Source organism: Pseudoalteromonas sp. P1-9 (assembly GCF_001399975.1).
GTDB lineage: Bacteria > Pseudomonadota > Gammaproteobacteria > Enterobacterales > Alteromonadaceae > Pseudoalteromonas.
This window is the reverse complement of record NZ_LKBD01000004.1, coordinates 1-55,980: the sequence shown is the minus strand read 5'-3', so window position 1 is coordinate 55,980 and position 55,980 is coordinate 1. Positions and strand designations below refer to the sequence as shown.

At 41.1% G+C, this 55,980-nt stretch carries 62 protein-coding genes and 1 pseudogene (1 of these 63 only partly in view); 34 read left to right on the top strand and 29 right to left on the bottom strand.

Annotated elements, in window-relative coordinates; all coding sequences use genetic code 11:
• Window positions 1-244: the 3' portion of a tRNA-(ms[2]io[6]A)-hydroxylase gene (locus AN214_RS04000; protein WP_054978515.1), read on the top strand. Its footprint begins 329 nt before the window's first position; the window shows 244 of its 573 coding nt (coding positions 330-573); its start codon lies beyond the left edge, outside the window; it ends in the stop codon at window positions 242-244.
• Window positions 245-254: 10 nt separating this feature from the next.
• Here AN214_RS04000 and AN214_RS03995 read toward each other — a convergent pair whose 3' ends face one another.
• Window positions 255-788 carry an NUDIX hydrolase gene (locus AN214_RS03995; RefSeq protein ID WP_054978658.1) on the bottom strand — a complete coding sequence of 178 codons (534 nt, stop codon included), beginning with the start codon at window positions 786-788 and terminating at the stop codon, window positions 255-257.
• A gap of 154 nt (window positions 789-942) precedes the next feature.
• Between AN214_RS03995 and AN214_RS03990 the strand changes: the two genes are divergently transcribed.
• Window positions 943-2,496, top strand: a complete 1,554-nt coding sequence (locus AN214_RS03990; protein WP_054978514.1) for an AbgT family transporter — start codon at window positions 943-945, stop codon at window positions 2,494-2,496.
• A 143-nt stretch (window positions 2,497-2,639) separates the two neighbouring features.
• On the opposite strand, the gene AN214_RS03985 is transcribed toward AN214_RS03990, so the two are convergent.
• The 9 genes from AN214_RS03985 to AN214_RS03945 all read right to left on the bottom strand — a co-directional run bounded on the left by AN214_RS03985 (window position 2,640) and on the right by AN214_RS03945 (window position 11,193).
• The gene (locus tag AN214_RS03985) at window positions 2,640-3,347 is read right to left on the bottom strand and encodes a DUF3379 domain-containing protein (protein ID WP_054978513.1); all 708 of its coding nucleotides are present in this window, start codon (window positions 3,345-3,347) and stop codon (window positions 2,640-2,642) included.
• Window positions 3,340-3,894, bottom strand: coding sequence for a sigma-70 family RNA polymerase sigma factor (locus tag AN214_RS03980; RefSeq protein WP_010560696.1), 555 nt, complete (start codon window positions 3,892-3,894; stop codon window positions 3,340-3,342). Before AN214_RS03980 ends, AN214_RS03985 begins: the two co-directional genes overlap by 8 nt.
• Window positions 3,895-3,904: 10 nt before the next feature.
• Window positions 3,905-5,521, bottom strand: coding sequence for a BatD family protein (locus tag AN214_RS03975; protein ID WP_054978512.1), 1,617 nt, complete (start codon window positions 5,519-5,521; stop codon window positions 3,905-3,907).
• Window positions 5,515-7,407, bottom strand: coding sequence for a VWA domain-containing protein (locus tag AN214_RS03970; protein ID WP_054978511.1), 1,893 nt, complete (start codon window positions 7,405-7,407; stop codon window positions 5,515-5,517). The genes AN214_RS03975 and AN214_RS03970 overlap by 7 nt, the downstream gene beginning before the upstream one ends.
• Window positions 7,404-8,384, bottom strand: a complete 981-nt coding sequence (locus AN214_RS03965) for a VWA domain-containing protein (RefSeq protein WP_054978510.1) — start codon at window positions 8,382-8,384, stop codon at window positions 7,404-7,406. The genes AN214_RS03970 and AN214_RS03965 overlap by 4 nt, the downstream gene beginning before the upstream one ends.
• On the bottom strand, window positions 8,377-8,838 hold the full coding sequence (locus tag AN214_RS03960) for a DUF4381 domain-containing protein (protein WP_054978509.1): 462 nt from the start codon (window positions 8,836-8,838) through the stop codon (window positions 8,377-8,379). The genes AN214_RS03965 and AN214_RS03960 overlap by 8 nt, the downstream gene beginning before the upstream one ends.
• Before the next feature lie 7 nt (window positions 8,839-8,845).
• The gene (locus AN214_RS03955; RefSeq protein WP_054978508.1) at window positions 8,846-9,778 is read right to left on the bottom strand and encodes a DUF58 domain-containing protein; all 933 of its coding nucleotides are present in this window, start codon (window positions 9,776-9,778) and stop codon (window positions 8,846-8,848) included.
• Window positions 9,779-9,785: 7 nt separating this feature from the next.
• Entirely contained in the window at window positions 9,786-10,742 is a 957-nt protein-coding gene (locus AN214_RS03950) for a MoxR family ATPase (protein ID WP_054978507.1), read from the bottom strand.
• A gap of 247 nt (window positions 10,743-10,989) precedes the next feature.
• The gene (locus AN214_RS03945; protein ID WP_010560689.1) at window positions 10,990-11,193 is read right to left on the bottom strand and encodes a hypothetical protein; all 204 of its coding nucleotides are present in this window, start codon (window positions 11,191-11,193) and stop codon (window positions 10,990-10,992) included.
• Between the two features lie 287 nt (window positions 11,194-11,480).
• Here AN214_RS03945 and fadI point away from each other — a divergent pair, with 287 nt between their 5' ends.
• The 3 genes from fadI (at window position 11,481) to AN214_RS03930 (ending at window position 15,248) form a co-directional block, all read left to right on the top strand.
• Complete coding sequence (gene fadI, locus AN214_RS03940) at window positions 11,481-12,791, top strand: acetyl-CoA C-acyltransferase FadI (protein ID WP_054978506.1); 1,311 nt, start codon at window positions 11,481-11,483, stop codon at window positions 12,789-12,791.
• A 1-nt stretch (window position 12,792) separates the two neighbouring features.
• Entirely contained in the window at window positions 12,793-14,910 is a 2,118-nt protein-coding gene (gene fadJ / locus AN214_RS03935) for a fatty acid oxidation complex subunit alpha FadJ (RefSeq protein ID WP_054978505.1), read from the top strand.
• 137 nt (window positions 14,911-15,047) lie between these two features.
• Entirely contained in the window at window positions 15,048-15,248 is a 201-nt protein-coding gene (locus AN214_RS03930) for a hypothetical protein (RefSeq protein ID WP_010560686.1), read from the top strand.
• An 18-nt stretch (window positions 15,249-15,266) separates the two neighbouring features.
• Here AN214_RS03930 and AN214_RS03925 read toward each other — a convergent pair whose 3' ends face one another.
• Window positions 15,267-17,516, bottom strand: a complete 2,250-nt coding sequence (locus AN214_RS03925) for an EAL domain-containing protein (protein ID WP_054978504.1) — start codon at window positions 17,514-17,516, stop codon at window positions 15,267-15,269.
• A gap of 46 nt (window positions 17,517-17,562) precedes the next feature.
• Window positions 17,563-20,298, bottom strand: coding sequence for an insulinase family protein (locus AN214_RS03920; protein WP_054978503.1), 2,736 nt, complete (start codon window positions 20,296-20,298; stop codon window positions 17,563-17,565).
• 199 nt (window positions 20,299-20,497) lie between these two features.
• On the opposite strand from AN214_RS03920, the gene sixA reads away from it, so the two are divergent.
• Window positions 20,498-20,983 carry a phosphohistidine phosphatase SixA gene (gene sixA, locus AN214_RS03915; protein WP_054978502.1) on the top strand — a complete coding sequence of 162 codons (486 nt, stop codon included), beginning with the start codon at window positions 20,498-20,500 and terminating at the stop codon, window positions 20,981-20,983.
• A gap of 43 nt (window positions 20,984-21,026) precedes the next feature.
• Here sixA and smrB read toward each other — a convergent pair whose 3' ends face one another.
• Window positions 21,027-21,566, bottom strand: coding sequence for an endonuclease SmrB (gene smrB / locus AN214_RS03910; protein WP_010560682.1), 540 nt, complete (start codon window positions 21,564-21,566; stop codon window positions 21,027-21,029).
• Window positions 21,567-21,659: 93 nt separating this feature from the next.
• Between smrB and prmB the strand changes: the two genes are divergently transcribed.
• The 5 genes from prmB (at window position 21,660) to AN214_RS03885 (ending at window position 25,797) form a co-directional block, all read left to right on the top strand.
• Complete coding sequence (gene prmB / locus AN214_RS03905; protein WP_054978501.1) at window positions 21,660-22,592, top strand: 50S ribosomal protein L3 N(5)-glutamine methyltransferase; 933 nt, start codon at window positions 21,660-21,662, stop codon at window positions 22,590-22,592.
• Window positions 22,593-22,668: 76 nt separating this feature from the next.
• The gene (gene aroC, locus AN214_RS03900; protein ID WP_054978500.1) at window positions 22,669-23,769 is read left to right on the top strand and encodes a chorismate synthase; all 1,101 of its coding nucleotides are present in this window, start codon (window positions 22,669-22,671) and stop codon (window positions 23,767-23,769) included.
• An 86-nt stretch (window positions 23,770-23,855) separates the two neighbouring features.
• Window positions 23,856-24,410 carry an elongation factor P hydroxylase gene (locus AN214_RS03895; protein ID WP_054978657.1) on the top strand — a complete coding sequence of 185 codons (555 nt, stop codon included), beginning with the start codon at window positions 23,856-23,858 and terminating at the stop codon, window positions 24,408-24,410.
• Window positions 24,394-25,521 carry an ATP-NAD kinase family protein gene (locus AN214_RS03890; protein ID WP_054978499.1) on the top strand — a complete coding sequence of 376 codons (1,128 nt, stop codon included), beginning with the start codon at window positions 24,394-24,396 and terminating at the stop codon, window positions 25,519-25,521. Before AN214_RS03895 ends, AN214_RS03890 begins: the two co-directional genes overlap by 17 nt.
• Window positions 25,522-25,797: a YfcL family protein gene (locus AN214_RS03885; RefSeq protein ID WP_054978498.1), complete on the top strand. Its 276-nt coding sequence runs from the start codon at window positions 25,522-25,524 to the stop codon at window positions 25,795-25,797.
• An 80-nt stretch (window positions 25,798-25,877) separates the two neighbouring features.
• On the opposite strand, the gene AN214_RS03880 is transcribed toward AN214_RS03885, so the two are convergent.
• The 3 genes from AN214_RS03880 to AN214_RS03870 all read right to left on the bottom strand — a co-directional run bounded on the left by AN214_RS03880 (window position 25,878) and on the right by AN214_RS03870 (window position 27,099).
• On the bottom strand, window positions 25,878-26,144 hold the full coding sequence (locus tag AN214_RS03880) for a GrxA family glutaredoxin (RefSeq protein WP_010560676.1): 267 nt from the start codon (window positions 26,142-26,144) through the stop codon (window positions 25,878-25,880).
• Between the two features lie 127 nt (window positions 26,145-26,271).
• Window positions 26,272-26,550 (bottom strand): peptidylprolyl isomerase PpiC, encoded by a 279-nt coding sequence (gene ppiC / locus AN214_RS03875; protein WP_054978497.1) that lies wholly within the window; start codon window positions 26,548-26,550, stop codon window positions 26,272-26,274.
• A gap of 57 nt (window positions 26,551-26,607) precedes the next feature.
• On the bottom strand, window positions 26,608-27,099 hold the full coding sequence (locus AN214_RS03870) for a TlpA disulfide reductase family protein (protein WP_054978496.1): 492 nt from the start codon (window positions 27,097-27,099) through the stop codon (window positions 26,608-26,610).
• A gap of 219 nt (window positions 27,100-27,318) precedes the next feature.
• On the opposite strand from AN214_RS03870, the gene AN214_RS03865 reads away from it, so the two are divergent.
• Entirely contained in the window at window positions 27,319-27,768 is a 450-nt protein-coding gene (locus tag AN214_RS03865; protein ID WP_054978495.1) for an Hsp20 family protein, read from the top strand.
• A 48-nt stretch (window positions 27,769-27,816) separates the two neighbouring features.
• Here AN214_RS03865 and AN214_RS03860 read toward each other — a convergent pair whose 3' ends face one another.
• The 4 genes from AN214_RS03860 to AN214_RS03845 are packed head-to-tail and all read right to left on the bottom strand — an operon-like array spanning window position 27,817 to window position 30,892.
• Window positions 27,817-28,743 carry a biotin-dependent carboxyltransferase family protein gene (locus AN214_RS03860; RefSeq protein WP_054978494.1) on the bottom strand — a complete coding sequence of 309 codons (927 nt, stop codon included), beginning with the start codon at window positions 28,741-28,743 and terminating at the stop codon, window positions 27,817-27,819.
• Complete coding sequence (gene pxpB / locus AN214_RS03855; protein ID WP_054978493.1) at window positions 28,736-29,428, bottom strand: 5-oxoprolinase subunit PxpB; 693 nt, start codon at window positions 29,426-29,428, stop codon at window positions 28,736-28,738. The genes AN214_RS03860 and pxpB overlap by 8 nt, the downstream gene beginning before the upstream one ends.
• Window positions 29,421-30,155: a 5-oxoprolinase subunit PxpA gene (locus AN214_RS03850; RefSeq protein WP_054978492.1), complete on the bottom strand. Its 735-nt coding sequence runs from the start codon at window positions 30,153-30,155 to the stop codon at window positions 29,421-29,423. The genes pxpB and AN214_RS03850 overlap by 8 nt, the downstream gene beginning before the upstream one ends.
• Window positions 30,156-30,157: 2 nt before the next feature.
• Window positions 30,158-30,892, bottom strand: a complete 735-nt coding sequence (locus AN214_RS03845) for an RNA methyltransferase (RefSeq protein ID WP_054978491.1) — start codon at window positions 30,890-30,892, stop codon at window positions 30,158-30,160.
• A 163-nt stretch (window positions 30,893-31,055) separates the two neighbouring features.
• Between AN214_RS03845 and AN214_RS03840 the strand changes: the two genes are divergently transcribed.
• Window positions 31,056-31,376, top strand: coding sequence for a helix-hairpin-helix domain-containing protein (locus tag AN214_RS03840; RefSeq protein ID WP_082428483.1), 321 nt, complete (start codon window positions 31,056-31,058; stop codon window positions 31,374-31,376).
• Window positions 31,377-31,401: 25 nt separating this feature from the next.
• Here AN214_RS03840 and AN214_RS03835 read toward each other — a convergent pair whose 3' ends face one another.
• Together AN214_RS03835 and dsbB are read right to left on the bottom strand one after the other, a co-directional pair.
• Window positions 31,402-31,704, bottom strand: coding sequence for a DUF6170 family protein (locus tag AN214_RS03835; RefSeq protein WP_054978490.1), 303 nt, complete (start codon window positions 31,702-31,704; stop codon window positions 31,402-31,404).
• 1 nt (window position 31,705) lies between these two features.
• Window positions 31,706-32,230: a disulfide bond formation protein DsbB gene (gene dsbB / locus AN214_RS03830; RefSeq protein WP_054978655.1), complete on the bottom strand. Its 525-nt coding sequence runs from the start codon at window positions 32,228-32,230 to the stop codon at window positions 31,706-31,708.
• A 271-nt stretch (window positions 32,231-32,501) separates the two neighbouring features.
• Here dsbB and fadR point away from each other — a divergent pair, with 271 nt between their 5' ends.
• Both fadR and AN214_RS03820 read left to right on the top strand, forming a co-directional pair.
• Complete coding sequence (gene fadR, locus AN214_RS03825; RefSeq protein WP_010560665.1) at window positions 32,502-33,224, top strand: fatty acid metabolism transcriptional regulator FadR; 723 nt, start codon at window positions 32,502-32,504, stop codon at window positions 33,222-33,224.
• Window positions 33,225-33,582: 358 nt separating this feature from the next.
• A complete protein-coding gene (locus AN214_RS03820) occupies window positions 33,583-34,188 on the top strand; it encodes a peroxiredoxin C (RefSeq protein WP_010560664.1) in 606 nt (201 codons plus the stop codon).
• 90 nt (window positions 34,189-34,278) lie between these two features.
• On the opposite strand, the gene AN214_RS03815 is transcribed toward AN214_RS03820, so the two are convergent.
• Window positions 34,279-34,944: an OmpW family protein gene (locus tag AN214_RS03815; RefSeq protein ID WP_010560663.1), complete on the bottom strand. Its 666-nt coding sequence runs from the start codon at window positions 34,942-34,944 to the stop codon at window positions 34,279-34,281.
• Between the two features lie 155 nt (window positions 34,945-35,099).
• Between AN214_RS03815 and AN214_RS03810 the strand changes: the two genes are divergently transcribed.
• Window positions 35,100-36,017, top strand: coding sequence for a glyoxylate/hydroxypyruvate reductase A (locus tag AN214_RS03810; protein WP_054978489.1), 918 nt, complete (start codon window positions 35,100-35,102; stop codon window positions 36,015-36,017).
• 122 nt (window positions 36,018-36,139) lie between these two features.
• Window positions 36,140-36,274 carry a hypothetical protein gene (locus AN214_RS23175; protein WP_267890920.1) on the top strand — a complete coding sequence of 45 codons (135 nt, stop codon included), beginning with the start codon at window positions 36,140-36,142 and terminating at the stop codon, window positions 36,272-36,274.
• Between the two features lie 14 nt (window positions 36,275-36,288).
• On the opposite strand, the gene smrA is transcribed toward AN214_RS23175, so the two are convergent.
• The 3 genes from smrA to AN214_RS03795 form a co-directional block, all read right to left on the bottom strand.
• Window positions 36,289-36,864: a DNA endonuclease SmrA gene (smrA, locus tag AN214_RS03805; protein ID WP_054978488.1), complete on the bottom strand. Its 576-nt coding sequence runs from the start codon at window positions 36,862-36,864 to the stop codon at window positions 36,289-36,291.
• Window positions 36,865-36,914: 50 nt separating this feature from the next.
• A complete protein-coding gene (locus AN214_RS03800) occupies window positions 36,915-37,154 on the bottom strand; it encodes a hypothetical protein (RefSeq protein ID WP_054978487.1) in 240 nt (79 codons plus the stop codon).
• Between the two features lie 94 nt (window positions 37,155-37,248).
• On the bottom strand, window positions 37,249-37,701 hold the full coding sequence (locus AN214_RS03795) for a hypothetical protein (protein WP_054978486.1): 453 nt from the start codon (window positions 37,699-37,701) through the stop codon (window positions 37,249-37,251).
• A 99-nt stretch (window positions 37,702-37,800) separates the two neighbouring features.
• Between AN214_RS03795 and AN214_RS03790 the strand changes: the two genes are divergently transcribed.
• Window positions 37,801-38,181: a response regulator gene (locus AN214_RS03790; protein ID WP_010560658.1), complete on the top strand. Its 381-nt coding sequence runs from the start codon at window positions 37,801-37,803 to the stop codon at window positions 38,179-38,181.
• A gap of 71 nt (window positions 38,182-38,252) precedes the next feature.
• Here AN214_RS03790 and rpsT read toward each other — a convergent pair whose 3' ends face one another.
• Window positions 38,253-38,513 (bottom strand): 30S ribosomal protein S20, encoded by a 261-nt coding sequence (rpsT, locus tag AN214_RS03785; RefSeq protein ID WP_010560657.1) that lies wholly within the window; start codon window positions 38,511-38,513, stop codon window positions 38,253-38,255.
• A 289-nt stretch (window positions 38,514-38,802) separates the two neighbouring features.
• Here rpsT and murJ point away from each other — a divergent pair, with 289 nt between their 5' ends.
• From murJ to AN214_RS23300, 15 genes and pseudogenes are all read left to right on the top strand, one after another.
• The gene (murJ, locus tag AN214_RS03780; RefSeq protein WP_082428482.1) at window positions 38,803-40,365 is read left to right on the top strand and encodes a murein biosynthesis integral membrane protein MurJ; all 1,563 of its coding nucleotides are present in this window, start codon (window positions 38,803-38,805) and stop codon (window positions 40,363-40,365) included.
• A gap of 73 nt (window positions 40,366-40,438) precedes the next feature.
• Window positions 40,439-41,365: a bifunctional riboflavin kinase/FAD synthetase gene (ribF, locus tag AN214_RS03775; protein ID WP_054978485.1), complete on the top strand. Its 927-nt coding sequence runs from the start codon at window positions 40,439-40,441 to the stop codon at window positions 41,363-41,365.
• 25 nt (window positions 41,366-41,390) lie between these two features.
• Window positions 41,391-44,219 (top strand): isoleucine--tRNA ligase, encoded by a 2,829-nt coding sequence (ileS, locus tag AN214_RS03770; protein WP_054978484.1) that lies wholly within the window; start codon window positions 41,391-41,393, stop codon window positions 44,217-44,219.
• A 9-nt stretch (window positions 44,220-44,228) separates the two neighbouring features.
• A complete protein-coding gene (gene lspA, locus AN214_RS03765) occupies window positions 44,229-44,717 on the top strand; it encodes a signal peptidase II (protein ID WP_082428481.1) in 489 nt (162 codons plus the stop codon).
• Entirely contained in the window at window positions 44,714-45,154 is a 441-nt protein-coding gene (fkpB, locus tag AN214_RS03760; protein ID WP_054978482.1) for an FKBP-type peptidyl-prolyl cis-trans isomerase, read from the top strand. Before lspA ends, fkpB begins: the two co-directional genes overlap by 4 nt.
• On the top strand, window positions 45,154-46,083 hold the full coding sequence (ispH, locus tag AN214_RS03755; RefSeq protein ID WP_054978481.1) for a 4-hydroxy-3-methylbut-2-enyl diphosphate reductase: 930 nt from the start codon (window positions 45,154-45,156) through the stop codon (window positions 46,081-46,083). The genes fkpB and ispH overlap by 1 nt, the downstream gene beginning before the upstream one ends.
• 15 nt (window positions 46,084-46,098) lie before the next feature.
• Window positions 46,099-47,109, top strand: a complete 1,011-nt coding sequence (locus tag AN214_RS22940; protein ID WP_235576706.1) for a sensor histidine kinase — start codon at window positions 46,099-46,101, stop codon at window positions 47,107-47,109.
• A gap of 2 nt (window positions 47,110-47,111) precedes the next feature.
• Entirely contained in the window at window positions 47,112-47,819 is a 708-nt protein-coding gene (locus AN214_RS03745; protein ID WP_054978480.1) for a LytTR family DNA-binding domain-containing protein, read from the top strand.
• 108 nt (window positions 47,820-47,927) lie between these two features.
• On the top strand, window positions 47,928-48,494 hold the full coding sequence (gene pilV, locus AN214_RS03740) for a type IV pilus modification protein PilV (RefSeq protein WP_054978479.1): 567 nt from the start codon (window positions 47,928-47,930) through the stop codon (window positions 48,492-48,494).
• Window positions 48,495-49,505, top strand: a complete 1,011-nt coding sequence (locus tag AN214_RS03735; RefSeq protein WP_235576705.1) for a PilW family protein — start codon at window positions 48,495-48,497, stop codon at window positions 49,503-49,505. It abuts the gene before it with no gap.
• On the top strand, window positions 49,493-49,960 hold the full coding sequence (locus AN214_RS03730) for a hypothetical protein (protein ID WP_054978478.1): 468 nt from the start codon (window positions 49,493-49,495) through the stop codon (window positions 49,958-49,960). The genes AN214_RS03735 and AN214_RS03730 overlap by 13 nt, the downstream gene beginning before the upstream one ends.
• A 1-nt stretch (window position 49,961) precedes the next feature.
• Window positions 49,962-53,255 carry a pilus assembly protein gene (locus AN214_RS03725; RefSeq protein ID WP_054978477.1) on the top strand — a complete coding sequence of 1,098 codons (3,294 nt, stop codon included), beginning with the start codon at window positions 49,962-49,964 and terminating at the stop codon, window positions 53,253-53,255.
• Between the two features lie 2 nt (window positions 53,256-53,257).
• The gene (locus AN214_RS03720) at window positions 53,258-53,662 is read left to right on the top strand and encodes a type IV pilin protein (protein WP_054978476.1); all 405 of its coding nucleotides are present in this window, start codon (window positions 53,258-53,260) and stop codon (window positions 53,660-53,662) included.
• An 80-nt stretch (window positions 53,663-53,742) separates the two neighbouring features.
• Window positions 53,743-53,931, top strand: a pseudogene (locus tag AN214_RS23305) (DDE-type integrase/transposase/recombinase); the annotation flags it as partial.
• Window positions 53,895-54,035: an integrase core domain-containing protein gene (locus AN214_RS23300; protein WP_082428479.1), complete on the top strand. Its 141-nt coding sequence runs from the start codon at window positions 53,895-53,897 to the stop codon at window positions 54,033-54,035. The pseudogene AN214_RS23305 and the gene AN214_RS23300, both read left to right, overlap by 37 nt.
• Window positions 54,036-54,203: 168 nt before the next feature.
• On the opposite strand, the gene AN214_RS03715 is transcribed toward AN214_RS23300, so the two are convergent.
• Window positions 54,204-54,725, bottom strand: a complete 522-nt coding sequence (locus AN214_RS03715) for a GspH/FimT family pseudopilin (RefSeq protein ID WP_054978475.1) — start codon at window positions 54,723-54,725, stop codon at window positions 54,204-54,206.
• A gap of 47 nt (window positions 54,726-54,772) precedes the next feature.
• Window positions 54,773-55,309, bottom strand: coding sequence for a GspH/FimT family pseudopilin (locus tag AN214_RS03710; protein ID WP_054978474.1), 537 nt, complete (start codon window positions 55,307-55,309; stop codon window positions 54,773-54,775).
• A 182-nt stretch (window positions 55,310-55,491) separates the two neighbouring features.
• On the opposite strand from AN214_RS03710, the gene AN214_RS03705 reads away from it, so the two are divergent.
• Window positions 55,492-55,830: a P-II family nitrogen regulator gene (locus AN214_RS03705; RefSeq protein WP_054978473.1), complete on the top strand. Its 339-nt coding sequence runs from the start codon at window positions 55,492-55,494 to the stop codon at window positions 55,828-55,830.
• Window positions 55,831-55,980 lie beyond the last annotated feature (150 nt).

Here is a 55,980-nt window from a genome sequence, read left to right as displayed (position 1 = left end):
TGCTGCGGTAATTGAGGCCCGTGGTTACGAGCGCTTCTCACTAGTAGCTGAAGCGCTTGCAGAGGGTAAAGAAAAAGACTTTTACGTTACCATCGCAAAATCAGAAGAAAAGCACGCATTTTTGTTTGTCGAGCTGGCGTACGAATATTTTGATAAAGCTGAAGTGGATGCACGTTTAGAAGAGATTTTGCACGCTGAAGCGGAAATTTGTGCAAAGCTGCCGCATACAGCGGCGCTTCATTAATAAGTCTTGCTTATCCGCACGAAGGATTAAGCAAATTTTCTGCAATATGTTCAAGTAAAAAGGTTTCGCGCACTATGCTGATGCCTTTTTTATCTGATTCAGCCATTGTTTGTTTGTTATATGCAATGGCTTTTTTTATATCTACCCAGTGTACCGTCATGCCATTGGCAATCTCATAATCTTCTAAATTTTGCTGGTCAAATTCATCGTCAATTGTGCACGTGAAGCAATAAGAGAGCATTTCGATTAATTGGTCTGTTTGTTTGTAATTAGTACGAAACTCACGAATTAAGCCGTATGGCGTAATATTATCAATTTCGCGTGCGCCGGTTTCTTCGGTTAACTCTCTAATTAACGCTTGCTGCAAGCTCTCGCCTTGATCAACTCCGCCACCGGGCAAAGAGTAATCACGATAACGTTCGGTGTGCAGTAATAAAATGTTTTGGCCTTTGGTTACAATAGCGCGTGTAGCGGGGCGCAATACGCGTTGATGCTGATTGAGCGCGAGTTCATCAACAAAATTAAACTCTTTTATTACCTGCATAAAAATTACCAAATCGTTAAAAGGCACGCATAGTAGCACCGTGAAATTAGAATATAAACGCAAATTAAATGTCACGTTAAAACAAATTAAGTTTCCTTTATCGCCACATCGTATATGATAAATTAGCAAGAATAATAACTATTAGGGAAATACCATGTCATCGAGTAACACTGATGCACAGACACAAAAAGTAAAACCCATAGATAAATTTCTTAATGGTATTGAGTATGTAGGAAATAAATTGCCAGATCCGGCAATGATATTTTTGTTCTCAATGTTATTGATTTGGGTACTTTCTGCAATTTTTTCAAATTACACGTTTTCAGCAATCGACCCACGCACTGGCGAAGCGATAGTTGTTAATAACTTACTTACTGGTGATAGCCTTGCCGCCTTTTTAGCGAATATGGTTAAAACATTCACCGGCTTTGCGCCGCTTGGTGTTGTGCTTGTTGCAATGCTAGGTGTAGGTGTAGCTGAGCACTCGGGCTACATTAACACTGGCCTAAAGCTAATGTTAAAACGCACACCGAAGGCGCTATTAACACCTTGCGTAATCTTAATTGCGATAGTGAGCCACACCGCAACTGATGCGGGCTATGTATTAGTAATTCCGCTTGCGGGTGTGATTTTTTATGCCATGGGGCGTCACCCCTTAGTTGGTATTGCCGCAGCATTTGCCGGTGTAAGTGGTGGTTTTAGCGCTAACTTTATTCCATCGGGAATCGATCCGTTACTACAAAGCTTTACCCAAAGCGCAGCGCAAATTATTGACCCTACTATTGAGGTGAATCCTCTCAATAACTGGTATTTCACTTCGGCGTCGAGTTTATTTATCGTGCTACTTGGCTGGTACATCACGGATAAAATTATCGAGCCGCGCCTAAACAAGGTTGAGCTTGATGGTAACACTGATGACTTACCGAGCTTTGACCAAATTAATGACACCGAGCGCAAAGGCTTTTACATTGCATCAGCTGTTATGATTGCTGGTCTTGCACTACTTGCCTATGCTGCGTGGGGCGAAAGCTCACCACTTCGTAGTAAAGAGGGCTCACTTACTGATTTTAAAGCGCCGCTAATGCAATCTATCGTGCCGATTATTTTCTTGGTGTTTTGGATCCCTGGGGCGGTTTACGGTTTTGTGGTGGGTACCTTTAAATCAAGTAAAGACATGATTGATGCAATGACCAAAGCAATGCATGGCATGGCATATTATGTGGTTATGGCGTTTTTCTGTGCACTGTTTATTGCTGCATTTTCGCAATCGAATCTTGGTGCATTACTCGCTATTGAAGGTGCCGAAATACTGAAAGCAATGCAGCTACCAAGTGCAGTAACTGTGGTGGGTATTATTTTCTTAACCGGTTTTGTGAACCTGTTTGTTGGATCAAGTAGTGCAAAATGGGCGCTACTAGGGCCAATTTTCGTACCTATGTTAATGCAGCTGGGCATTTCGCCAGACTTAACACAAGCGGCTTACCGTATTGGTGATTCAAGCTCGAATATTATTACGCCATTAATGCCTTACTTCCCGCTAGTGGTAGTGTATTGTCAAAAGTATGTTAAGAATACCGGTATTGGTACATTAATCGCGTTAATGATCCCATATTCAATTGCCTTTATGATTGGCTGGACCTTGTTCTTGCTTGCTTACTGGGGCCTAGGTTTACAATTAGGTTTACAAGCAAGTTATACCTATGGCTAATAGCGGTTCACTTAAATAGCTAATCATTCTAGTGGGCTATACGTTTTGCTAACCGCGTTGGCATAACGTTTAGCTTACAGCCCAAACAAAAACAGCAGGTTAATACCTGCTGTTTTTTTGCTTAAGTTACACTCTATTTTTTATTAAATGCGCCATTGCAGTGAATTTTGCAATTTGTCATTGTAAGGTGAGAGTGCTTGGCCTTTTTCACCGAGTAAAATGAGATTTGCTTTATGACCTTGGTAAGTCGCACCATCAAATGATTCGTCCGAAAAGTAAGATTCGGTACGATATTGATTCTCGCTTGGCACAATAAACAGTGTCATCGGGCCTTGCTCTGTTTGAAACACCAAATGCAGGCTTTTTTGCCCTTTAAAATCACAAAACGTAAGGTAGCTTACTTGATTTGGTAATTCGCTAAAATTCCCACCAAAGCTGGCAAGCTTTGCATTTACTTCTTGTAAACTAAAGTTGTGATTTACATTGGTGAGTGAACTTGGCTCATGATAAACATGAGCAAGTGCGTGTTGCTCTAAATTAAGCGGTGCGCCCATATTTAAATAAGTGAACGACACGCCAAATAAAAACGCCACAGATGCTGCTAATGCTAAATGAACACGTGTTTTTTTACGCTGAGTTTGAAACGCATGCAATGACTGATTTAACACCAAGCGCTCAGCGAGATTCTCTGGCACAGGGATGTTAAGCGCTTGCTCAATGTCGTTATCAAGGGCTTTTAGCTCGTTACTAAATGCGTGTGCATCTGGGTCTGACTCAAGTGCATCGAGCACGTCTTTGTCGCTGGTATTAGGATCAGCATATAAACGACGTCGTAATTCTAATTCATCCATTGTTGATCCCCCTTTGTAAACTTGGTTGTAAATTGTCTTTCAATTGGTTGCGAGCACGAAATAGTCGTGTCATTACGGTGTTTTTGTTAAGTGATAAAATGGATGCGATTTCATCACCACTAAACCCCATTACTACTTGCAGAAGCAAGGGCTCACGGTACTCTTCATCGAGTTGCATTATGCGTTTTTGCAGCTGTGAACGCTCTGCGTTTTGTTCCATATCGAGGGTTTGCGTATCGCATAGCGTATCTTGCTCAACATCGCTGTAATCAAATTGTTTACGCTCAAAACGGCGCGCATTCTCACGACGTAAAATCGTGATTAACCATGCTTTAGCTGCTTGCTGGTCAAGTAGTGAATCAAGCGAGCGCCAAGCCCTCAAAAAAGTTTCTTGCACAAGGTCTTCGGCAACCGTTGGGTCACCTGCTAACCAGTATGCGAAGCGATATAGCTCTTTGTGATACACATTCACTAACGCTTCATATCGTTTTTGTTTATCAGCCATGTCAATTAAGACCTGACGTTGCTGTTTTTTCTTTCCAAACATTGAAACTATTTTAGTAGAGTTGGGTTAACTCATTCTCGCTTTTGGTTTTTTTATTTAAATTATTTATCTGCTGGTAAATAAACTTTAGGTCGACCGCGTGATTTTTACCTGCGTATAAATTTGCTTGTAAGTGATTTACCGACTCAGCAAATTGCGAGTTGTTCACCATATTGTTGAGTTTAGTTAAATCTGCGCTGCCTGTATGTAGCGTACACAGTTTTACCAATTGATGATAAAACGCGCGTTGATTATTTTGTTTTAACGCTTCTTTGAGTTGAGGCAAGGGGGTTATGCTTTGCTTAGGCGTTACATCGTTATTGCCTGTTTGCGTTGCCGGTTTGCGTTTTATCCACCAAATAACTAAGGTGATTAACCACAATACATAGCCCAGAATGGCTAGCGGCCAGTAGTAAAATGGGGTTTCAAACGTGGTTTGATTCGCTGTGTTTGTTTGCGTACTTTCAGGTAACGTATTGTTCTGAATTGGCGCAGAGATGGCTGGTTGCACAAAGTTAGGGTCACCAACCACAGTTAACTTGCGCTCAGGAAGTGTGGCGTACTCTGTGCGGTTGGTAATAATGTTAAACCAAGGTACGCGAACCTCAGGCAAAGTATAACTGCCCGGAGCTTGAGGCATAAGCGCAAATGACTCAACTTTTTGTGAAATAACTTTACCATTGCGTACTAGGTTATTGCTTTCCGCTTGGTCTGAATAGCTGCGCACGCCATTAATTGTTGGCAAATTGATTTCAGGCAATTGTTCTTTAGTAATGCCAAGTGCCGTAACAGTAATGGTACGGGTAATTGGTTCACCAATTTGATAGCTCTGCTTTTCTGGTTGCCACTCTTCATTTAAGGTCACAAGTTCACTTGGTAACCAGTTGCCAGAGCTACTTTGTGGAATAGGTTTAATGTTTAACTGAATATCTTTACCCACAGCACTTGCCGCACGAGTGCGGTAATTGTCGCGAATTCGGCCTTTAAAGTAAGGCGACTTAATAGTGTATTGACCACTTTTTTGCGGTTGAATAAGGTAATTACGCTCAATAATTAAATAACGAATGCCATCAATAATTTCGTAACTCTCTTTTTGTTTACCAAGCTGGGATACATTAGCGGTTTCTAGCTCTGGAGAGCCTAATTGCCCCTCAGTTAAGTCGTTGGCAAGGAATAATTTAACGGTATATACGCCAGCTTGCTGTACGTATAACGTATCGCTTTGCATACTCGTTTCGATATACACATCTTTACTTTGGTTATCAGCGGTTGATGATGGCACGACTTTAACGCTAAGCGGATTAGATTGCATGTTGGCAACAGAAAAGCTGGGTATTTCATACGTGCCAGGGTTACGTGCCATTAATTCCACTTGCCACTGTGTGGTGTGATTTACTTGGCCGTTAATTATGCTGGTGTTGCTGCGCACTGATGTAGGACCCACTACAAAGTTTTTTAATAGTGGTGTGGTATCGGGTTGTTCACCCTTTACATTTTGTTCAGCACGAATTGTCAAATTAAAGAATTCACCCGCTAATACTGGGTTGCGATCAACACTAGCAGTGAGTGCTGCTATCGCTTGCAAAGGCAGTAATACAAGGCTAATTAAAACAACTAAGCGACTTACCATGACTTCTCAACTCCTTGCTGCTGGATGCGCTGACGATATCTTTTTTGACTTTCTAATTTCATTTTATTGCGTAACAAAATAGCCGGATCATCCGGTACTTTGCGTAGTAGCTGATTAATAATCTGGACTTGCTCTTTTTCTTCAGGGGTTAGCTCGGGCGCTGGCGTAGCCTGCTGTTGTGGCATTTGCTGCTCAGCTTGTTGCTGTTGTTCGGATTGTTGCTCAGCTTCACCCTCTGGCTGTTGTTCAGGCTCTTTATCTGAAGGGTTAGCGTGTTGTTCTTTTTGGTCTTGTTGCTCAGGCGAACTCTCAGCTTTCATATCCGGCTGATTGTTATTTCCTTGCTTTTCACCTTCGCTTTTTTCGCCATTTTGATTTTGCTGGTCTTGAGATTCAGATTGCTTACCATTTTGCTGGTTTTGCTCATTTGATTGCTGGTTTTGTTGGCCTGATTGTTGGTCTTGTTGTTGCTGATTGTCGCCTTGTTGCTGCTTATCTTGCTCTTGGTTTTTACCATCTTGAGATTGTTGATTTTGCTGCTGTTGCTTCAAATCTTCTAATAAGGCTTTGTTTTCTTGCGCTTGCTTAAATTCAGGTTGCTGGGCTAAGGCTTTGTCATAAGCGTCAATCGCTTCATCAAAGCGGTTTAATTTTGCTAACGCGTTACCTTGATTATAAAGTCCCTCTGCACTGCTATCTTGCTTAAACTTTTTGAGCGCGTTTTCGAAGTCACCTTGTTGGTAAAGCGCAGAGCCTGATAAATTCGCGGTCTTTGCGTTACTTGCGGCTTTGTAATCTTGCTGTTGATACGCTTTATGCGCTTTTTGCTCGTCATTTAATAACCAGCTCGGTAGTGACAATGCGTAACTAACACTTGGTTTAAATATAAATAGGTAGCAAAGCCCTAATAAAAATTTAGGTTGGTGTTTTAACATCATAAAACCGAGTGGAATAAGTAAAAATACCAAGTAAATACCGCCATCAATGGGTTGTTGACTGGTTTGCTCACGCTTTATTACATCTTCTTGATTAGTGCTGGTAGGCTTAAATAGGGCAAGATCGGCATCGCTTACTTGATAGTAATTAAACTTACCACCTGTATTTGAGGCAAGTTGTTGTAACAAGCTAAAGTTAGCTTTTGGAATGACAATCTGTCCGTAGTTATCTTTTAAAAAACCTTCGTTTGGCAATTGAATTGGCGCGCCTTGCTCTGTTGCAACCGCATAGATATTGAGTTTGATATTGTGCTTATTTAATAGTTTCTCGATGTCACGGCTTTCATCAAAATCATCAATACCATCAGTGATCCAATAAATCTCGCCATTGGTCACGCTTGCTTGGTTGAGTAATTCGACCGCTAAATTAATACCAGCAAAGGTATTGCTACCCGGTACAGGCATAATTTCTGGACTTAAACTCGGAATGAGGTTGGCGAGCGTTTGGTGATCTGACGTCAGTGGAGAAATGGTGTAAGCATCGTTACTGTAAGCTACAAGAGCTAAGTCACTTTCTTTCAAAATATCGGTCAGTGTAAGCGCTTTAAAACGCGCTTGTGTTAAGCGATTTGGCTTTATGTCTTGGCTGTACATTGAGCGAGACATATCCATCACTAACACGCGCGCATGTTTGCTTTGATAAACTGGTAACGGTTGTGATTGCCAGCTCGGTCCTGCAAGTGCGACAACACTGACAAATAAAAACAAGCTTAACCACAGAGAATTGGTTTTGCTGTGTTTGGTTTCACCGTCTAACAGAAATTGTGCAAGGTGTGGGGCGATGGGACTATTGCTAATATGTTTACGTTTTTTAATAAACTGTAATGCCATTACCAAGGCTACTAACGGTAATAGGTAAAAGGCTTCAGGGCGAATAAATTCTAACGTCATGCGCCACTCCGTGTTGTTAAGCTGCGAATACTATTTACTAATGTTTGCGTGAATAGCAGTAGCACTGCGATAAATAATGGAATATAAAACAATGCTTTTTGCGGTCTTACGGTTTCACTGTTATCGCTAATTGGTTCTAACTGATCAAGCATTTGATAAATGCGTTGTAAACTCGCCACGTCGGTTGCGCGAAAGTATTGGCCACCGGTATCACGTGCAATTTCTGTTAATAAGCCTTCATCTAATGCGCTGCCACGCTGCATTTGAAAGCCAAAAAAGTTTGATTGGCTGTCGGCACCTACACCGACGGTATATACTTTGATTCCCGCATCCTTCGCAAGGATCAGCGCTTCTTCAGGGCTTAAATTACCAGCGGTATTTTGTCCGTCGGTTAACAAAATAAGTATGCGGTTACTGTCTTCTTTTAAAGCAAAACGCTTCACAGCAAGGCCGAGCGCGTCGCCTATTGCGGTGGCTTGACCCACCAAGCCAATTTGCGCTTCTTCTAGCATTTTAGCTACTGTGGTTAAGTCGCGGGTGAGTGGCGTTTGTAAAAAAGCGGTATCGGCAAACAAAATAAGGCCTAGTCGATCGCCAGTGCGGGCAGTAATAAACTCATTAAGTACTGCTTTAACTACAGATAATCTGTCAATGTACTGCCCCTGATATTGCATATCTTGCTCACGCATTGAGGTAGATAAATCGACAGCCAGCATAATTTCACGCCCTTCGTTGGGTAACTGAATCGGTTCGCCATAGTACTTAGGGTGGGCGAGGGCAACGCATAAACATGCCCAGATTAGCCAAGGCCAAAGTGAAAAACGTGTTGGTTGCGATATGTTGCCGGTTTGCACTACCGGATTATGGTAGAGCGCCGTTGTTCTAACGGTTGCGACTTGTTTGCTTTTTTGTAACTTACGCAGTAAAAACGGCAGCGGCAATAATAAAAAGGCAAATGGCCAAGCAAACTCAAACATTAATCGCCCCTTTTACTTTAAAACGATAAATAGCCTTTGTTAGCTTGTTGTGGAAATCGGTAAGTGGTTCATTATTTTCGGCTTGATATAAGCGCATTAGCTCTTCATTGCTGAGCGTTGTTTTTGATGTTGCAGCGACAAGATAAAGCCATTTTTCACCACTTTGACTGGCAGCTTCTGCACCATAGTAATGTTTTACAAGACGTTTCAATAATAAATGAAGTGCCTGTACATTATCTAAATCGCAAGATTGATATGCTTTACTTTCTTTAATTGCTTGTTTTTTAGCTTTATTGAGTAGATGACGTTGGTAAATTGCATAGCTGGCAATAACGAGTAGCAATAGGACTACTGCAATGATTGCTATAGCAGGCAGCGAAAGAGGCCACCAAGGCACTGTCGCGGGTGCGATAACATCATGCAAATTATCTAACGGAGATGTTGGTGTCGCCATTAAATCATTATCCCTTTAATTGTTCGGTGATTGATTGCGCTGCACTAAAAGGCATCAGCGCTAACCCTGATTTATGTAATAGCTGATAGAGCGCATTTTGTTGGGCATGGGCTTTTGCCGCGTAGCTTTCGCGAAATTTAGCATTAGCCAGCGGTAAACTTGCTTGGCGATTACCTGATTTTAGTGAAAGTTGCTCGCCAACATTCGGCAGCGTACGTTCCATAGGGTCAAAAATAGGGCAGGCAATTAACTCGCAGTGGCGGGTTAATAACAGTAATTGCTTTGCCATATCTTCACTTAAATGATGAAAATCCGAAATGAGGTATACCAAGGAGCCTGGTTTTGCTAAGTGTACTAAACGATTTAATTGATCATTTAGCGTTTGCGATTCGCCGTCGAGTTTACTGCTTAATGCCGCTTGGTGGGCAAGCTGCAAATTATGAAACAGCTTTAATGCAGCGCTTTGGCGTGAGGCGGGCTTTAGCTCCCAATGGGCATTATGATTAAACACTAACCCGCCAACGCGATCGCCGCGCTGAATGGCACTCCATGCAATCAGTGCACTTAAATGAGCGGCTTGTACAGACTTAAGCAGCAACTGTGAACCAAAAATCATGCTGTCGCTAAAATCGGTCAAAATAAAAACGGGGCGTTCTTTTTCTTCCTGAAATAGCTTGGTATGTGCAATTCCGGTGCGAGCGGTAACACGCCAGTCGATAGCACGCACATCATCACCCGGTTGATAATGCCGAACTTCAGCAAATTCCATACCTCGGCCTTTATGTGGCGCAAGATATTGACCGGCATTGTGGTGCTTCACTTTGCGTTTTGGCGTTAGTTCAAGCAAAGTAGTTTTGTTGTGATACGCCATCAACTCATTGAGCGAGAGCTCCACACCATTGCTTTGCAGTTCGGCGAGTTGTGCAGTTTGTGTATTCATAATGGGTTTAAGGTGCTACCACGCGTGCGATTATCTCGGCTAGTACATCATCTTTGCTTACGCCATCAGCTTGCGCTTCGTAAGATAAAATAATGCGATGACGTAGCACATTAGCAAATACACTTTGAATGTCTTCAGGTGCGACAAAATCACGACCGGCGAGCCATGCATGAGCTCGGGCACAGCGATCAAGCGCAATTGTGGCGCGCGGACTTGCGCCGTATTCTATCCAACGGCCTAATTCTGGGCTTAACTTTTCAGCTTGGCGTGTTGCGATAATCAGTTGCACAAGATAGCGTTCAAGTGGCTCTGATAAATGCATTGAAAGCACTTGCTTGCGTGATTCAAACAAGGTTTGTTGCGAAATTTGAGGTGCTTTAACTTGCTCATCTGACAGCGCTTCACCACGGGTTAGACGTAATATGTCGAGCTCGTTTTGTGCGTCTGGATAATCAATACTAAGATGTAATAAAAAACGGTCAAGCTGCGCTTCTGGAAGCGGGTAAGTCCCTTCTTGTTCTAGCGGATTTTGCGTTGCCATAACAAGAAATAATTCTGGCAGTGGGTAAGTTTTTTTACCTACCGTGATTTGCCTTTCTGCCATGGCCTCTAATAAAGCTGACTGAACTTTTGCTGGCGCACGGTTAATTTCATCAGCGAGCACAAGGTTATGAAATAACGGTCCTGCTTCAAATACAAATTCGCTGGTTTGCTGGCGATAAATATCGGTTCCTGTGATATCTGCCGGCAATAAATCGGGGGTAAATTGTACGCGTTGGAAATTGCCTTCAACACCTTTTGCCAACGCATTTACTGCACGGGTTTTAGCAAGACCTGGAGGACCTTCAACAAGTAGGTGTCCATCAGCAAGTAATGCTAGTAAAAGTGCTTGAGTAAGTTCTGGTTGGCCAATGATTTGGCTGTCTAAATAATTTTGTAGCTGAACAAACGCTGATACCGCCATGTTAGTCGCTATCCTTATTGTTTTAATTGGCTTAAATAGTTCTTAACCGCTAGATTATACTTAAGCTGTTAGTTAAGCCAAGGGCTTACGTTAATAAATGTATCGGGAAAAATTAGGTGTGTTGATCTTCGCATTTGTTTTATGAGGCAAGAACAACAGAGGCTAAGATGGTGGCAGTAATAAAAAGTTCAAAAAAAGCTGCATAAGAAATGCAGCTTGGCAGTGATAATGTCAACATTCGTGCGTATTAGGCGCTTTCGTTGCTGTTTTGTTCACTTTGCATTTTGCGGTATTTTAAACCGTCGATAACCAGTTCCAGAATGGGACGTTTTTCACCATTGTACCAATTATTAGCTGTACGCTTGCTAAGTGCACCTTGGGTTTGTTCTGAAATCGTGTTAGCGGTCCATTGCGTGCCTAGCTCCAGTTTTATGTATTGAGTTAGCTTCATAGCGCTCTCCATCTAACGTGTTTGTAATATGGAAATTGTTACTTTTATTTCGGTGAAAAAACAGAGAGCCCCCGTAATCCTTTGTTTTAATTTGTGATTAAATGTTATTCAATGAATATTGTGGTTAACGCGATAGCTAGCAGAAGACTTTTACCGCGATCACAGCAAAGGGAAGTCGGCAAGGGTGGTTGACAAAAACTTACGTTTTGCTATTGGCAAACAAAGATACCTTGTTTAGAATCAATAAACTTGATAACAGGTCAGACCTGTAACCAGAGGAACAACCTATGTCTGAACAAAATATACTAAAAACAACAAAAGGCGACCGAATTGCCGTTGTCAGCGGATTGAGAACTCCATTTGCAAAACAAGCTACTTACTTCCACCACGTACCTGCATTAGATATGGGTAAAATGGTTGTAAATGAAATGCTTGAACGCATGAATCTTGATAAAAATGAAATCGATCAGCTGGTTTTCGGACAGGTTGTTCAAATGCCAGAAGCGCCAAATATTGCGCGTGAAATTGTACTGGGTACTGGCATGCCAGTATCGGTAGATGCGTATTCTGTGTCACGTGCATGTGCGACTAGTTTCCAAGCAGTTGCCAACGTAGCGGAATCAATTATTGCCGGTTCTGTAAATGTCGGTATTGCTGGCGGCGCGGATTCATCATCTGTTTTACCAATTGGCGTAAGTAAAAAATTAGCGGGTAGCCTTGTTGATTTAAATAAAGCGCGTACCTTTGGTCAGCGATTTAAAATTCTTTCGAAATTGCGCTTTAAAGATTTACTGCCAGTACCACCTGCGGTAGCTGAATATTCAACGGGTCTTTCAATGGGCCAAACCGCAGAGCAAATGGCGAAAACTCATAACATTAGCCGTGCTGATCAAGATGCAATGGCGCATCGCTCACACTCGCTTGCGGCAAAAGCCTGGAATGACGGTTTACTAAGCAACGAAGTAATGACTGCACATGTGCCGCCTTACAAAGGTTTCCTTGATCGCGATAACAACATTCGTGAAAACTCAACAGTTGAAGGCTACGCAAAATTACGTCCGGTATTTGACCGTCAACATGGTTCGGTAACGGCTGCAAATGCAACGCCACTAACTGATGGTGCGGCAGCTGTGTTAATGATGAGCGAATCAAAAGCGAAAGCACTTGGTTACCCAATTTTAGGTTATATTCGTAGCTTCGCGTTTAGCGCGATTGACGTACATGAAGATATGCTAATGGGTCCTGCACACTCAACGCCAATGGCGCTTGATAGAGCGGGTATCACGTTACAAGATCTTGATTTAATTGAAATGCACGAAGCATTCGCAGCTCAAGCACTTGCTAACATGAAGATGTTTGGCTGTGATAAATTTGCCCAAGAGAAGTTAGGCCGTTCTAAGGCGATTGGCGAAATCGATATGGATAAGTTTAATGTAAACGGTGGTTCACTTGCTTATGGTCACCCGTTCGCAGCAACAGGCGCACGTTTAATTACACAAAGCTTAAATGAATTAAATCGTCGTGGTGGTGGCCTTGCATTAACAACAGCATGTGCTGCAGGTGGTTTAGGTGCGGCATTCGTTTTAGAGGGAGCATAGTATGACAGCTGAACAAGCGAACTCAGTATTTGATTTTAAAGTTAATGATGACAACATTGCGATTGTCACCATTGACGTAGCAGGGGAAAAAATGAATACCCTGCGCGACAGCTTTGTTGATGACCTTAATGCGGTTATTAAACAAGGTGTTGAGCAAAATATTAAAGGCATGGTATTCATCAGCGGCAAGCCGGATAACTTTATCGCAGGCGCTGATATTAAAATGCTGGATAACGCTAAAACTCGCGATGACGCGCTGTATTTATCACAAACGTGTCACAGCGTATTTGCTGATTTAGTAAAACTGCCTTTCCCAACGGTTGCAGCAATGAATGGTGCAACCTTAGGTGGTGGTCTAGAGTTTGCACTGGCGTGTGATTATCGTGTTGCCAGTGATGCCAGCAATACCAAGTTAGGTTTACCTGAAGTGCAACTTGGTTTATTACCAGGTGGCGGCGGTACCCAACGTTTACCTAAACTGGTAGGTATTCAAAAAGCACTTGAATGGACACTAACAGGTAAACAAGTGCGCCCTAAACAAGCTAAAAAAGCAGGCCTTGTTGATGATGTAGTGCCTAATAGTGTGCTACTTGATGTGGCGCTTAAATTTGCTGTTAAAGGCAAGCGTAAGAGCATTAAGCCTAAGCTTGGTAAAGTGTCTCAATTACTCGAGTCGAACCCATTTGGTCGCAATATTATCTTCAAAAAAGCAACTGAGAATGTTGAGAAGAAAACAGGTGGTCACTACCCAGCGCCATTTGCCATAATTAAAGCAATTCGCGCTGCTGCTGAAATGGCACCAGCGAAAGGCTATGAAATTGAAGCACAAGGCTTTGCTGATTTGGTAATGAGCAAAGAATCAAAAGCATTACGCGGTATTTTCTTTGCCACCACTGAAATGAAAAAAGAGTGGAATGAGCAATCGCAGCCAACAGAAAATGTTGCTGTGCTAGGCGGTGGTTTAATGGGCGCGGGCATTGCACATGTAAGTGCATGCAAAGCAGGTGCCCGTGTACGAGTGAAAGACATTGCACAAAAAGGCATTTCTGGTGCACTTAACTACAGCTTTAAAATTCTAAACAAAAAGCAAAAACGCCGTATTTTATCTAAAGCTGAATTGCAGCTTCAAATGGCACGCATTACGGGTGGCACCGATTACGCTGGTTTTGAAAATACCGATATCGCCATTGAAGCGGTATTTGAAGATTTAAAACTAAAGCAAAGCATGGTTGCTGATATCGAAGAAAATTGTAATGAAAATACCATTTTCGCGTCGAATACATCTTCGCTACCAATTGGTCAAATTGCTGAAAATGCAGCGCGTCCTGAAAACGTAATTGGTCTTCACTATTTCTCACCGGTGGAAAAAATGCCGCTGGTAGAAATTATTCCTCATGAGAAAACGGCGAAAGAGACTATTGCACGCGTTGTAAACTTTGCACGCAAGCAAGGTAAAACACCGATTGTTGTAAAAGACAAAGCGGGTTTTTATGTAAACCGTATTTTAGCGCCTTACGTTAACGAAGCGGCAAACTTATTACTTGCTGGTGAGCCAATTGAAAAGATTGACGAAGCCTTAGTAGAGTTTGGTTTCCCAGTTGGCCCAATGACACTACTTGATGAAGTAGGCATTGATATTGGTTCTAAAATTGCCCCAATTCTCGAAAAAGAGCTGGGTGAGCGTTTTAAAGCGCCAGATGCTTTCTCACGCTTAATTGATGCAGGTCGCTTAGGTCGTAAAAGCGGCCGAGGTTTTTTTGTTTACGATAAGAAAGATAAAAAAGTCGATGAGTCTGTTTATGAATTGCTTGGCGTTAGTAAAAACCCACGCTTGAATAAAGAAGAAATTGCAGAGCGCTGTGTTGCACAAATGCTAAACGAAGCAGCACGCTGCTTAGATGAAGGCATTATTGCAAGTGCACGCGATGGTGATATTGGTGCAATATTTGGTATCGGATTCCCACCATTCCTTGGTGGTCCATTTAGTTACATGGATTCGTTAGGCGCTGGGCATTTGGCATCGCGCTTGGCAACATTTGCAGAGTACAACAAACACTTTACACCGTGCGAGCCATTAATCGCGATGGCAGAAGCTAAACAAGCGTTTTATACAGAGTAGGCAAGCGCAAGTTAAGGTTTATTGTTCAGTAAACGTTTAGTATAGATTTAATCCTGAAAGCTCAATTAATCATCGATTTTTTGAGCTTTTTTTTGTACTATAGCGCCCCGATTTTATGTTGTGCTTGGTGAGAAGCGATGCTTTGGTATTTATTCGCGTTATTAATTATTAATGGTTATATGAGCGCTGTTGTGGCGGGCCGCTTTGGATTAGTTGGCAAGCGCTGGGCGATCGCGGGGTTATTAACTGGGCCTGCGGTATATAGTGTAATTAATGTTAAACAACGAATGTTACTAAGAAAGTCACTAGGCTTTGTTTTTACACGTATTAGTGCATAAATCAGAGCGCCTAGTGAGTTATTGCACTAGGCTGAGCTTTACTTCTTGTTCCAAATCTCTTGGCGGTAAGTGCGCTTCTTTACAGCGAGCTAACAGAAACTGTTCAAACTGCTCATGTGAAAGCGGTTTCGAGTAAAAATAGCCTTGTACTGTCGCACAATTTAGTTCTTTTAATTGCTCCACTTGATCTTCGTACTCAACACCTTCAGCTACCACAGATAAGCCAAGATTGTGGGCTATGGTGACGATTGAATCGACCATATTCTTACCTTTTTCATTGCCCATGTCGTCAATAAAGGCTTTATCGACTTTTAATGTGTTTAGCGGAAATTGTTTAAGGTAAGCGAGTGATGAATAACCCGTGCCGAAATCGTCGATAGCCAGGTGAATACCGCGAGCACTTAGCGTATTCATAATGCGAATAGCGTCTTTTGGATCTTCCATGATAGTGCCTTCGGTGATTTCGAGTTCTAAGTAGTACGACGCGAGTCCTTCGCGTTTTAGTATTTTATCAATACTGCCAATGAGATCTGGCTGCATAAACTGTTTTGCAGAAAGGTTCACTGCCACACGACCATCAAATAAGCCGCGGTTAATCCAGTCTTTTACGTCACGACAGGCTTTTTCTAACACCACTTCACCTACTTCAACAATTTGGCCGGTTTCTTCAGCGATTGGAATAAATTGGGCTGGGCTTATTAAGCCTTTATTCGGTGTAATAAAACGCACTAGCGCTTCCATGCCGACAAGCTCGCCGCTGTTAATGTCCATTTTAGGTTGGTAGAACACTTTAAAGTGGTCTTCTTTTAAGCCATAACGAATTAAGTTTTCGATTTGTAGACGCTTAACCGCTTGGCGGTTCATGGCATCGTTAAAGAATAAGTAACGGTTACCATGTTGTTTTGCATGGTACATTGCCGTGTCTGCGTTTTTAAGCAGTAGCTCAGGTGTATTACCATCTTCAGGGAAGAGCACGATGCCCACACTAGAGGTGATCACAAGCTCGTGCCCAGACATATGGAATGGCGCTTCAATCAGCGCTAAAAAGCTTTTGGCAGCTTGTGTAATAGTATGAATATCATTGGTGTTTTGCATTACAAGCGCAAATTCGTCACCGCCTAGGCGATAGAACTGGTCGCTCTCACGCGTACGTTTGGATAGACGCGATGCCAAACGACACAATAAAATATCACCCGCGTGGTGGCCTAAACTATCGTTAATTTTCTTAAAGTTGTCTAAATCAAATACTAATAATGCATGGCGGTTTTTGCGACCGACCAGGGATTTCATATTACTAAAGAACTGATTACGATTTGGCAGGCCGGTTAAGCGGTCGCGATTGGTCAGTTTTTGCAGTGCCAATTCAGTTTGCTTGTTGTCGGTTACATCGTTGTAAACCGCAATGTAGTGGCGCAGATTGCACTTTTTGTTATCAATGCGGTCAATAGAAAGTGAGAAGAACGTGCTTTGCCTGTCTTTGCTAAATGTTAGTTCTTTATGCCAGTGCGATTTTTTTTGTATTGCTTTGTACAGCTGGCTTGTTTTGCTTTTGTCGTAACCTGGGAGTCGGTAAGGGGTGCCAATGTGATTTGCAGTAGTGCCACCAAAATAGCTTAAGTAGGCCTGATTTACTTCGACAATATTAAAATTCGCATCGAAAATAACAATAGGATCAGAGAGGTTTTCAATACAGTTTGCCAGCAAATTTAAACGTTCTTGGGTTTGTTTTACCGAGCCAATGTCTTTAACCGTGCCCATCATTCTAAGTGGTTTTAAGTCCTCATCCGTTTCAATTACGCGGCCTTTATCGAGTACCCAACGCCAATCGCCGTTTGCATCTTTCGCTCGGTAACTCGCTTCGAAATGCGAAACTTCTCCTGACAGGTGCTTTTTAAGGATTTGTTCAACGTGGGGTAAATCAGATGGATGGATATTTGATTTATTAGGTGGTAAATCGGGAGTGTGGTCAATGGCATTAAATAAGCCGTCATTAATGCGCTCTAAACGATGCTCACTAATGTGCCAATCCCAAACAGCATCGCCACTTGCTAATATACTGTTTTTAAATCGATGTTCTGAACGTTTTAAGGCAAGTTGTGAGCGTCGCAGGCGCAAAACAGCAACTAGCGCTATCAGCAAACTCAATGTTGCGAGCGCAAGTGGGATAACCAGCTTGGAGTCTAGTAGCGTGGGTTGGTGTGCATCGCTTGAAAAAGCAGTAAACAAACCAGTAAACCCAGCAATTATTTTTATTATTTTATTGGGCATTGGCTTAACGCATTGTATTTAACTCCCTTACACTAAGGGATTGTCTTTATGGTGTCAAAGCTTGTTTAACCGATTCGGAATTAGTTGCTTGTTTTACCGTCTTTTTTTTGGTTTTTAGCTCAAGACGTGTACTGTTTTCACTAAACAAACGTTTGCTATAACTTACTAATTGCGCCTTACTTAATTGCAATAGCGCAGTTTTCAACTGGTATTGCATATTAAATTGGCCATCACCATTGCCGATTGCCAGCCAAAACCGCTGTGATTTGAGGCGTAGGTTTTTATCTTTTTCAACAATTTGCATCATTAATGCTTGTTTAGCTTGTTGCCAATCTTCATCGCTCATGGCGTTAATTTGTAGATAGTAATTGGCTAAAAAGTGATTGCTGTGCTGGGCTAAAATATCGGACGCGATTTCTGGCGACTGAATATAAAATGCGATACCAGCGCGATTATTTAAAGGCGCAAAGCCTGAGCCAACTAAATAGCCAAGCTGTTTTTCGGTACGCATATCGTGGAAGTAGTCTTGGCTGATTAAATGGTTTAGTGCCATTAACCTGATTTTTTCGCTGATTGAATCAGAGCTTGCTTGAAAGTAACTTACCAGCGCATTGTCTGGGTGAGGCACATCGTGGGTTTGCTCTTGTTGGTGATCTAACGTTACGATAGGACGGTTTAAATCAGCAATAGTGGTGCGCGTTTTTAGTTTTTCTCTGATTAGTGCCACACAATCGTCGGCTTCTAATGGTGTCCAGTTGCCATGCATTAGAATTTGACAGTGCAGGGCTTCAAATAACTGACTACAAAATGCGTTAAACTCACAGAAACTGATTTGTTCAATCGCTTCGGCGAGTTTTAACGGCGTTGGATTCCACGGTAGCAATGTAGCGCTCAATTCTGAGAATAAAAGACTAACAGGTTTACTTTGGTTGCCATTTTGCCAATGACGAACAAGCTGACGTTGGTATTCATAAAAGCGAATCGAGTCAAATTTACAGCTCAATAATTCATTTAAAATTTCACCGATTAATTCAATTTGATTACCACTTAATCCCCAAGTGTGCAGCGTTAAACCACCTTGGTGAGCTGAAAGCTGATAATTAATGCCCGCTAATTCTGCCGGATAAAATTGCTCAGCGACTTTATCCATAAAAAGGTCTGCAAACAGGCGTGTCATCGCCATGTTTTTAATGTTTTGCACCGTAATTTCACTGTCTAACGCCAAGTAAAAATGACCTTTGGCGACTCTAAAGGTGGAATCTTGTTTATACCAAAATTCGAACGTGTCGCTTGAAACGCGTTTTTCTGGTGTTTTATGTTTATGCTCTATCGGATGCAGCACAACCGGCTTTGTTAAATAAGGATTGCTGGTTGGCAGGATTAGTTCAACGGCGTTCGCATCTACTTTTTCCAGTGAGTCTAACCAAGGTTGCGATATTTTTTTGATGCTATAAGGCGTACCATACCACTTTGCTTTGGCATCGGTTGGCACACCTGGGTGAATATGAATCAGGCGCATATTATTGGCATTTAGCAGCGTGAACACATTGTCAAACTGCGAGCGATTAAAGCCTGTCATTATGTAATCGCCATAAATTAAGTGTTCATCTGGATAGTGATGCATATTCACACTTAAACTATTTACCCAATCCAATACGCGGGATTTCTCTTGATTATTAAAGGCGATGTCCATCAGCACCTTTTTATCTTGGTAAAGACGCTCCAATAACGGGGTTTCGGCTTTGGCAATCAGCAGCAGGTAACAAAACAGGTATTCCACAATGGCGGTTTTATGTTTTTCGCCTTCGTCGGTCAGTACAATACTAATGTTAAAATCTTTAAAGTTACTGCCATTAATACCACCACCGGCACTGAGCCCGTTAATCCATCCCGCTTTTTTTAATACCGAATAAAGTGAGCCTACGCCTTCGTAGCCGATTAGGTGGGCGATAAAGCTTACTGTTTTTTCACGGTAAAAATTATCAATACTGGGCAGCGCAAACGATACAATGAGCTTTTGCATATGTTTGTGTGGCTCAATATAAATCGACTGGCACATGTTTTCAGGCAGATAAAGTGGTGCTTCAATACTGGGTTTTTCGCGTTCAGGGTTGCCACTAAGGCAATTAAATAGTTGCGTTATTTTAACCTTAATGAGTTCGCAAGGCGTATTGCTTGAAATCACTAAGGTCATGTTTTGTGCTTGGTAGTGTTTTAAAAAGAAAGCGCGGATCTCTTCGCTAATGCATTCGTTTTTATTAATTAAGGTTTGATGGTTGCCGACCGAAAATTTAGCAAATGGGTGCGCACTGTTACACGTTTCTTTATGGACTTGGTAAATGCGACGTGAATCATCCTTCAGCTTTAATTTAAATTCTGCATCAATGGCATTGCGCTCTTTCTCGCATGCAGACGGTAAAATAAGCGGTGCATGAAAAATATCAGCAAACTGACTAAGCGCTTGTAAAAAATGTTCGTTCAGGACTTCAAAAAAGTAACTCGAATGCTCTGTGCCTGTCCACGCGTTACAATTACCGCCATGATGCGATAAAAATTGTGAAAAAGAGCCGGGCTCAGGGTATTTTTCTGAACCTAAAAATAGCATGTGTTCTAAGAAGTGCGCTAAACCTTGACGGCTGATAGGGTCGTCAAAATGGCCGCAATTTACGGTAAGTGACGCCGCTGATTTATCGCTGGCAGCGTCTTCAATCACTAAGATTTTTAGACCATTATCCAGTTTTAGGGACTGATAAATTCTGCTATCATTGCTGCTGGTTATCAAGGTTTGCTCCGTATCTAATAAAGAAAAGAATAATCGCTTATCAACACGATTGAAGTGGATCTGGAAGCAACACAGCTAAACTAAAAACTACCTGAGTTTTTATTGCTTTAAAGCTAATATAGCGGACATATCATAGATTTGGCTATAGCAAAGTCGTTATTTTTTGTAGTTTTACGGTTTTGCCTTAATGAGCATTGTTATGAAAAAAATTTTTATTATGCGTCATGGTCAAGCACAGTCTTTGACGGTAAATGACCAAAACAGAATGCTAACGGATATAGGTCGACTTGAAGTCGCCGCAATGGCGAGTAAATTACAGCAAGATTGTAAAATAGATGCTGTTCTAACAAGTACTTATCTTCGTGCTTTGCAAACGGCCGAAATTGTTACGGCAAAACAAGAAAGCATTCGTTATCAAGACAGCTTTGACGATTTTATTCCAAGTGGCGATGCTGAAAACGCTGCGGAACTGATTAAAGCAATGATCAGTTACAAACCTAACTTAAATAACTGGATCTTGGTTGCTCATATGCCAATTGTGAGTTATATCGTTGAGCAATTTTGCCCTGATAATATGCCAATTTTTGCAACAGCTGCGGTTGCTGAGATTCATTATAATGAAGAATCAGGTTTGGCTGAGTTAGTTGCAATGCATTTACCTGATGTTGGTGAAAAGGTTAGTTAAAAAATGACTCAATTGAGTCATTTTTTGTTTTTAGCGCTAAACATTAGCGGAAAAAAGGATCTTCTGGAATATCCACTAAAATAAGTAATGCGCCACGGCCACCATATTCAAGCGGCGCTTGATGAATAGCCAGTACATCAGGGTGTTGTACTAAATAATGCGGCACTTTGTGTTTTAATACTCGCTCACCAACACCTGTCACGATGCATGCACAGCGTAAATGACGCTTCTTACACGCACTGATAAGGCCTGCTAACTCCAGCTTTGCCGTCTCTTTATTCATGCCATGCATATCTAAAATAAGTTCAGGAGCAAAGTCACCACGGCGAAGTTGTTTGGCTAAATAGCTATCAGCACCGGGTTTAACAAAGTTAACGGTACCCGATGTATCTATGTCTGGAATATATTCATCCGAGAAATAAAACTCAGCATCGAGCTGTTTTACCTTAGTGTTGGTAGTCTGCTCAGGTGCTTTTTGCGCTTTTTTAAAGTGGACTGTGTCTTGGCTTATTTTTTTTGAGCCAGACATTTCACTGCGAAAAAGGGCAATGTCGTCATCGGAAAGTGAGTGATCTTTTTTCATGGCGGGATTGTATCCAAAAATATGTAAAAAACCTAGAGTATTGCGCCTTTAAACCGTTACAATAGTGCTTTTAAACACTAGTGAAACTTGATTATGGAACAGGCATTTTTAGATTCGGCAATGCAAACAGAAGCCGTTACAGAGCTAAATACAATTAATGATTGGTTACGTTGGACGACCAGTCAGTTTGCTGCGTCAGGTATTTTCTTTGGTCACGGTTCTGATAACCCGTGGGATGAAGCTGTACAGTTAATTATGCCAGCATTAAGTTTGCCGATTAATGCGCCAAAAGAGCTTGCGACTAGCAAATTGACTACGTCTGAAAAAGAAACGCTGGTGGCGTTAATTGCGGCGCGCATTAATGAACGCGTGCCCGTTGCTTACTTAACAAATCAAGCTTATTTCGCAGGCCTACCATTTTATGTTGATGAGCGTGTATTAGTTCCGCGCTCCCCGTTTGCTGAGCTTATCAATAAAAAGTTTGATACTTGGCTCGATCCAGAGCAAGAAGTTACCCGAATTTTAGATATGTGTACCGGTTCGGCATGTATTGCGATTGCACTGGCACAAGCATTTGAAAATGCCGAAGTGGATGCGGTTGATATTTCGTTTGATGCATTAGAAGTAGCGGATATTAATATCTCAAATTACCAGTTAAACCATCGTGTTTTCCCTATTCAATCGGATGTGTTTTCGGGTGTGCCTGGCCAAAAATACGATTTAATTGTGGCTAATCCTCCATATGTTGATGCTGAAGACATGGGCGACCTGCCAGATGAATTCCATCACGAGCCTGAACTAGGTCTAGCGTCAGGTGAAGACGGTCTTGATGTTACTCGTACATTATTAAATGAAGCGGCGGAGCATCTAACTGATAACGGTTGGTTATTTGTTGAAGTAGGTAATTCTATGGTACATATGGAAGCGCTTTATCCTGGTGTGCCATTTGAGTGGATTGAATTTAAACACGGCGGCTTAGGCGTGTTTGCAATTAATAAACAAGATTTAATTGCACATTTAGGGTAATCACCAAGTAAAAAACGCAGTTTGGCGGCACTGTATCTACCAACGCTGCCATTTGGGAATGAGGAAATGAGACGTTATGGCCGGAAATAGTATTGGTCAATTATTTAAGGTGAGTACCTTTGGCGAAAGCCATGGTATTGCACTAGGTGGGGTGGTCGATGGCTGCCCGCCGGGATTAGAAATTAGTGAAGCTGACTTACAAATCGATTTAGACAGACGTAAGCCTGGGCAAAGTCGCTACACTACGCAGCGCCGCGAAGAAGATGCTGTTAAAATTTTATCGGGTATTTTTGAAGGTAAAACGACGGGCACCAGCATTGGTTTGCTTATCGAAAATGGCGATCAGCGTTCAAAAGATTATTCAAAAATTGCCGATGTATATCGTCCAGGTCACGGTGATTATACTTACTGGCATAAATATGGTATTCGCGATTACCGTGGTGGCGGTCGCTCGTCAGCGCGCGAAACAGCCATTCGTGTTGCCGCAGGCGCAATTGCTAAAAAGTATTTAAAACAATTTCATGGTGTTGAAATTAATGCATGTTTATCGCAACTTGGGCCAATTAAAGCAGAGCAATTTGATTGGTCTGTGGTTGAAGAAAACCCATTCTTTTTTCCAGATAGTTCTAAGCTAGATGCGCTTGATGAATACATGCGCGCGCTGAAAAAAGAAGGTGATTCAATTGGCGCAAAAGTTACTGTGGTTGCGAAAAATGTACCTGTGGGTTTGGGTGAGCCAGTGTTTGATCGTTTAGATGCTGAAATTGCCCATTCACTGATGAGCATTAACGCGGTAAAAGGCGTTGAAATTGGTGACGGTTTTGAAGTGATTGAGCAAAAAGGCTCAGAGCATCGTGATACCATCACCCCTGAAGGCTTTACTTCAAACCATGCAGGCGGTGTGCTTGCGGGTATTTCAACTGGGCAAGACATTGTGGCATCTATTGCGCTTAAACCAACATCGAGCATTACGGTACCGGGTAAAAGCATTAATACGCAAAATGAAGCGGTTGAGATGGTAACCAAAGGGCGACATGATCCTTGTGTGGGTATTCGTGCAATTCCTATTGCAGAAGCAATGTTGGCAATCACCTTGATGGATCACTTATTGCGTCATCAGGGCCAAAACAAGCATGTCAATGTGCAGCCTGGCCCAATTCCAGGGCAAGCGGAATAATTACCGTAGATATTTAAAAAAGGGGCTATTTCAGCCCCTTTTTATTTTTGCTAAAATGCATGCAATTTTTTGCTGTACCTATCGTTATGCATCGTTATCAAGATTTAATTATCATCTTTAATACCTGTTTTGAGCGCACACTAAACACGCGTTTAGTAAAAGGCGATGGCGAACCGATTTATCTACCTGCAGATAGCAATACATCATTTCATCGCATTGAATTTGCCCATGGCTATTATGCTAGCGGCCTGCATGAAGTGGCGCATTGGTTAGTAGCAGGCGAGGCCAGACGTTTATTAGAAGATTACGGTTACTGGTATTGCACAGATGGGCGCGATGAAGTACAACAGGCCGAATTTGAAAAAGTGGAAGTGCACCCACAAGCCATTGAGTGGGCACTCAGTGTGGCAGCTGGCTTTAATTTTAATGTATCAGCAGATAACTTAAACGGTGCACAAACGTGTCGCTTTGCATTTCAGCGTAAGGTTTACATAAAGGTATGTGAGTTACTTGAGAGCGGGTTTAACAGCCGTACTGAAACCTTGATTAAAGCATTATGCGATTTTTATCACACACCATACCCATTAACACGTGCACAATTTACTTGGCAGGATGAATTAATTAATGATGAAGCAGTTTAAACTTGGCCTTATTATCAACCCTGTTGCTGGTTTAGGTGGCAGTGTTGGTCTAAAAGGCAGTGATAATGTCACTGAACAGGCGCTTGCGCTTGGTGCAGAGCCAAAATCTCATAAACGCACTCAAGCGGCACTTGAAGTACTTTTGCCGTATAAAGAACACATTCAAATATTTACTCCAAGTGGCAAAATGGGGCAAACCCTTGCAGAAGAAATGGGTTTTACTACTAATGTTGTGTTGACGGTTGGTGAACAGACATCACCTGCTGATACAGAGTTAACGGTTAAAACCTTAATTGAATACGGTGTCGATTTAATTTTATTTGCTGGTGGAGACGGTACAGCGCGTAATGTGTGTAGTGCGGTTAGCGATAATACGACTGTGCTTGGTATCCCTGCTGGTTGTAAAATTCATTCTGGCGTATATGCGATTACACCGAAAGCAGCAGGGCGCGTTGTTGAAATGCTGATAAACGGCGAGCTGGTTACACTTTCAGATGCGGATGTAATGGATATTGATGAATCGGCATTTCGGGAAGGTGTTGTAAAAGCCAAACGTTATGGTGAAATGCAGGTGCCAAGTGAATTACGCTACGTGCAAGCAGTAAAAAGTGGCGGTAAAGAAACGGATGAGTTAGTACTTGCTGACTTATCTGCCTATGTTGTGTCAGAAATGGAAGATGACGAATATTATGTAATGGGTTCAGGCTCGACCGTTGCTGCAATAATGGAAGAAATGGGGCTTGAAAACACCTTACTCGGTGTCGATGTCGTGCTCGATCAAGACGTTATTGCTGCAGATTGTACCGCACAGCAATTAATTGATTTAACCAAAGGCAAGCCGACTAAAATTGTGATCACCTTAATTGGTGGGCAAGGTCATATCTTTGGTCGTGGTAATCAGCAGCTTAGCCCTGAACTTATTCGCCAAGTAGGTAAAGAAAATATTATTGTGGTTGCAACTAAACGCAAACTGCAAGCACTTAACGGCCGTCCGCTTATTTGTGATACAGGCGACAGCGTGTTAGATGACGAACTATCAGGTTTTATAAAAGTGGTAACTGGATACAACGATCATGTGATGTATGCAGTGGGCCTTGAAGAGGAAAAATAAATGCAATTATTAGCGTATGTTGATAAGGCCAATGAGTTCTTTGATAAACTGGTTGAAACAGCGACCGATGATGAGTTGTTTGCAAGTGGTTACTTACGTGGCCACTTTGATTTGCAAGTAGGTTACGCGCAAGTTGAAGGTGATGATTTAAGCTGCGAAGAGTTAAATGAAAAAATTGAAAAATCATTGGTTAAAGCGTATCGCAATGGCGAACTAACCGATGAAGACCGCGGTCATGTAGTTGCAATTTGGGAAAAAGTAAAAGAACTTGTTTAAGTGTTTACTGCATTCTAAACATCAAAAAAAGCAGCCAATGGCTGCTTTTTTTACTTTTTATACACATCACTGAATTGGTATTACTCAGCGTATAAGCCTAAGTGCTCTTTCGCGTATGCTTCGAAATCGGTGAAGCCGCCAATGTGTTTTTGATCTAAGAAGATTTGAGGTACTGTTTCACAAGGCTTGCCAGCTGATTTTTCTAAATCCGCTTTTGATACGCCTTCTTTAATAATATCTACGTAACGGAATTTAAAATCATCACGTTCCTGGGTTAAACGTTCTGCTAATTCTTTTGCGCGAACACAAAATGGGCAGCCATCACGGCCAAAAATTACTGTAAACATTATTCTTTCCTCTTTAAATTTAATGAACCCATTGTGTCAGCGAAAGGTGAGTTTGTGAAATTGATAAACTCAATCGCATCATTCGCAAATAACGATGGGTGGTTTTTAATAATCTATTTTTAGAGAATTAAGTGCGGTATACCGTTTTAATTAGGTGATAACCAAATTTGGTTTTTACAGGGCCGTGCACTTCAAATAATGGCTTTTTAAAAACCACATCATCAAATGCTTTTACCATATCGCCTTTATTAAATTCACCCAAGTCGCCACCGCGTTTGCGCGACGGGCACCTTGAATGTTGTTTAGCAAGCTTGTTAAAGTCAGCTCCTTTTTTAAGCTTTTCTTTTAGTTCTAAACAGAGTTTTTCAGTATTAACTAAGATGTGATACGCGCATGCTTTAGGCATTGGATTCTCGAATGCAAATTAAGATACGCGTATTTTAATGGCTAGTTGCTATTTTGTCTAAAAGCTGCGAGCTCTTAGGCCTAATTCTGTGGAATAGCCCATCGATTTGGCAATAATTTTTAAATCTTCTGAAATCACATAATAAGTGGGAAAGGCAGAAATTTTATAATTACTAGCGGTGTGGCTATCGGCTAATAGCACCGGCATGCTGAGGGATAGTTCATCTACAAATGCTTCAACTTGTTGCTTGCTCTCATAGTCAGCGGCAATTGCTATGGCATTGATACTGCCGTTTTTAGCCAGTTTATCGAGGTTCGGCATGCTGAGTTTGCATACGGTGCACCAAGGGGCAAAAAAATAAACCACCGTTTGTTGGTTTTGTAACGATTTAATGGATACTCGCTCGCCGGTTTCTAGTGTCTCTAAATTAAAATAGGGTGCTGGTTGGTCGTTACTCAGTAAGTTTCGCTGCTGAAAAGTAGTGATCACAAAAAAAATCACAGAAAAAAATAAAATATTTGAAATAATGCTTTTTATTTTTAATTTCATAGGGTTGAAGTGTTCTCTAAAGATGAAGTTTAGGTGGTTAATTAAAAAAATTTAAATTAATACCTTGAAAAAGAAATTAGCCACCACATATCTAGTTATGAAGACGCCATAAGGGTTTTCTATTCAGGTAACAATTTGAATTGCCTGACTTTATTTAAGACTTGTCCGCTTTAGGAGAGTCGTTTTTAAGACAATTATCGCTTTATGAGGATATATACTATGCGTAATTTAGATCTATCTCCACTTTATCGTTCGTTCATCGGTTTTGATCACTTAGCTCAAATGATGGATAACGCGAGCCGCAATACCAAACAATCAAACTTTCCGCCTTACAATATTGAGCTTTTAGGTGAAAATGACTATCAAATCACCATGGCTGTTGCAGGCTTTTTAGAATCTGAGTTAACCATTGAAACAGAGAAAAACACGCTAAAAGTATCGGGCGTGAAAGCAGAAAAAGAATCGCAAGCTGAGCGTAAATTTATTCACCAAGGCATTGCTGAGCGAAACTTTGAGCACAAATTCCAGTTAGGTGATCATGTTAAAGTTGTTGGCGCTAATTTAGAAAACGGTTTATTGAACATTACTTTGCTTCGTGAAATTCCAGAAGCGCATAAGCCACGTAAAATTGCCATTAACTCAACGCAAGAGTTACTTGAAGAAGTATAAACTTTAAAACAGATTTCCCAACCACAAAAAGCGCCGTAAGGCGCTTTTTTAGTTTAAGGTGTCGAGCGCGCGCTGTAATTTTACTTGGGCGAGGTGATTAAGGGTTTGCGCTTTTTCAATGCTAATCGCATTAAACGCCACTTCATCACCCGCGCGTTTTTGTAATAAGTTTGCACAATCTAATGCGGTGACTGAGCCAAGTTTCGGATAGCCGCCAATGGTTTGGCGATCATTTAAAAGTACTATAGGTTGACCATCGGCGGGCACTTGTATGGCACCTAGGTTGATGCCTTCTGAAAAGCGCGCACCGGTTGGGCTTTCTAATACTGCGCCTTGTAAACGATAACCCATGCGGTCACTTTGCACAGTTACGGTATAACTTGAATTTAGAAAGCGGTTTATATCGGCCGTTGAAAATTCATGATGTTGCAGCGCAAGTACCATATTAAGCGGTGTGTTTTGGCAATAATTAGGTAATAAGTTAGCAGGTAACCTCTTGTGCTTTGTAAAACGAGGTACTTGTTGTTTTATTGGTGTGTTTGCTTCAATTTTGCAGCCAAGCCCTTCACGTAAAACGGTACTAACACTTGTAAAGTGTGACTGTGCTTTGATACCACCTGAAATTGCAAGCGTGTGCCTTAAACCAGTATGGGGCGTTGCAATTTCAATTAAATCACCCCGTGTTACTTGAATACTTTGCCAAAGCGCTTGGCTTTTATTGTTAACTGTAAACTCAACATTTGGCCCTGTAAGTGCAATCGTTATTGGCACTAGTACTTCCGCGCGAAAGCCACCAAGCGTTAATTCAAGTGCTGGGCTATTAATTGGGTTGCCGACAAGGGCATTGGCAATTTTAAAGGCGTAAGGGTCGTGACATCCACCTGTGGTAAGACCTAAATGGTTTTGTCCAAATCGCCCCAAATCTTGAACGCAGCAATAGAGCCCCGGATTGATGACTTTGAGTACGCTAGTCAATGTGGCCTCCTAAGCGAATAAACTCACTACGCTCAATAGGTATAAACTTCACGCTATCACCAATATTAAAAGGCAAAGGAGGTGTATTTTCAGCATCAAATAGTGAAACAGGGCAGTTACCAATAAGGTTCCAACCACCCGGAGAAGCGGCTGGATAAACCGCAGTTTGCCTATCTGCGATGGCGATCGAACCCTTGGCTACTTTTTTACGGGGAGTTGCAAGGCGTGGAGTGGCAAGTATTGGGTTTACTTCACCTAAAAATGCAAAACCCGGTGCAAAACCAATGGCAAATACACTGTAAATTTGTTCGCTGTGGTATTTGATAATATCGGATACAGTGAGATTTTTTGCTTTTGCCATGGCGTTTAGATCAGCACCTACTTCGCTATGATAATAGGCGGGTAACTCGATTTGGTTTACTGAAAATGCAGTATCGTTTAGCTGGGTAAGTATGCTTTTAATTTTTTGCTTTATTGAAAAATGATCAATACTAAGGCTTTGATAAGTAACTAACGCACTAGTGTAGGAAATGGTCACATCAACAATTAACTCACCCAGTGAGGCCTTTAAAGCGTGTGAAAAAGCAGCGAGCTTTTGCGTTTGCTCACTTGAAATAGTGTCACTAAAATAAATTAAAACCGCATGTTCACTGGCATCAAAAATGCGATAGCTAGGGTTACTCATTGCTAGCAATAATCTGTTTGATTTTTGCTATTTGAGCAACCGCACTAGGGTTATCACCGTGTACACATAGCGAGTCGCATTGCAGTGTTAATTTGCTGCCATCACGGGTGGTAATCGCACCAAATTGCTTCATTTCACTCACTTGCTCAAGTAGCTTGGTTTCATCGTGCACAGCACCTGCAAGATTGCGTGATACCAACGAACCATCTGGGTTGTATAGCCTATCAGCGAAGACTTCAAAGAGTAATTCAATGCCGGCTTTCTGTGCGATTTGAATTGCTTGGCTGTTATCAACTCTACTTAGTACCATTAACTTTAACTCGCAGGGGTAACTTGCGATTGCCTGTGCAATGATGGCAAGCAATTCAGAGTTGGCCATCATATCGTTATAAAGTGCGCCGTGTGGTTTTACATAGCTAAGGCTAAGCCCTTGTACTTTTGCCATGCCTTCTAGCGTTGCGATTTGGTAGTGCAGTAAATTGGTCAGCTCGGTATTTGATAGTTGCATACTGCGCCTGCCGAAACCTTGCCTGTCGGGGTAACTTGGGTGAGCACCTATCTCAACACTATGAAGTTTCGCTAGGCTCAGTGTGTGTGCCATTACATTAGGGTCGCTAGCGTGAAAACCACACGCAATGTTTGCCATATCAATTACAGCCATGGCTTGATCATCACAACCTAATGTATATTGACCAAAACTTTCCCCTAAATCGCAATTGAGTTTCATGGTTATCCTTGGCAGCGTTTTATGTTATCAAGAATAATGCCGCTTGCCATAGCAACATTAAGTGATTCAACCTGACCAAATGCCGGAATGGTTATTTTTTTGCTAATCGCACTGGCAATATGCTCGCGAATACCGTGTGATTCGCTGCCCATCACTAAAATTAAGTCGCTTTCAAACTGTGTTGCGTGAATGTTTTCGCCGCCTAAGTACGCGCCGTAAACAGGGCGAGTTTGTTTTCTAAAATAGTCAGTTAATTCAGTTTGAATAATGTTGACGCGGGTAAAGCTGCCCATCGTCGCGCTGATAACTTTTGGATTATACGGGTCTGCACAATCAGGGCTTAAAATCAGTTCATTAATTCCATACCAGTCGGCCACGCGAATAATAGTGCCTAAATTACCTGGGTCGGCAACACCATCAAGTACAATGGAAATACCTTGGCTATTTGGCTCACTTTGTTTTGGCGTTTCAACAATCGCAATGGCAGCATTATTACTAACTAGCGTACTTGCCTTAGCAAGCTCCTCTTCGTCGCAAGTGATAATATTGAGGCCATTTAATTGTGATGCGTGCTTATCGCAAAAAATTTGGGTAGCAAAAAGCTGTTTAATAACTAAATTGCTGTCGAGTAATTCGAGTACGTTTTTTTCACCTTGCACTAAAAATAAATTTTGTAACTTACGCTGTTTTTTTTGAGATAACGCACGTAATTGTTTTAGTTGGTTTTTAGAGATCATACTGTACCCTTCTTAAATCTTACAAAATTATATCACTCATCGCTTTAGGCGGAAGGGTTTTGACAATAAGAATTTTTAACCTATACCTAAAAGTGTAAGGCAAACGCTTTATAACTCTCACAAACGTTCAAATGGTTTGAACCTCAACGCAAAGGAGCGCGTTATGAAATTACTTTCACTGCCAGTACTTGGCGCATTCTTATTAGCTATTACTTCAATTACCTTTTCTGTGAGTGCAGAGTCACAAGTGACAAAGCCGACAAAGAGCAACGTTGAAGAAGTTGTTAAAGTAGAGCTCGTTAATGTAAATACTGCGAATGCAGAAGAGTTGGCAACCTTGCCTGGCATTGGCGAATCACGAGCACTCAGAATTATCAACTATCGTGAGCAGAATGGAAAAATAAAATCCCTTGAAGAATTGAATGACATTAAGGGGTTTGGTGAAAGGTCAATCGCCAAGCTAAAAGGCAGAGTAACGTTTTAAATAAAAAAAAGGGGCGATTGCCCCTTTATTTATTGTTGTTTTCGAACTCAGTTCGCGCCTCTTTAAGCAGCGGCTTAATAAACATTAGTGTAAGTGGTGTAGTAATAAGTGGATAGCACAAACCCACAATTAGTAAGTATAAAAGCAGCCACCAAGATTCGATATTTGCTAACAGTAAAAATATCGGTGTTAAACACGCAATTTTTACTACATTGAGTGTGATCTTTTTACTGGCTGGCAAGTTCGCAACGGCTAAGTGAATAACTTCTTGTCGTTGTCGAACTGATAAACCATCTAATTCAGGAATGTTTTTTGTTGAGAAATACATATTAAATCTTTTTAGCGAAAACCAAACGCGTAATTAACACAACAAACAATACCGCACTCGCAATCGCAAAGATCACTTGCATCCAACCAGGCATACTCAAGCCAAGAAATTGCCAGCTGATATTTCCGCAATCACCGGTGACTTCAAAAAACCATGGCATCCATTGATGCAGTGGTAAAAACTCAGGGAAGTTCGGCTCAAAGGCACAACCTGCAAAGGCAAATGGATCGGTATTATTTTGCATAGCGATATGTTCTGCAGCAATTAAGTAACCCCAAATTGCCGAAATAGCCCAAAATGCAAACCCGATAACACGAACAAAGACATTTTGCGGTTTAATAGCACCTGTAATACCTGCAAACAATAGTCCCAGCATTGCGGTACGTTGGTAAATACACATTACGCATGGCCCTAAATCCATAGCATATTGGAAGAAAAGTGCTGCGCCTTCAAGGATAAGCGCGATGCCTGCCAATAAAAGCCAAGGTAAGCGTTGTTCCGGCCAATGAGCAAGTTTTGAAAACATAGGCGTTACTAAAAATTCGTTAATAATGGGGCACACTATAAAAAAAACGCCACTGCTTCGCACGAATTTTCGTTGGAATTTTGTAAAACGGCGTAAATACCAAGGTTTGTGTGATTTTTAGATTGTGAAATGCGTTACAAACATTAACAGAGCTTTGGTAAAAACAGTTTACAGACTATTTTATCTTATGCATTTATTTGCTTGTGCAAACAATCGCATCTGGTACAATCAGTTTGATTAAAAAAGCATTACAAGAACGACTGGACACTTCATGAGAATTTTTAAAGCCAAAAGCCCTGCGGGATTTGCTGAGGAATACATAGTTGAATCGATTTGGAACGGCGAATTTGCGCCAGGTTCAATTTTACCAGCAGAGCGAGAGCTTTCAGAGCTTATTGGTGTGACACGTACAACTTTACGTGAAGTGCTACAGCGTTTGGCGCGCGACGGCTGGTTGACCATTCAACACGGTAAGCCAACACGTGTTAATAATTATTGGGAAACGTCGGGTCTTAATATTTTAGAGACGCTTGCTAAATTAGACTCAACGAAAGTACCCGAGCTAATTGACCAGTTGCTTTCAGCGCGTACCAATATCAGTGCTATTTATACGCGTTCAGCGATTAAAACAAATCCAGATAAAGTAATAGAAACCTTGTCCCGTGCTGATGATTTAGCCGACACTGCCGAAGCGTTTGCAGATTACGACTACCGCATGCACCACGAACTTGCATTTGCCTGTGGTAACCCAATTTACGTATTAACGCTAAATGGTTTTAAAGGCTTTTACGCGCGCATTGCCCGCCATTATTTTGCCGATGAGCGCACGCGTAAGTTAGCGCTTAAGTTTTTTGCAGAATTAAAAGCACTAGCAGAGCAAGACAAGTTTGATGAGTCTATTTTCTTAGTGCGTAAATATGGTCTAGAATCAGGCGCCTTATGGCAAGAAATTAGAGAAACTATGCCTGAAGATATTATGGAACAAGATGCGTAATTAAATTCACGCTTACCCAACGAAAGCCAGCATATTTGCTGGCTTTTTTGTTTTTATTGCTGAAGTTGCAAGGAAGTTAATACCTCTTACATACCCTAAGAAAAGCGTCGTGTAAAAATAACACCGGCCGATAACCTAGAACGCACAATTGTGTGATTTGTATCATAATCGTTTTTATCGAACGGCCTTATCGTTTTAATTGATTATCTTTAACTACATCGATTCGTTACACTTTCTGCAGTATAAAAATAAAAGCCAAGACCTCTTGGTTTTTTTTATTTTGGCATTATATTTATTGCCAGAGATGATGATAAATCATCAAAACTGGATATTTCATTATAAATAATTGGAGAAAATAATGGGCGTATTAGTAGGCCGCAAGGCACCAGACTTTACAGCTGCAGCAGTTTTAGGTAACGGCGAAATCGTAGATAGCTACAACTTACACGAAGCAATCAAAGGTAAAAAAGCAGTTGTTTTCTTTTACCCATTAGATTTTACATTCGTATGTCCTTCAGAGCTAATTGCTTTCGACAAGCGTTTTGAAGAATTCCAAAAGCGTGGCGTAGAAGTTATCGGTGTTTCTATCGATTCACAATTCTCACACAACGCATGGCGTAACACGCCAGTTAACGAAGGCGGTATTGGTCCAGTTAAATACGCACTAGTTGCTGACGTTAAACACGAAATCTGTCAAGCATACGACGTTGAGCACCCAGAAGCTGGCGTTGCTTTCCGTGGTTCTTTCCTAATCGATGAAGAAGGTAACGTACGTCACCAAGTAGTTAACGACTTACCACTAGGTCGTAACATCGACGAAATGCTTCGCATGGTTGACGCACTAGCATTCCACTCAGAGCACGGTGAAGTATGTCCTGCTGGCTGGGAAGAAGGTAAAAAAGGTATGGACGCAAGCCCAGCTGGCGTTGCTGCATTCCTTTCTGAAAACGAAGGCGACCTATAAGTCTTTTTCGTTAAAAGCTGCTTTTTAGCAGCTTTTAAAAGATATAAAAAATCCGGCAATTGCCGGATTTTTTTATGGTTTAAATTCTAATTAGAACTTGTATTTAGCACCTAGCATAAATACAAATGGGTCGATTGCAACGTCTGACGTTAATACCTTGTTGCCACCTGCAAATACTTCAGCATCTGTATCGATGTCGATGTAAGAAGCCATTGCGTGAATACCCCATTTTTCATTGATCATGTAGTTTGCACCTACTTGACCTGCTAAGCCAAATGAGTTTGATAGTTCAAGTTTAACATCATCAGTACCTAATACCGCTTTTAGGTCTGCACCCGCTTCGCTGTCAAAGAAGATAGTGTAGTTAACACCAGCACCTACGAATGCACGGAATTTGTCACCAGCGCTACCGAAGTGGTATTGTGCAAACAGTGATGGTGGTAAGTGTTTAGTTGAACCGATGCTTGCGCCGCCGATAGCTAAGTCACCAATTTTACCTTCACCAGAAATATCGTGGCTAAACGGTGTTGCTGCTACTAACTCTACTACCCAGTTATCATTAATCGCGTAGTCAAATGTAATACCTAGCTGAGTGTTGCTGTCTACTGAAACGCCCGCAGTTGGGATTTCATTTAAGTAGCTTGTACCGCTGTCAGGGTTTACGTTGATTGCACCTACGTTTACGCTTAGTTTTGCCATTGCTGGTGCTGCGATTAAACCTGAAGTTAGTAATGCTGTAGTTAGTAATTTTTTCATCGATAATCTCCCGAATCATCTTTTGTTTTGATGTGGCTATTATCGGTAGCTAGAAAAATTAAAAGCTGTTCTAGATCAAGTTTTGATAGTCAAATACGGTCTATCCACATTAGAATTTGATTTAGATTAAGTTTTTGACTGCCTAGAGTTCGTTTATGAGTATTTTATTAGTAATCCCCAACCGTAAGCTCGATAAACTCATCGAAAAATTTCACGGTATATTGCCTGACGTTAAAATTCAGGTGTGGCCAGAAGTGAGTGATGCACTCGCGGTTGAATACATTGTTGCATGGCAACCACCGAAAGGATCGTTGGCACCCTTTGTTAATTGTAAGGCGATTGCGTCGTTTGGTGCGGGCGTAGACAGTTTATTGCAATACGATGGTTTACCCAATGTGCCAATTACCCGTATTGTTGATGATAACTTAGCGAGTGATATGAGCCGTTACGTACTTACGCATATTTTAGCGTATCAACATCGAATCGAATTATACGTTAAGCAGCAACAAGAAAAACTGTGGAAGCCAAAACGCGCAAGAATGGGAAATAAAGTAACAGTTCTTGGCGCAGGGCAGTTAGGTACTGCAAGCGCAAATTTACTGCAACTAAATGGCTTTGATGTTAGTGTTTGGTCGCGCACCGCTAAATCACTAGAAGGCATTACTAGTTATGCGCAAGATGATTTAGCTCGAGCGGTGAGTGATGCCGACTATATTGTGTGCTTATTGCCCTCAACTAAACATACCCGCAATATGATTGATCATGCATTTTTATCAAAAACCAAAAAAGGCGTGGTGATTATTAATGTTGCACGAGGCGATATAATCGATGAGCAAAGCCTTTTAGCGAATCTCGATTCAGGTCAAGTAGCGCATGCAATTTTGGATGTGTTTAGTATTGAACCTTTGCCGCAAACGCATGCATTTTGGCAGCATAGCGCAATAACTATTACCCCTCATTGCTCGGCGCTTAGCAATGTTGATACAGTGACACGTCAGTTGTGTGATAACTATTTGAGATTAAAAGCGGGGCAAGCACTAATGAACACCGTAGACTGTGGCTTAGGTTATTAAACTACTGGTTGTAAAACCAGCGTTTTAATGGGTTGTTAAAATTTGTAAATTGTTTAGAATGATTCTCCAGTACAGTTTATGTACTAAAACAATAATAAAAAAACAAAATTATTGGGGGAGTTATGCACCGCGCAATGGCAAAAGGGATCAAATTAAGCTCAGTCGCTTTATTGGTTGCTTTTTTAGGAGTGAGTGCTTGGTTCACTCAGGCTGATGAAGCCGTAAACCAAAATACAGTAGTAACAAATGCAGAATAAGGCTCAATAGAGCCTTATTTTTTTGCGTGAATTTCTTTGTTTGCAAGCTTCGCTTGTTCGTTTTTACTCAACAGTACGTAAACTGCGCCATAGCCACCGTGGTGAGTTTGTGCTGTGTGAAAACCAAGTACAAACGGGAAATGCACAAGCCACGCATTTACATGGCTTTTTAATTTAGCTGGTTGTTCGCTATTTTCTTTGCCAACACCGTGTTTAATAAGCACAACACGTATGTTGCGGCGATGACAGTCCGACAACTCCTGTATTAACTTATCCTGTGCTTCTTTGATGGAGTGACCTTGAAGCTCAATTTTTCCATCGATATCATATTTGGCAAGTCGCAAATTTTTAAATACGCCAGCCTGAAGGCCTGAAGATTTGTAGCTAATGTAATCGTCGGGTTCAACGTATTCAACAGTTGCACTACTCAATGCATCATTTAACAAGCTTATTTGCTTTGAGCTTTGTTGCTTGTAGAAATTACTTAGCGCGTTCTTGGCGTTAGAGGTTGGGGTTGAAACAGCGTCTTGCTTTAGTGGCGTTACATCAGCCATTTGCTGTAAAAAAAGGTCAGAATCGGAATGTGACATGATATGGCCCCAAATGGTTAGGAAATCATGTCACTATTGTATCGTTATGCTTAATTCTGTTCTAGTTGATACTGGGTATAAACTTTAAATAGATAAAACGCATTAATCAGAATAAGCGTGATATTTGATAAATGCTGTTGTGGCGCAGTATTCATACTTTGCATAACAAAAAGTGCAACTAATGAAATTGCGGCAAATAGCTTGATAACCTTAGTATTACTAATAAAAAATGCACCAATACATAAAGCGACGATTGTTAGGTTTGTTGATAAAAAAATTAAGTTTTCCACTTTGGTGCCTCCGATAATACTAAGTGGCGCGAATTATCGGAGCATTCCGGCTTTTCTTCAAACGAGAAAATCTACAATTTTAGAATAAAAAAAACTAATCCGAAAAAAAGCTCAAGATCACAGAAATAAAACCTTCCTGCTTAACTACTTGATATTTATGACAACCTACATTTTGATTAATGTTATCGCATAAAAAGATCTTTCCTTGGTCTATTTCGCCTGCAAGAGTGAGGTCGGAATCAAAAATGGTTGCTGGTAGACCTAAAAAACCAGGCCAATAGATACTTGTACCTACTACATTAAGCTTTTGGTACGAGATTAATTGTGGTTTGGGAATAATTAAAGCGGCGAGGGCAATAAAGGCTAAACTTAACCATAAGCTTTTTTTTGGCCTAGCTTCTACCTTAGCTGCTACTTGTTTTTGTGCGGCTTGAATTTCAGCCTGCGAAGGGCTTTGAGCTGGTTGTTTTTTTGTGGCTCTTTGTTTAACTTTTTTTTTGCTGGCCGAGTCGCCCATCAGCGACTGGCGCTTAATTTTAATAGACATATGTATAATTTCGTTTGACAATAGTGTCATTAATTTGTGATCTGAATTATAAGTATATAAGTTTAACATTATAATTCATTAATAAATACGGGACGATTTATGAGTGGTGAGCACGCTATTTTAATAGTTGATGATGTAGGGACAGTGAGAAACTTTCTTCACCAGACACTGATTCACTTTGGTTTAGCAAACATAGACGAAGCATCAACTGCACAAGCGTGTTTGGAACAGATTAAAAACCATCAATACGACGTGATCTTTTTAGATATTGAATTACCAGATGGTGACGGTAAAGAATTGATCAAATCAATTAACGAGATTTCACCCGAGGCAAACGTGGTCATGGTATCGGCGCACTCAACGGTTGAAAATGTTAAAGATGCAATTGAACGTGGCGCAAAAGGGTTTGTGGTAAAACCGTTTTCACCAAAAAAGATCGCAGGTATTTTGAAGAAGCTACTGCCTGAGCTGGCAATTTAGTTGCGATACAAATTTTAGACATAAAAAAACCGGTGTTAACCGGTTTTTTTATTTGCAAAATAAAGTACTAATTAAAGTGCTTTTATTTTTGCAGCAAGACGGCTCTTGTGACGAGCTGCTTTGTTCTTGTGAATTAGACCTTTAGTTGCGTAACGGTCTAAAACTGGAACTACTTTTTCGAAAGCTGCTTGTGCGCCTTCTTTGTTACCCGCTTCGATTTCAGCAACTACTTTCTTGAAGAAAGTACGCATCATTGAACGACGGCTTGCGTTGTGCTGACGACGCTTTTCGCTCGTAATAGCACGTTTTTTTGCAGACTTGATGTTAGCCAAGGTTTGCTCCTAACAATCTTAAAATAAGCTTAATTTAAAGGCCGAGGAATATGCCAACATTAAGAGCAAAAGTCAATGACTTTTGTACTTTAGTTTAGCTTAATTGCTGTACTGGCTTGCCTCAACCGAACAAGTGGCGGGAGTATATCAAATAAGCACTTAGCAATACTAGTACTTCACACGATAATTTATCGTTATAAACTGCATACGCGTGTGTCACCCCATAAGAAGTTTGTGGCATACTGAGCAACTTAATTTTATTGTCGGTTATTAAAGCGTAGGGGGAGCAGTGGCAAAAGGCCTATTTCGTTCGGGAATGGTTGTGAGTTTAATGACCTTTATATCCCGTATTCTAGGATTGGTTCGCGACGCGGTTACGGCTCATTTACTCGGCGCAGGTGCTGCTGCTGATATTTTTTTATTTGCCAATAAAATCCCCAATTTTTTACGTCGCCTCTTTGCCGAAGGGGCGTTTGCTCAAGCGTTTGTACCCGTATTAACTGAAGTAAAAGAAAAAGACGGCGACAATGGGGTACGCGTATTTGTAGCTCAAGCAGCAGGCACACTCGGTACAGTGTTATTAATTGTCACAATTCTGGGGGTGTTAGGATCAGGTGTGGTTGCCGCGATATTTGCACCGGGTTGGTACAACGAATATGTTACTGGCGGTGCCGAAGGATTTAAGTACGAACTATTCAGTCAAATGCTTAAATTAACCTTTCCTTATTTGTTTTTTGTTAGCCTCGTGGCGTTATCTGGCGCAGTACTCAATGTCTACAATCAGTTTTCGGTTGCCGCTTTTACGCCTGTTTTATTAAATATCTCTATTATTGGTTGCGCATATTACTTTCACGATAAATTTGAGTTTGGTGCATTTGCTATGGCACTTGGCGTGTTTATTGGTGGCCTAGTACAGCTTTTATTTCAACTGCCATTTTTACGAAAAAATAATGTGCTGGTAAAACCAACATTTGCGTGGCGCGATAAAAACGTAAAGAAAGTGCGCACGTTAATGTTACCTGCAATGTTTGGTGTTTCGGTAAGCCAAATTAACTTGTTGTTAGATACTGTGATTGCGTCGTTTTTAGTTACCGGCTCAGTTGCTTGGCTTTATTATTCTGACCGTTTAATTGAATTTCCACTTGGCTTATTTGGTATTGGTATTGCGACAGTCATTTTGCCTACCTTGTCTAAGCTACATGTCAATGATGATCCTAAACAATTCCAAGCTACGGTCGACTGGGGCGTACGTTTTGTTGTTTGGCTTGGTATTCCCGCCTGTTTTGGTTTAATTGTGTTAGCGCCTCTGATTATTAATGTGTTGTTTGGTCATGGGGAATTTATGGCCAGCGGCAATCATGTTGAAAAGGTGGCAATGGGTGTTACTGCGTATGCGTTTGGCCTGTTAAGCTTTATGTTGATTAAGGTATTAGCACCCGCTTTTTACGCGAAACAAAATACCAAAACACCAGCCAAAATTGGCGTAGCCGCAATGGTATTAAATATGGTATTTAATTTAATACTAGCACCAATGTTTGGCTATTTAGGTTTAGCGCTGGCAACATCGCTTTCCGCTACCTGTAATGCAATTTTACTCTATTATTTTTTGCACAAACAGGGCGTTTATGGGGTGTCGAAAAGCACCGTGTGGTTTTTCGTTAAGTGTTTAATAGCCAGTATTTTAATGTTTTTAGCTGTTTATCAATTACAGCACTATTTCCAATGGCAGCAGCGAGGCTTTATGCAACAAGTGGCTTTGTTAAGTGGATTTATCGTGGTCGCAGTGGTTGTATATTTTTTACTGCTTGTGCTCATGGGTGTGCGATTCAGACAAATAAAAAATATTAACTGATAATCGAGTAAAAAAAGTCTATAATCGGGCGCTTAAATTTTAATTCACTTTTTTTGAGGTTTGCTAGTACGTAATGGAGTTAATCCGCGGTATACACAATATAAGGCCAAAACATAAAGGCTGTGTATTAACCATTGGTAATTTCGATGGTGTGCATTTAGGTCACCAAGCGGTTATCAAAGGGCTAATTCAAGATGCAAAACAATATCAATTACCCAGTACGGTAATGATATTTGAACCTCAGCCACAAGAGTATTTTAGAAAAAGTGATGCACCAGCACGTTTAACACGTTTACGAGACAAGCTAGCGTTATTGTCTCAATTAGGCGTGGACCGTGTTATTTGCATAAAATTTAACGAGAAATTTGCGAATCAATCTGCTGACGAGTTTGTTGAACACGTACTGGTTGAAAAACTCGGCGTAGCAGCGTTAACTGTGGGCGATGATTTTCGATTTGGTAAAGGTCGTAGTGGCAATTATCAAATGTTACAAATAAGCGGTGCAACGCATGGCTTTAATGTAAAAAGTACCGCAAGCTTGCGACAAAAAGATTGTCGCGTGAGTAGTACTGCAATTCGCTTAGCACTAAGCCAAGGTGATATTCATCTGGCAAATGAAATGTTAGGCCGAACTTACAGTGTTATTGGTAAAGTGGTACATGGCTGGAAGAAGGGGCGAGAACTAGGCTTTCCGACGGCAAATATTCCGCTTAAACGACAAGTTAGTCCGTTAAGTGGTGTGTACTGTGTACAAGTCACAGTAGCGAATAAGATTTATTACGGGGTTGCTAATATTGGCACTAAGCCAACATTTAATGGCAAGCGCACCCTTTTAGAAGCGCACCTTTTTGATTTTAATTGTGACCTTTATGGTCAGATTATCGAAGTCGCACCTGTGCATAAACTTCGAGATGAAATAAAGTTTGATAGCTTTGCCCAGTTAACAGCGCAAATTTCGCGTGATGTTGACGAAGCAAAAGCCTATTTTGATTTAATTTAGTAGCCGATACGGAAAGTAGAATTAAATGAGCGACTACAAACATACCTTAAATTTGCCGGAAACTGAGTTTCCAATGCGTGGTAACTTAGCAAAACGCGAACCACAAATGCTTAAATCTTGGTACGAAAAAGACTTATATGGTCAAATTCGCACCGCTAAGAAAGGCAAGAAATCTTTCATTTTGCACGACGGCCCTCCGTATGCAAATGGCAATATTCACCTAGGTCACTCTGTAAATAAAATTCTTAAAGACATTATTATTAAGTCTAAGACGCTTTCAGGCTTTGATGCACCGTATGTTCCAGGTTGGGACTGCCACGGTTTACCAATTGAGCTACAAGTAGAAAAGAAAGTAGGCAAGCCAGGTAAAAAAGTATCTGTTGCCGAATTCCGCGAAAAGTGCCGCGACTACGCTAAAAAGCAAGTTGAAGGCCAAAAGACCGATTTTAAACGCCTTGGTGTATTTGGTGATTGGGACAAGCCTTATTTAACAATGAACTTCGACTTTGAAGCAAACGCGATTCGCGTGTTAGGCCGCATTATCAAAAACGGTCACCTTCATAAAGGTTCTAAGCCAGTTCATTGGTGTACAGATTGTGGTTCAGCACTTGCTGAAGCGGAAGTTGAGTACCAAGACAAACAATCACCTGCAATTGACGTTAAGTTCACCTTTGCTGATCAAGCTGCTCTTATCTCTAAGTTTAACTTAGCGGATGGTCATGAAGGTGAAGGCGATATCAGCATTGTTATATGGACTACAACACCTTGGACACTGCCTGCTAACCGTGCGGTTGCAGTGCATGAAGGTCTTGAGTACAGCTTAGTTCAAATTGAAACTGAACAAGGTAAACAGCGTTTAGTATTAGCATCTGACTTAGTAAAAGATGCAATGGATCGTTATGGCGTGGATAAGTTCCATGCACTTGGTTATTGCCAAGGTTCAGACCTTGAATTATTGCAAACAAACCACCCATTCTACGATTTCACTGTTCCTGTGATTTTAGGTGAGCACGTTACGACTGATTCTGGTACGGGCGCGGTTCATACTGCACCGGGTCACGGTCAAGAAGACTTTGTTGTGGGTCAGCAATATAACTTAGAAGTAGCTAACCCAGTGGGTGCCAATGGTGTGTATCTACCTGATACAGAACTATTTGCAGGCCAACATGTATTTAAAGCAAACGCGAACGTAATTGACGTGTTAACTGAAAAAGGCGCATTAATGCATCATCATGCGCTTAATCACAGTTACCCGCATTGTTGGCGCCATAAAACGCCAATTATTTTCCGTGCAACACCGCAGTGGTTCGTAAGTATGGATCAGGCGAACTTACGTCAAGATTCATTAAACGAAATTAAGAAGACTCAGTGGCTACCAGAGTGGGGCGAAAGCCGTATTGCGAACATGGTTGAAGGCCGCCCAGATTGGTGTATTTCACGTCAGCGTACGTGGGGGGTGCCAATTGCACTATTTGTTGATAAAGATACTGGTAGCCTACACCCAAATACTGCCGAGCTTATCGAGCAAGTTGCTGTAAAGGTAAAAGAAAAGGGTATTCAAGCTTGGTATGACTTAGAAGTAACTGAGCTACTAAGTGCTGAAGATGCAGCGCAATACGTAAAAGTACAAGACACGTTAGATGTTTGGTTTGATTCAGGTGTAACACACGCATGTGTTGTTGATGCACGTGAAGAACTAACAGGCCCTGCAGATTTATATCTTGAAGGTTCTGACCAACACCGTGGTTGGTTTATGTCGTCAATGATGACATCAGTTGCGATTAATGGTCATGCACCATATAAGCAAGTGCTTACACATGGTTTTACCGTTGACCAAAATGGTCGCAAGATGTCGAAGTCACTGGGTAACGTAATTTCGCCGCAAGATATCATGAACAAAATGGGTGCAGATATCCTGCGTTTATGGGTTGCGTCTACTGATTACACAGCAGAGATGACAGTTTCGGACGAAATCTTTAAACGTTCAGCAGATCGTTACCGCCGTATCCGTAATACTGCACGTTACTTATTAGCGAACCTAAATGGTTTTAATCCAGAAACAGATATGGTTGCAGCAGATGAAATGGTTGCTCTTGATCGTTGGATTTTAGACCGTGCCGCTGTATTACAAGACGAGCTAGTTGCAGCATACGATGAATATCAAATGCTGGTAGTAACACAAAAGCTAATGAACTTCTGTACCGTTGAACTTGGTTCATTCTACTTAGATGTTATTAAAGACCGTCAGTACACTGCAAAGGCTGACAGTGTTGCACGTCGTTCATGTCAAACTGCGCTTTACCATATTGCTGAAGCAATGACGCGCTGGATGGCACCGATCATGAGCTTCACAGCGCAAGAAATCTGGCAAGTACTACCAGGTAAGCGTGATGAGTTTGTATTTACAGGCGAATGGTACCAAGGTCTGGTGAAAGCAGATTCAGCTAAGCTAGATAACGCTTTCTGGCAGCAACTTTTAGAAGTGCGCGCTGAGGTAAACAAAGTACTTGAAGCTGCACGTAAAGAAGAGAAAATCGGCGCAACATTGCAAGCAGAAGTAACCTTGTATGTGGGTTCAGAGCTTGAAGCGCAACTGAATGCGCTTGGCGATGAGTTACGCTTCGTATTGCTTACCTCAAAAGCGGTTGTTGAAAATAAAGAAAACCGTCCAGCAGATGCGGTTGCAAGCGAAATTGACGGTTTGTTTATTTCGGTCGCAGCAACATCGGCAGAAAAGTGTGAGCGTTGTTGGCATTACTGTGATGATGTAGGCACTCACGAAGAACACAAAGATATTTGTGGCCGTTGTGTAAGCAACGTAGATGGCGAAGGTGAAGTTCGTCAATTTGCATAGGGGATTTGTGTGTTAAAAGGACGTAGTGGTCTAATTTGGTTAGTGCTCAGCATCATTTTGCTGGCACTAGACCAGATTACTAAATGGATAGTGAGCACAGGAATGTCTCTCTACCAAACAATTGATATTCTGCCAGTATTTAATTTCACTTATGTGCACAACTATGGTGCTGCATTTAGCTTCTTAAGCGAAGCAGGTGGATGGCAAAGTTATTTCTTTAGCACAATTGCAGTAACGATTAGTGTGCTGTTAATTTACTGGTTAAAGAAACTACCTGCTACTAACAAGTTGCTGTGCGGTGCTTATGCTTTAGTGTTAGCTGGCGCAATTGGTAATTTGATTGATCGCTTAGTACATGGATACGTGATTGACTTCCTGCATGTGTACTATGAGCAGTATGACTTCCCAGTATTTAATATTGCTGACGTGGCGATTAGTATTGGTGCAGGATTATTGTTACTTGATGCATTTTTTGAGCAAAAAGAGAGCGATAAATGACAGATTTAAAGATTGGTGAAAACTCAGAAGTAATTTTTCACTTTTCAATCAAATTAGAAGATGGCTCAGCTGCCGATTCTACGAAAGTTCATAACAAACCTGCTAAATTAGTGATGGGTGATGGTAGCTTAACTGCAAATTTTGAAAAGTGTTTGCTAGGTTTATGCCAAGGTGATGAAAAAAGCTTTACGCTGGCGCCAGAAGATGCGTTTGGTATGCCTAACCCAGATAATATTTACTATGTTGACCGCAGTAAATTTGGTTCAGATACACCGGCTGAAGTAGGCGCAATTATCGCGTTTACACAACCTGATGGCACCGACCTTCCTGGTTTAATTCGTGAAGTAGCAGGCGATTCTGTAACGGTTGATTTTAATCATCCATTAGCGGGACAACAGGTTGAGTTTGAAGTTGAAATTTTAGAAGTGCGAAATTAATGAAAATTTTGTTAGCAAACCCTCGTGGCTTTTGCGCAGGGGTTGATAGAGCGATTAGCATTGTTGAACGTGCTTTAGACTTATTTAAGCCGCCTATTTACGTGCGTCACGAAGTTGTGCATAACAAATATGTGGTTAATCGTCTCAAAGATCGCGGTGCAATATTTGTCGAAGAATTGCACCAAGTACCTGACGATAACATTGTTATTTTTAGCGCTCACGGTGTATCGCAAGCCGTTCGCAAAGAGGCCAAACGCCGCGAGCTTAAAGTGTTTGATGCAACCTGCCCACTTGTTACTAAAGTGCATATGGAAGTAACACGTGCTAGCCGCAAAGGCACAGAATGCGTGTTAATTGGTCACCATGGTCACCCAGAAGTGGAAGGTACTATGGGGCAGTACGACAATGATGACGGTGGCATTTACTTGGTGGAAACACCAGAAGATGTGGCAACACTTTCAGTTAAAGATGCGGATAACCTGTTCTATTGTAGCCAAACAACACTGTCGGTGGATGATACTGCCGATGTGATTGATGCGCTGCGAGCAAAATTCCCAAACATTCATGGCCCGCGTAAAGACGATATTTGCTATGCAACACAAAATCGCCAAGATGCTGTGCGTGATTTAGCTGACAAGAGTGATTTAGTATTAGTGGTTGGCGCTAAAAACAGTTCTAACTCAAATCGTTTACGTGAGCTTAGTGCAAAGGTAGGAACACCAGCACACTTAATTGATGATGCAAGCGTAATGGAGCAAGCTTGGTTTGAAGGCGTGACGAGCGTTGGTGTAACCGCGGGAGCATCTGCACCAGAAGTATTAGTGCAACAAGTAGTAGACCAACTCAAAGCGTGGGGGGGCACGGAAGCAATTGAAAACCCAGGTGAAGAAGAAAATATCATCTTTGCGGTACCTGCTGAATTGAGATAACGACAAGGCTTGCTAATGATTTCGATGAATCAAATTAAAGGCGACCTATTAGCAAGCTTACTTAACGACCGCGCACTGTTAGCGGTAATTATCGTCGGCCAACTCTTGGCTGTTATCTTAACGTTCTCGCCACTTATTCACCGCGATCCTTGGCTCGCTCTCGCGCCCGTTAGCCTGTTTATTCATTTTGTTTCACTCACCAGTTTAACGTCAATTTACTTGCTTAAAAGTCAGTTGCAAAAAGCGAGTTATCAGCAGCAACTAATTGTACTTGTCCTACTTATATGTGGTTTTACACTTGCAACTAGCTACTTTGTTTATTGGTTTGATATTTTAGATGAAATTTCGCTGCTTGAATTTCTAACACGAAATTTGCTTATTGCGTTTATAATCGCAATGCTTTACGCGCAATTTAGCATTATGCATGCGGAGCGCAGCCATTCAGAGCAAGTCGCCACCAAGGCGCAGTTAAGCTCGTTACAAGCGCGGATCAGGCCGCACTTTTTGTTTAACAGTCTTAATATGGCTGCCGAATTGGTGTATCACGATGCGCAAGATGCTGAAAAAACGATTTTAGCGCTGGCGGATTTATCCCGTGCTGCAATGCATTGCGATGAAGCGATTTTACTTGAAAAAGACGTGTTATTAGCCCAACAATATATGCTGGTTGAGTCTTGGCGTTTTGGTGATAGGTTAACGGTTGATTGGCAAATTCCAGAGCACTTACCTGAACTTAAAATACCAGCGTTAACTATTCAGCCTCTTTTAGAAAATGCGATTTGCCATGGCGTTGAGCCAAGTGTGAATTCATCGCATATTTCTGTGCAATTATTAGTAAGTAACAGTTCGGTGTCGCTCATTGTCGATAATCCGTATTTGCCTGAAGCGTCTAAATCAAGGCCTAGCAATGGTATTGCGGTTGAGAATATTAAAGAGCGGCTACAAATGTATTTTGGTAAACGGGCAAAATTGACTCATTTTGTTCAAGGCGATAGTTTTCGCACTAAGTTGGTGATCCCGAGATAGCAATGAATGTACTAATTGTTGATGACGAACCGTTAGCGCGCGCGCGGATCGCACGTTTACTGCAAAAATTAAGGCCAGACTTTAACATAGTGTCGCTTGCGGAAAACGCTGAGCAGGCGTTACTGGCGTGCAATAACTTAGTGCCAGATTTAGCATTACTTGATATTGAAATGCCCGGTTTATCAGGAATAGAACTTGCTGAAAAACTAAAAGAATTTAACCCACCGCCCGCGATTATTTTTATCACCGCTTACCCTGATAAAGCGCTTCCCGCATTTGCCGTAGCACCGCAAGGGTATTTAGTTAAACCAATTGATGAAGTTGCTCTTGCAAAAGCGATAGATGGTCTGAAAATTTCACATCGCGCGCAAACTGCGTTAAAGCAACAGGCCGCTATTGAGTTTATCGAAAGTGGAATAAATAAAAGTGTGTTGGTATCTGATGTTCGACTCGTTCGTTCAGAAGACAAATACTTGCGTGTCATTACGCCAAATACAAGCGTGTTAATTGAAGGTTCGTTAAAAAAACTATTATCAGAATTTGAATCTTACTTTGTGAGAGTGCACCGCAACACAATTGTTAATCAAAGCTACCTGACCGAAATTGGCCAAGACCACAACAAGCACTGGCTTAAACTATTAGATTTCAATGAAAAAGTTGAAGTTAGTAGGCGCGAGTGGCCACATATTAAACAGCTAATTCAGCAATAACTACCGTTTATCTGAAATCTTAACCGTTAACACCCTGTTAATTGAGTTTCATTTTTCGTTCAGCGATTATTAAGCTAGAAAATTTTCAGCTTAAAGGATGAATGAAAAATGAGAGCAAACTCGTCACCTTTTTCCTCATTACCAAGGCAACGCGTAAATAAAGGCTTCACACTTATAGAAGTGCTTGTGGCTTTTATTATTTTGACCGTTGGTTTACTTGGCACCGTAGCGTTGCAAACTAACGCAAAGCAAGCCAGTTACGATGCTAACCAACGTAGTGCAGCGTTGGCGCTTGCTAATGATATTGTTGAGCGTATTCGCGCTAATGACACCGCTAATATTATCGCAAATTATAGTAAAACTTTTAGTTATCAAGATACGCCAATTGCTAAGAACTGCTTAAATACCCGTTGCACGTCAGACAATATGGCAGAATATGATTTATATCAATGGCAAAAAGCATTACGTGTTGCTGATAATACAGGCTCACTGGCTAATGGCACTGTTTGCATTACACCAACAGCCGACGACAACGGAGTTTCTCTTCGTGTAGTTGTTGCTTGGCAAGGAAGGCAAAAGCTTAGTGAAACAACAAATAAAGATATTCAGTGTGGAGATGTAGCTAATCGCAGAACCGTTGTGCTTGATAGTTATGTTTTTATGAGGGCCGCATAAATGAAAATGTTAATCAGTGCTAAACAGTATGGCTTTACTATGCTAGAGCTAATGATCTCACTGTTTGTGGGAGCATTTATTTTGGCAGGCGTTATGTTCACTTACTTAGGTATGAAAGTAACAACATCAGACACCATGGATATTGGCGAGTTACAAGAGTCAGGTCGGTTAGCAATGGATATGTTAAAACGAGATATTGAGTTGGCTGGCTTTTGGGGGAATTTTATAGGCAACGCGCCAAGTGACCTTGTACTTGCAGCGGCAAGTCCCTCAGCCCCCACTACAGATTGTTTTGAAGGTAATAATAACGGCACTTTCCCAGAAGTTGGAGCAGTTGAAGCTTTCAATGTTATGTATGCAAAAGAAGCCGAAGCAGGAACAGAACTAAACTGTGTAAAAAGCCCATTGACCGGCAGCGATATTCTGCAATTAAAGCATGTATTAGGTCAGGAAATTACCACTGCTACGGCAACATCAAATACCTATTTTATAGCAAACCCTCAAACTGCACGCTTTTTAAGAGGTACTGGAGCGATAATCGACCCAGGTGGCAATAATAAGCTGTGGGAATATTCGCATAACGTGTATTTTGTTCAAGATCAAACATATACCTTGAATGGCAAAAATGTGGTTGTACCCACACTTAAAAGAATGCGTTTAGCTAATGGTGAGATGGTGTCAGAAACCGTAATGGAAGGGGTAGAAAACATTCGTTTACTATTTGGCTTAGATACAAATGATGATGATCGCGTTGATACTTATAAAACAACTAAGCAAATGTCGTCTTCTGATTGGGATCAACAAAGCGCAGTTGTTACAAGTGTTCAGGTCTTCTTACTGGTTAGAACCTTAGAAGAAGATAGAAATAACCCGCCCAAAAATCAAACATTTATTTTGGGGGGAGAAGGAGAGCATCAACGTACTATTACACGTAATGATGGTTTTCGCCGTAAGCTTTTAACTTCAACAATTCGTCTTGTTAATGTAGGGAGTGACCAATGGGTAATTTAAACAAGCAGCAAGGCGTAGTATTAGTAGCAGCAATGCTGATGATATTAATGGTGTCAGGCATAGCTGTTAGCGTAATGAGTGGCAGTGCTTTGGATAGTAAAATGGTCAACGCTACGCAAGAATCATATCGCACGGAGTCTTCAGCCCGGGGCGATACTGAAAAAGTAATAAAAACTGAGCTTGCTAAAGGCGGTAATAGCAAGTTTTTAGAAATTAAAAAGAAAGATAACTCTAACAGTGAAGCTACGTTACTAAGCAGTGGCAGCAAAGTAGTTATGACTTATGAGAATCAAAATATCAATATACCGTTATTAGATTGTCCGCCAAACTTTGCACCAACGCCAGACATGAAATGTAATTATTTAAAACTGACTACATCACAGTCTTATGGTAAAGGCAATAAGCATGTTATGACAATTAACACGGGCATAGCCCAAGAAATGGGGGGATCTTAAAATGAGAATATCTGCTTTATCAAAAGTAACAGTAATAGCAAGTATGTTGCTTGCTATGTTAACGCTAAGCTCAAAGGTCTTCGCAGAAGACATTGATATATACCTTAATGCCCTTTTAAAAGAAAAAGAAACAGCGCGGGTAATGCTGATGTTTGATACCTCTGGTAGTATGCTGTTTTCTTCTCAGTCTGGAACAAGATGTGCGAGAAAAGTATTAGACTATTATACAGAGGAAGAAACAGACGTATGTGCTAGGTACGACACCAAAGAAGAGTGGTATTGCAAACGTTGGGGTAGGAGGCGTTGTGCTGAATGGGCAACAAAGACAGTTGAATATTGTGCTGAGTACGAAGTAGAAACAAAACCTGTATATAAATGGCAAAAAAAGGTTGAATGTAGTGTAAACCCTGGCGACGACGGAAAGTGCTATGAAGAAACAGTACTTTACAATGAAGATTACCAAGAAGTAGCACAATGTGCAGACAGTCGTCTGAAAGTGGCGAAAGCGGCTGTTACAGATGTAATTAATACTGCCGCTGATGTTGATTTTGGGGTTGGTGTTTTTAGAGATACAACAAGCCATATTGTAGCAGGTATCGGAAGTAAATCTAAGGCTGAGTTAAAAACTATCATTAATGGCCTCAATGGCGCCAATGGTACGCCAATCACCGATTCTGCTTTTCAAGTTTACCGTTATTTTAGTGGTAAAAACGTGTTCGAGAAAGACAAATTGAGTTGGAATCGAGACACATCAATTGAAAATGGAAGTGCGTATATATCGCCTTTTGCGAACCTAACAGGCCCTGGCGGCAGTTACCAACCACGTTGTGATAATAATGCCTACTTTATTATGATGACTGATGGTGACCCCAGTGACAATAGTGGTTATCACAGTGCGGCTGGGTCAATCGAAACGTTGTTGCCAGATGCTAAATATACAGACGCAACATACAAAGATGACAATGATAAAGAACATACATTAAGCACTAAATTCCAACATTTTCCACGCTTAGCGGAGTATATGGCTAAGAATGACGTATATTCAAAAGATACCAAAGTTAACAATGTATACACCTACACCATAGGTTTTGGTAACGGGATGAGTGATGAAGGTGAGGGCATGTTAGAAGCGGCGGCAGAAAAAGGAAAAGGAAAGTATTATGATACCACCGATCCAACTAAATTGAATGAAAACCTTAAAGCGACATTGAACCAAATTCTTGAACTATCGGGTAACTTTACGTCACCATCGGTTGCGGCAAGCCAGAGTGATAATACGCGTACTAAGGAGTTTGTTTACTATTCGTTGTTTTCACCTATAGGATCAACTCGCTGGAATGGTAATATCAAAAAATTGAAAATCAGTGAGCATAGTGTAGTTGACCAAACTGATTCACCAGCAATTAATGACAAGGGTGAAATTGACAAACATGCGAAAACATTTTGGCTTGACTATAACCCGAGCGAAGGGGACGCCCCAGATGTTGATGGTGGTAATGTGGCGTTGGGTGGGTTAAATGCTCAAATTACATCACCAGCAGAACGCAAAATTTTCACAGACGTAGGTAATGGCGATTTTAATAGCGAGAATACGAATGTTTTATCAAAAATTAAATTAGCGCTAAACGATTATTACGGCGGAGAGGCAAGTGAGCAACAAGCAAAAGATTTGATTAATTGGATGCGCGGTATTGAGAGTGGTAGTGGTGACGACATTGTATTACGTCAGCATATTATGGGTGATGCACTCCACTCAAAACCTGCGGCCATCACATACGAGGGAAGTGAAGAAGATAAAACCCACTTATTATTTGGTACAAACGCTGGCTTTGTTCACTTCTTTGAAGATACAAGTGCTACAAAAGCGACTGAAGTTTGGTCATTTATACCCTCTGAGTTATTTAGCATTCAACCTGCATTAATGGATAATGCGGCAGGTAAGTTGTATGGTATGGATTTGACTCCAACGATCCACCATGATGACAGTAACGGTGATGGCAAAGTAAACTCAGGAGAGACAGCTTGGGCCTTTTTTGGTATGCGCCGAGGCGGGAGTACTTATTATGCGCTCGATATCTCTGACCGTGCAAACCCTAAGTTATTATGGAGTAAAGGGAATGCAGATTACCCAAGTTTAGGGCAAACATGGTCTCAGCCAAAAGTTATTTATGTTAATCACCCTTCATATGCTGACAAGCCTTTGCTAGTGTTTGGTGCGGGTTATGATAAAAAGCAATTTGAAGAAGGTGGCGCTAATACTGTTGGTGCAGGTGTTTATTTGGTGGATGCTGAAACCGGCGACAAAGTATGGAGTACGGATGATATTTCATTTGCAGGAAAGGATAGTATTGTAGGCAGAATCGCCACGCTAGATTCGGATTATGATGGTTATACCGATAGGCTTTATGCAGCAGATGTAGCCGGAAAAATCTGGCGAATTGACCTAGCGGGTACTAATACGACTGATTGGTCGGCATTTGAGTTTGCAAGTCTTTCTGCTAATTTATTTTATCAACCAGAAGTTGCGAGGACTTACTACAGCAAAGTAACATCGTACTCTGTGGATGGTGATGTTGTTAATTCAACGCGTATGACAGTACCATTTGAAGCGATTGTGGTCGGCAGCGGTAATCGCACAACGCCGATGGATACATCAAATACTGATCAGTTATTTATGATACGTGATACAAATGTGATTACAAAGTCATACAAAACAAATGCTCCTAGCGCAATAAAAGCGATTGATTTGATGGATATCGATCCGAATACATTTGGTAGCTTGGTTAAAAGTCCTGACAAATTTATTGAAAAAGAGTCGCAACTTGCGAGTTACAGCGGTTGGAAATATTCGTTAACTGGCGTTGGTGAAAAAGCGCTAGCAAAACCGGCCATTATTGGTGGTGTTGCTTATTTCCCAACGTTTATGGCAAGTACAACAGATAGTTCTTCATGTTCTTTGACTGGTGGTGAAGGGCGTTTGTACGCGTTTCACTTGCATTATGGCGTTAATATTTATGAGAATGCATATACCGTAACCGGTGATAGTATACCACCTACACCTGAGTTAGTTTACTCTGAAGACAGTGATGCTAAATCTCAATTTTTATTAATCGGTATTGGCGCCGGTGAAAATAATTCGGGTATTATTAAAGCGAAATCGATTAACGATAGTGCAGTGCCAGAGTTAGTATGTGACGAAAATAATAATTGTGAAATTAAACTCACGGGCGGCTTTGTTGGGTTTAAAACACACCGCAGTTATTTGTACAAAGAAATAACGAATAAGGTTAATTAGGTATGAAGAAGATAGCTGGTTTTACGCTGATCGAATTAATGGTAGTGGTTGCCATAATTGGAATATTAACTGCAATAGCATACCCTTCATATGTTGATTATTTGTATAAGGGCTCTCGTGCTGAGGCAATGTCGTCATTACTCGATATAGCTAATCGACAAGAACAGTTTTATGCGGATAATCACAAATACACAGCCTCGCTGAGTGATTTAGGGGTAATCAGTACAAGTGACTCTGGACTCTTTACTTTAACACTAACGTCTGATGGTAGCTCATTTTCTGTAACGGCTTCGCCGTTAGATTATCCGGCGACTAAAGACCCAGAATGTTCAGGTTTTAAAATTAACGAACTAGGACAAAAGACCGCAACAGGCTCAGGTGGAAATAATACTTGCTGGAATAGGTAAGCAAGTTAATAAAGTTTATCAAAAAAGCGCCTTATAGGCGCTTTTTTTGCTTTTCTAGTACATAGCATGTATTCGATGGCTTCAACCAGCAAGCATTAGCCATTGAAGCTGATATTAGTTTTACGGCTGAGAGAGTGATTAGGATGCTAAAGCACATTATTGCTTGGCGCGATAAACCGAAGAAAATTAGAGTAGATAATGGTCCAGAATTTACCTCAATAGCGCTTGAAACTTGGGCTATGGAAAACAACATCAGCCGGATTTTATAAAACAAGGAGGTCCTTATAAAAATGGCTTTGTAGAAAGGTTTAATCGACGTTATCGCGAAGGAGAGGTAGACTTATACTTGTTTGAGTCTGTGCAAGAAGTATGAGAAATCATAGATGAGAGGTTAGATATATAATTATGAACACCCTCATGATTCACTTGGCGCTATGACATCAATTAGTTATCTTGAAACTGCATAAAACTCTGTGAAAGATCTGTACTAAATTGGGTGGAGTTACATAGCAATACTAGTCGACTGAGTTAACCTTAAATTTTACAAGGTAGGTGTTTTACATTTATCAGAATCTTTAATGCGTACCCTTCCGACTTGGCTTACAGTAATTCGATTTCCTGTAAGACCTGGAAAAGATTTATTGCAATAAATAAAGCTGCCAGATTGCATAAAGTTAATTGTACCATCGGGTCTATATGTGATTGCTGTGCGAGGATAGCTTAGTTCATCACTTGGGTGAGTTTTATCAATGAATCTTATTATGAACTCACCTTCATCTAAAGATAAATTGCTATTGTGATCTTCGAATATATAGATGTCGCTTTGCCATTCTTCGCTGCAACTGCCATATACTAATGGACATACTGTAATGTTGGTTGAATGGGTGACGGCGTAACCTCTAGCCAAGTGTAATGACTTTAAAATGGTCATCATTGAATTATCGAGTCGATTTTGAGCGAGAAACCGAGAAAGGTTTGGAATTGTGATGCTAGATAAAATACCAACAAGCACGAGCGAAACCAGTGCTTCAATGAGAGAATATCCTAAATTATAGCGCTTCATCCTTGAAGCCTCACAAAAATAAAATTCTTATCTCAATATTAGTTTATTTAAACAGTTCCGCAAGTAAGAACATTGCTTCCAAGTTTCCACGTGTTACCAGAAACGCTGACTTGAAGTGCTGAGGTATTGTCATTTTTACCGTTAGGACATATTACAAATTGATGCTCTTGGTTGACACGTCCTTGCCCATCAATGGTAATAGCTGTTGAACCTTTGTCTTGGCTAACTTTGTCATTACTACTTGGTAAAGACATCACTCTTATAAGTTGATCGTCAGTGTTATTTAAGTTTAAATCCTGGCCACTATCGACAAATGCAACGATAGGATCATTTTTCCAATCTGAGGTACATGAGCCTCCTGTGTCAGGATCGGCGATGGGACAGACTACAACAAATTCATCTGTAGAAGTTGCTTTTGCACGCGCGTATTTTATTGTTCTGGTGAATTCATCGATAAAAGTGCTAGCTCTATCTGATTCTAACATAGGGCCTAAATTTGGCAGCGCAATTGCAGTTACAATACCTAAGATAGCTAACGTAATCATTAACTCAAGTAATGTGATACCTTGTTGTACATATTTCATATTTTGTACCTCCTTTAGTAATTATACGCTTTTGAAAAATCCAGACTAGTAGATTGTATAATTCTTTTAGAACAGTTATTTATATTGATGAAAATAATTACCAATATGTCTATAAGTAAATACCTTGAATTGATTAGTTAACGCGATAGAATGGTGGCATTAAGCATATTGGAAACATATCTATGAAAAAAATAGAAGCAATTATCAAACCATTTAAACTCGATGACGTTCGTGAAGCGCTGTCAGAAATCGGCATCACAGGTATGACGGTATGCGAAGTGAAAGGTTTTGGTAGGCAAAAAGGGCATACCGAACTGTATCGCGGTGCCGAGTACATGGTGGACTTTTTACCGAAAGTAAAATTAGATATTGTACTTGCCGATGAAGATGTAGACCGTGCGGTTGATGTTATTGTAGAAACGGCGCAGACAGGCAAGATTGGTGATGGTAAGATATTCGTTTCTGAGATTGAGCGCGTGGTACGTATTCGTACACAAGAAGAAGACGAAGCTGCTATTTAGCTTACTTTTCAATGTTTTAAACATAAAAAAAGGGGCTGAACTAGCCCCTTTTTCATGTGCTTGACCAGTCCTAAATACGGTTGACACTTTTCCAACTTAAATTTGGAGAATGTTATGAAACCTATATCCAAGAGAACTCAAAAAGATTAT

Excerpts from the sequence above, each read along its gene's own strand:
- AN214_RS03895 (WP_054978657.1), top strand. The coding sequence starts at position 23,856 with ATGCATCGTTATCAAGATTTAATTATCATCTTTAATACCTGTTTTGAG.
- AN214_RS03705 (WP_054978473.1), top strand. The coding sequence starts at position 55,492 with ATGAAAAAAATAGAAGCAATTATCAAACCATTTAAACTCGATGACGTT.
- AN214_RS03880 (WP_010560676.1), bottom strand. The coding sequence starts at position 26,144 with ATGTTTACAGTAATTTTTGGCCGTGATGGCTGCCCATTTTGTGTTCGC.
- AN214_RS22940 (WP_235576706.1), top strand. The coding sequence starts at position 46,099 with ATGATTTCGATGAATCAAATTAAAGGCGACCTATTAGCAAGCTTACTT.
- fadI (WP_054978506.1), top strand. The coding sequence starts at position 11,481 with ATGTCTGAACAAAATATACTAAAAACAACAAAAGGCGACCGAATTGCC.
- AN214_RS03885 (WP_054978498.1), top strand. The coding sequence starts at position 25,522 with ATGCAATTATTAGCGTATGTTGATAAGGCCAATGAGTTCTTTGATAAA.
- AN214_RS03720 (WP_054978476.1), top strand. The coding sequence starts at position 53,258 with ATGAAGAAGATAGCTGGTTTTACGCTGATCGAATTAATGGTAGTGGTT.
- AN214_RS03735 (WP_235576705.1), top strand. The coding sequence starts at position 48,495 with ATGAAAATGTTAATCAGTGCTAAACAGTATGGCTTTACTATGCTAGAG.
- fadJ (WP_054978505.1), top strand. The coding sequence starts at position 12,793 with ATGACAGCTGAACAAGCGAACTCAGTATTTGATTTTAAAGTTAATGAT.
- AN214_RS03870 (WP_054978496.1), bottom strand. The coding sequence starts at position 27,099 with ATGAAATTAAAAATAAAAAGCATTATTTCAAATATTTTATTTTTTTCT.
- AN214_RS03950 (WP_054978507.1), bottom strand. The coding sequence starts at position 10,742 with ATGGCGGTATCAGCGTTTGTTCAGCTACAAAATTATTTAGACAGCCAA.
- AN214_RS03835 (WP_054978490.1), bottom strand. The coding sequence starts at position 31,704 with ATGTATTTCTCAACAAAAAACATTCCTGAATTAGATGGTTTATCAGTT.
- pxpB (WP_054978493.1), bottom strand. The coding sequence starts at position 29,428 with ATGAGTAACCCTAGCTATCGCATTTTTGATGCCAGTGAACATGCGGTT.
- smrB (WP_010560682.1), bottom strand. The coding sequence starts at position 21,566 with ATGAAAAAAGATCACTCACTTTCCGATGACGACATTGCCCTTTTTCGC.
- AN214_RS03865 (WP_054978495.1), top strand. The coding sequence starts at position 27,319 with ATGCGTAATTTAGATCTATCTCCACTTTATCGTTCGTTCATCGGTTTT.
- AN214_RS03985 (WP_054978513.1), bottom strand. The coding sequence starts at position 3,347 with ATGGATGAATTAGAATTACGACGTCGTTTATATGCTGATCCTAATACC.
- AN214_RS03930 (WP_010560686.1), top strand. The coding sequence starts at position 15,048 with ATGCTTTGGTATTTATTCGCGTTATTAATTATTAATGGTTATATGAGC.
- AN214_RS23175 (WP_267890920.1), top strand. The coding sequence starts at position 36,140 with ATGCACCGCGCAATGGCAAAAGGGATCAAATTAAGCTCAGTCGCTTTA.
- AN214_RS03845 (WP_054978491.1), bottom strand. The coding sequence starts at position 30,892 with ATGATCTCTAAAAACCAACTAAAACAATTACGTGCGTTATCTCAAAAA.
- prmB (WP_054978501.1), top strand. The coding sequence starts at position 21,660 with ATGGAACAGGCATTTTTAGATTCGGCAATGCAAACAGAAGCCGTTACA.
- AN214_RS03725 (WP_054978477.1), top strand. The coding sequence starts at position 49,962 with ATGAGAATATCTGCTTTATCAAAAGTAACAGTAATAGCAAGTATGTTG.
- AN214_RS03745 (WP_054978480.1), top strand. The coding sequence starts at position 47,112 with ATGAATGTACTAATTGTTGATGACGAACCGTTAGCGCGCGCGCGGATC.
- AN214_RS03820 (WP_010560664.1), top strand. The coding sequence starts at position 33,583 with ATGGGCGTATTAGTAGGCCGCAAGGCACCAGACTTTACAGCTGCAGCA.
- ribF (WP_054978485.1), top strand. The coding sequence starts at position 40,439 with ATGGAGTTAATCCGCGGTATACACAATATAAGGCCAAAACATAAAGGC.
- aroC (WP_054978500.1), top strand. The coding sequence starts at position 22,669 with ATGGCCGGAAATAGTATTGGTCAATTATTTAAGGTGAGTACCTTTGGC.
- AN214_RS03730 (WP_054978478.1), top strand. The coding sequence starts at position 49,493 with ATGGGTAATTTAAACAAGCAGCAAGGCGTAGTATTAGTAGCAGCAATG.
- AN214_RS03925 (WP_054978504.1), bottom strand. The coding sequence starts at position 17,516 with ATGCCCAATAAAATAATAAAAATAATTGCTGGGTTTACTGGTTTGTTT.
- AN214_RS03975 (WP_054978512.1), bottom strand. The coding sequence starts at position 5,521 with ATGGTAAGTCGCTTAGTTGTTTTAATTAGCCTTGTATTACTGCCTTTG.
- AN214_RS03960 (WP_054978509.1), bottom strand. The coding sequence starts at position 8,838 with ATGGCGACACCAACATCTCCGTTAGATAATTTGCATGATGTTATCGCA.
- sixA (WP_054978502.1), top strand. The coding sequence starts at position 20,498 with ATGAAAAAAATTTTTATTATGCGTCATGGTCAAGCACAGTCTTTGACG.
- ppiC (WP_054978497.1), bottom strand. The coding sequence starts at position 26,550 with ATGCCTAAAGCATGCGCGTATCACATCTTAGTTAATACTGAAAAACTC.
- fkpB (WP_054978482.1), top strand. The coding sequence starts at position 44,714 with ATGACAGATTTAAAGATTGGTGAAAACTCAGAAGTAATTTTTCACTTT.
- AN214_RS03990 (WP_054978514.1), top strand. The coding sequence starts at position 943 with ATGTCATCGAGTAACACTGATGCACAGACACAAAAAGTAAAACCCATA.
- ileS (WP_054978484.1), top strand. The coding sequence starts at position 41,391 with ATGAGCGACTACAAACATACCTTAAATTTGCCGGAAACTGAGTTTCCA.
- AN214_RS03890 (WP_054978499.1), top strand. The coding sequence starts at position 24,394 with ATGATGAAGCAGTTTAAACTTGGCCTTATTATCAACCCTGTTGCTGGT.
- AN214_RS03995 (WP_054978658.1), bottom strand. The coding sequence starts at position 788 with ATGCAGGTAATAAAAGAGTTTAATTTTGTTGATGAACTCGCGCTCAAT.
- dsbB (WP_054978655.1), bottom strand. The coding sequence starts at position 32,230 with ATGTTTTCAAAACTTGCTCATTGGCCGGAACAACGCTTACCTTGGCTT.
- AN214_RS03955 (WP_054978508.1), bottom strand. The coding sequence starts at position 9,778 with ATGAATACACAAACTGCACAACTCGCCGAACTGCAAAGCAATGGTGTG.
- AN214_RS03715 (WP_054978475.1), bottom strand. The coding sequence starts at position 54,725 with ATGAAGCGCTATAATTTAGGATATTCTCTCATTGAAGCACTGGTTTCG.
- AN214_RS03790 (WP_010560658.1), top strand. The coding sequence starts at position 37,801 with ATGAGTGGTGAGCACGCTATTTTAATAGTTGATGATGTAGGGACAGTG.
- AN214_RS03965 (WP_054978510.1), bottom strand. The coding sequence starts at position 8,384 with ATGTTTGAGTTTGCTTGGCCATTTGCCTTTTTATTATTGCCGCTGCCG.
- pilV (WP_054978479.1), top strand. The coding sequence starts at position 47,928 with ATGAGAGCAAACTCGTCACCTTTTTCCTCATTACCAAGGCAACGCGTA.
- AN214_RS03840 (WP_082428483.1), top strand. The coding sequence starts at position 31,056 with ATGAAATTACTTTCACTGCCAGTACTTGGCGCATTCTTATTAGCTATT.
- fadR (WP_010560665.1), top strand. The coding sequence starts at position 32,502 with ATGAGAATTTTTAAAGCCAAAAGCCCTGCGGGATTTGCTGAGGAATAC.
- AN214_RS03970 (WP_054978511.1), bottom strand. The coding sequence starts at position 7,407 with ATGACGTTAGAATTTATTCGCCCTGAAGCCTTTTACCTATTACCGTTA.
- AN214_RS03795 (WP_054978486.1), bottom strand. The coding sequence starts at position 37,701 with ATGTCTATTAAAATTAAGCGCCAGTCGCTGATGGGCGACTCGGCCAGC.
- AN214_RS03710 (WP_054978474.1), bottom strand. The coding sequence starts at position 55,309 with ATGAAATATGTACAACAAGGTATCACATTACTTGAGTTAATGATTACG.
- AN214_RS03980 (WP_010560696.1), bottom strand. The coding sequence starts at position 3,894 with ATGTTTGGAAAGAAAAAACAGCAACGTCAGGTCTTAATTGACATGGCT.
- AN214_RS03945 (WP_010560689.1), bottom strand. The coding sequence starts at position 11,193 with ATGAAGCTAACTCAATACATAAAACTGGAGCTAGGCACGCAATGGACC.
- smrA (WP_054978488.1), bottom strand. The coding sequence starts at position 36,864 with ATGTCACATTCCGATTCTGACCTTTTTTTACAGCAAATGGCTGATGTA.
- AN214_RS03815 (WP_010560663.1), bottom strand. The coding sequence starts at position 34,944 with ATGAAAAAATTACTAACTACAGCATTACTAACTTCAGGTTTAATCGCA.
- AN214_RS03810 (WP_054978489.1), top strand. The coding sequence starts at position 35,100 with ATGAGTATTTTATTAGTAATCCCCAACCGTAAGCTCGATAAACTCATC.
- AN214_RS03850 (WP_054978492.1), bottom strand. The coding sequence starts at position 30,155 with ATGAAACTCAATTGCGATTTAGGGGAAAGTTTTGGTCAATATACATTA.
- ispH (WP_054978481.1), top strand. The coding sequence starts at position 45,154 with ATGAAAATTTTGTTAGCAAACCCTCGTGGCTTTTGCGCAGGGGTTGAT.